The sequence below is a fragment of the Moorella naiadis (nom. illeg.) genome (genome assembly GCF_051020825.1).
GTDB lineage: Bacteria > Bacillota > DSM-521 > Neomoorellales > Neomoorellaceae > Neomoorella > Neomoorella naiadis.
Genome location: NZ_JAXGFQ010000014.1, coordinates 1 through 57,671, shown reverse-complemented (window position 1 = coordinate 57,671; position 57,671 = coordinate 1). Strand labels below are relative to the sequence as shown.

Sequence of the window (57,671 nt, the reverse complement as noted above, 5' to 3'; positions counted from 1 at the left end):
CTGGCGCTTCCGGTTTTAAAGCCTGTAAAGGATCAAATACTGCCGGTAAGATTTCGTACTCGACTTCAATGAGGTCCAGGGCTGCCCGGGCTATCTCTTCGTTTATAGCGGCCACCGCGGCTACTTCATCACCGGCATAACGGACGACAGCATCGAAAAGATATTGATCTTTAACTGCTTCCAAGGGAGGTATCGTATATGTTGAAGTAGCGGCAGCATTAAATTTAACCCGGGGTGTATTTTGGTAAGTTAAGACGGCCTTCACTCCTGGTAAAGCTTCGGCGCGAGCCGTATTAATATTTATGATGCGGGCATGGGGATGGGGGCTGCGCAGAATTTTGGCGAACAGCATCCCGGGTAAAGTTATATCCGTAGTATAAGTGGCTTTGCCGGTAACCTTTTCGTAAGCATCCAGGCGGGCAATCCCTTGACCAACAACCCGATACTGGTCGGTACCTGATATTGGCGGTATAATATTCGTCATTATTTTAAACACCCCCTATCCTGGCAGCAGCCAGGGCAACGGCTTCCTCAATTTTAACGTAACCGGTACAGCGACAAATATTACCGCTCAGGGCCTCCTTGATCTCCTCCCTGGTCGGTCTGGGGTTCCGATCCAGCAGGGCCTTGGCCGTCATGATCATGCCCGGCGTGCAAAAACCGCATTGTACGGCACCCGTCTCAATAAAAGCTTGCTGGAGGGGATGTAATCTATCTCCCTTGGCCAACCCTTCAATAGTTTCCACCCGCCGTCCCTGGACTTTTAAAACCGGTATTAAACAGGAGTTCACAGCCTTGCCCTCTAATATGACGGTGCAGGCACCACACTCACCCCGGCCGCAACCCTCCTTGGTTCCCATAAGGCCCAAGTGATCCCGCAATAAAGTCAACAAGGTTATGGCAGGGTTGACCCTGACTTTAAGCGGTTCCCCGTTAAGGATAAAATCCAGCTCAATGGCAGCCACTGGGTATACCCTCCTTCGCCCGCCGGACGGCTTGGGCCAGCGCTTCTTCGACCAGGACCTCAGCCAAAGAACGGCGATAGTCCCGCGAACCACGTAAGGGGCTATCGCGTAAGGGAGCTTCCGCGGCTGCAATCTTAGCCGCCTGACTCAGATTCTCACGGCTGGGGAGGCAGTTACGAAGTAGACTTTCAGCCTGCTTCGCCTGGAAAGGAGCAGGCCCGGCCGGGGCTAAAACTATGCGCGCCCAGCTAATCTTGGCTTCATTATCCAGGGTGACAATTACTGCGGTGTTGATTACCGGCAAAGCCAACGATTTTCTAAGGGCAAAACGGACAAAGGCCGAGCCCTGGCCTGTTTTTAAAGGAAGAAATCTAACCCCGGTTACAATTTGCCTGGTGCTATCAATCAGCGACAAGCCCCGGCCGGCATAACAATCAGCTACCCGCCGGTATTGGTTGCCATGGTTATCTCTTACTTCGATTTCCGCCTCCAGGGCTACCAGGGCTACCGCGGTGTCGGCCGCCGGTTGGGCATTAATGATATTACCAACTACCGTGGCGACATTTCTTATTTGGGGCGAGCCAACTGCTGCCGCTGCTTCGCCCAGGAGCGTCGCTTGTCGCCATAGTAATGGCGAGCTGGTAACCTCGCTGAGGGTAACACCGGCCCCAATTACAATATAACCCGCTTCATATTTACTACTTTTAAGGGAAGGAATATTATTGATATCAACTAAAATATCTACATCTTTTTTCCCTGCTTGCAAATCTAGCAGCAGATCTGTACCGCCGGCTATAATTCTGGCCTTGCCGTGATACTTTGCCAAAATAGCAAGGCTCTCAGCAATAGAGTCAGTAACTATATATTCCTGCTCCATCAGCCCTCCCCTTCCCCATTTCTATATTCCTGTTGTTTCAGTTGTCTTATATATTCGCCATTAATCGTGAAACTCCTTTTGCTAATAGTAAAATCGATAGATTTTTTTTGATGTAATTAAAAGAAAGGTGGCTATGGCTCGCCCGGGGAAAATAAAAAAGCCATTTAATAAAGAAAATGGCTTCAAGTATTTAATCTTTTATCTGCAATTCCAGCTTTTATCTTTACATCTGTCACGTCTGAATTTATTCGTAGAGTGCCAATGGCTAGTATGGTTTCTGATAAAACCCAATGGTACAGAATTACTTGCTTAATTTGCTCAGGTCGATTTTGCCGTCGCCCAGGTCTTTGGTTATCTGGTCCAGTTTAGCCTTGACCTCGGCCGGCACCTTGCTGTCAAAACCGTGCCAGGGCGAGAGGAAAACAGCCTTTTCCTTTACCCCCAGGTTAAAAAATTGGGGTTGGAAACTGCCGTCCTGGATCTTCTGGACCACAAAAGAGACCAGGACCGGCACGCTCTTGATACCGCTAACCAGGACTGTATCGGGGGCGACAGCATTCTGATCAGTGTTACTGCCGATGGCCAGGACCTTCTTCTGCTGGGCGGCCTGGATGGCCCCCAGGCCGGCCTGGTTGGCATTGGCCATGATAATATCGGCACCCTGGTTTTCAATGATGGCCAGGGCCGTCTCCTTCATCTTATTAACGTCGTCGAAGGAACCGGTATACGTGGTAACGACCTTTACTTGGGGGTTAACATACTTCGCCCCCTTGGCAAAGCCCTCCACCGAACCGATAATGGGCGGGATCTGCTGGCCGCCCAGGGCGGCTACGGTGCCACTTTTGGTCATCAAGCCGGCTACTGCGCCCATCAAAAAGCCCTGCATTTCGTTATCGATATTTACCGAAGCCAGGTTGGGGTCCTGGTGAATATTACTGCTGGTGACAACGAATTTTACCTTGGGGAACTGGGGTGCCACCTTTTTGGCGGCGTCGCCGAACTGGAAGCCGTGACCGATAACGACATTATAACCCTGCATGGCATAGGCCCGGAAGGCTTCTTCCATATCCGACTGGGCCACGTTCTCCCGGTAGGCCACCTGGGCGTTATAATCCTTCTCTACCTTTTTCAGGCCTTCATAGGCCGAGGCGTTCCAGCCCATGTCGTTTATGGGGCCTGGCAGCAACAGGGCTACCTTTAACTGCTGGCTATCAGCGGCCTGGTTGTTATTCGGGGCGGGGTTGTTCTGTTTGCCGCCGCCGCAACCGGCGATCAGGGCCAGGGTAAGGGTGCTGATGATTAGTAAAGTAATTAGCTTGAGCCGCATTAAAGTGCCTCCTTCTAAATGAGATGTGAGAAGTAAGAGGTGCTTAGCTCATTTCTCCCGTTCGCTGGCAGCTGCATGCCGCCATGAGGGGGCTCCGTATAATTTCTCTGGCCAGGGTCGTTTGTAAACGCCCCGGTCCGGTAGAACCCGCGGCCTATTAGACGCCCTTGCCTTCCAGGCCAGGTTATGACGCTTTCATGTTGCCCCAGGTCTTTATACACCGGATAGCGACTATAAAACTTCTTAAACCGGTAACAAATCCCCCTGCTACAATGTCAATTTATCTCCTGTAAGCCTACCGTTCTCTACCACCCCCCTAATTCTTCAAGTTCTACAGGCCTACTCTTCAAGCTTGACGGTAATCCAGACAGGCTGGACTTTTTTCATTCTTCCCGACCTCACAATCACCCCCTCACTTGCCCAATTCCCGCCGCAAGGCATCAACACGGGCCTGGGCGCGCGCCATAATCTCGTCTTCATCCACGAGAGTGGAGCGGTGGTCCCGGACCACCAGGCGGCCGTCCACCAGGACGTTGACGACGTCATTGCCGTTGGTGTTGTAGACCAGGGCCGAGTCGGCCCGGTGGACCGGCCCGACATGGGGAGCCCGCAGGTTAACGGTGATGATATCAGCCTTCATTCCCGGCGCCAGGATACCCAGATCGTCCCGGCCCGCAGCCCGGGCGCCGCCGCGGGCGGCCATAGTCAGGACATCCCGGGGATAGAGGACCATAGCCTCCAGGGTCGTCACCTTTTGCAGGCAGGCGGTAAACTTTAATACCTCCAGCATATCCTGGCTGTTATTGCTCCCCGGCCCGTCGGTGGCCAGGGCGACATTCAAGCCCCCGTCCAGCCAGCGGCGCACCGGCGCCGCCCCCGAAGCCAGGTACATGTTGGCCACCGGGCAATGGACCAGGGAAGCGCCGGCAGCCGCCGCCAGGTTAATTTCATTTTCGTCCAGCCAGACACCGTGGACCAGCTGGTTGTCAGGGCCCAGGAAGCCCAGGTCGGCCAGCCACTCGACGTTACGCCGGCCGTAGGTATCCAGGGTAGTTTGGGCTACGGCCCGGGTCTCGGCGACATGCATCTGGAGCTTCAGGCCCAGTTCCCGCGCCTGGGCCGCCGCGGCCTGCATCAGCTCCGGCGAGCACCCCCAGGGGTTCAAAGCGCCGAAGGAGAGGCTCAGGCGGCCGCCGGCGGCGCCGTGCCACCGCCGCGCCAGGCGTTCCATTTCCGCCAGGATGGTGGACCGGTCTTCCATAAGCTCAGGCTGGTAGTTCTGGTCGGCCGCGGCACGACAGAGGGTACCCCGGATGCCGCTGGCCTGCATGGCCTCAAAGACCAGATCGTCGTTGGCCTTGCTGGTGTGGATATAGTGCATGTCAACAACGCTGGTAGCGCCGTTCTTCAGGTTTTCCAGGCAGCCCACCATAGCCGCCAGGTAAAAATCCTCTTCCACCATAGCCAGGGAGAAGGGCCAGATCTCTTCCTTCAGCCAGTTCCACAGGGGTTTATCATCGGCCAGGCCGCGCATATAGGTCTGGAAGAGATGGGTATGGGCATTGACCAGGCCCGGCAGGACCGCCTGGCCCCGGGCGTCCAGGATTAGAGCGGCCGCCGCTTCCAGTTCCGGCGGGCAGTCCGTAAGGGACCCTACAGCCGTAATCCGGTCGTCTGCTACTAAAACATAGCCCGGGTTCCAATCCTGGTAGTCATCATCAAGGGTTAGAACCCACCCGCCTTTAATCAAGGTTTGCATCCGAGCCGTCTCCTTCCAGCCGCCGGGCGGCAAGCTCGATGGCGTCGATTATAGCTTCATAGCCGGTGCAACGGCAGAGGTTGCCAGCGATGGCCCGGCGGATGGCGTCCCGGGTAGGGTAGGGATTTTCCATGAGCAGGGCTTTGGCGCTCATGAGCATCCCCGGGGTACAGTAACCGCACTGGACGGCGTGGGCGTCGATAAAGGCCTGCTGCAGAACGTCCAGCTGCCCATCCCGGCTCAAGCCTTCCACCGTGAGGACCTCGGCGCCGTCGGCCTGGGGGGCCAGGACCAGGCAGGAGTTGACCGCTTTACCGTTAAGCAGGATTGTACACGCCCCGCACTCGCCGATACCACAACCGTGTTTGGTACCCATGAGACCCAGCTGGTCCCGCAGGACCTCCAGCAGGGTGGCCCCGGCCGGCACTTCCCCGGCCCAGGGCCGCCCGTTAAGAATCATTTTAATGGCTACCCGGTGCATCAGCCTCACCTCCCTCAATAGCCTGGGCTGCTTCCGCCAGGGCCCGGCGGACCAGAGCCTGGACGGCCGGTATTTTGTAGGCAAAGGAGGGTCGCCGGCCGGCTGCCCGAACCATCCCGGCGGCTACTTCCCGGGCGGCGGCTTTATAAACCTCTTCCCCGGGGCCGACTCCCGTCAGGACAGCCTCGGCCTCTGGGAAACGCCGGGGTACAGGGGTTACCGCCCCCACCGCCAGGCGGGCGAAGTTGATCCGCCCCGCCTCCACCTGGAGCACGGCAGCCACGTTGATGCGAGCAATGGCCAGGGCATTGCGGCGCCCCAGCTTTACAAAGCTGCTACCGCAACCGGCCGGTAGCCGGGGAAACCGGATTTCCTTCAGGACCTCACCCGGTAGGGCTCGGGTACGATAAGGACCGGCCAGCAGGACCGCTAGGGAGAGGCGGCGTTCCCCCGTCGGGCCGGCCAGAGTAACCTCGGCGTCCAATGCCAGGAGGACCGGCAGGCTATCCCCGGCCGGGCTGGCGTTCATGATATTGCCACCAATGGTGCCCCGGTTGCGAATCTGGGGTGAGCCGACGGTCGCCGCTGCCCGGGCCAAGAGGGGCGCCTCATACCGGATGAGGGCCGAATTCATCAACTGGCTGAAGGTTACCAGGGGACCAAGGAAAATCTCCTCCCCCTGGACGCCAATCTGTCCCAGGCCCGGAATGGCGTTTAGATCCACGGCCATGGTCACTCCTTGGCGGCCTTCCCGCAGGTGGACCACCAGGTCAGTGCCGCCGGCCAGGGCCCGGGCCCCTGGGGTTTGCAGGGCGGCCACGGCTTCAGCCACCGTTTGCGGGCGGCAGTAGGACAGTTCCTTAAACATCCTCCCGCTCTCCTTCCTGCTTCCTGACGGCTGCCAATACCTGTTCCAGGCCGGCCGGCAGGTTATATAGGCGCCGGCCAATGGCCTGGCAGATGGCATTAATGATGGCCGGCGCCACAATCTGGGTCGCCGGTTCGCCCAGGCCCCTGGCTCCCAAGGGGCCCAGGGGGTCCCGGTGCTCGATAATCAGGGGGGTAATAGTTCCTGTATCCAGGGCCGTAGGCAGCAGGTAGTTGTCAAAGTTAAGGTTGCTGAGTTCTCCCTGGTGGGGTTCAGCCGACTCCAGCAGGGCGTAGCCGATCCCCATGGCGCCGCCGCCGGCAATCTGCCCGGCTACAGCCGCCGGGTTCAAAGCGTTACCTACGTCATGGGCGGCCGTGTAATGCAGGACGTCTACTTTGCCGGTTTCTAAATCGACCTCTACCTCAGCGATGCTGGCGGCATAGACGTAGTTAAAATAGGCCTCCCCTTGGCCCCGCTCAAAGTCCCACGTCAGGTCCGGTATTTTATACCAACCGTAACCAAAGAGGGTCAGGCCCCGGGAAAGACAGGTGTTGGCCAGTTCCGGGAAGGCAAGCCTCCGGTCGGGCCGGCGGCGGCTGAAAACGTATCCTCCGCCAAAATCGATATCTTCTACCGGCACGGACAGGATTTCCGCCGCCACCCCCGCCATAGTCCGCCGTATCTCCTCCGCCGCCAGCCGTACGGCGTTGCCGCCGACAACAGTACCCCGGGAAGCGACGGTGGGCCCGCTGTCAACCACCCGCGCGCTGTCCACCGGGCTGAAGTGTATCCCGGCCGGATCAACCCCTAAGATCTCCCCGATAATCCGCGCAAAGGCGGTCCAAGAACCCTGACCGACTTCACAAATGCCGCTGGCAGCATTGATACTGCCGTCACGTTCAACATTGACCATGGCGCCGGCAGCGTCCAGACCCTCGCCGCCGGCGCCGAAGCAGGAACCGCGAAAGCTGCAGGCCAAACCGATACCCCGCCGCCGCGTGCCTTTCTGCCGGGCATAGAGCGCCCGTTTCTGCCGCCAGCCTGTGGCTGCCGCCACTTTATGCAGGCACTCCTCCAGGCTGACGTCCCGCAGCACTTGGCCAGTAACCGCTTCCGTGCCGTCGCGGTAGCCATTTTTCAATCGCAGCTCCAAGGGGTCCAGACCCAGCTCGCCGGCCAATTCGTCCATAAGCAGCTCAACAGCCAGGTTTACCTGGGGCGAGCCGAAGCCCCGCAAGGAGTCGGAGGGCATATTATTTGTAAAGGCGGCTATAATGTCGGTAGCCACATGAGGAATTACATAGGGCCCGGCAGCCTCTACTGTAGAGCGCCAGGCTACCAAGGGGGTCTTGGAGGCGTAGGCGCCGGCGTCGGTAATTCCTTTGATGGTCATAGCCACCAAGGTGCCGTCCCTTTTAGCGCCGACTTTATAATTTAAGATGTAGGGGTGGCGTTTAGTTGATTCCTTTAGAGACTCCTCCCTGGTAACAACCAGCCGGGCGGGGCGACCGGTTGCCAGGGCAGCCAAGGCTACCCTCCCGGCAATAACAGCCATATCGTAATCTTTGCCACCAAAGGAGCCGCCGATGGTCGACTCCACTATGCGTACTTTGTTAAGGGGCCAGGCGAGGGCTTCCGCTACAATTCGGCGCAGGTTAAAAAGATTTTTGGTAGGACAGTAAATAGACAAACTGCCGTCAGCTTCGGGTACGGCTACGGCGGCCTCCGGCTCCAGGGCGGCGTGGTACACCCGGTGGGTACGATAGGTCTGCTCTAAAATAACATCAGCGGCGGCAAACCCGGTTTCCGTATCGCCGTGGCGCACCCTAAAGTGACACACGTGGTTGCCGCCCGGATGCAGTTCGGGAGCTCCCGGCCGCAGGGCCTCCTCAGGGTCAAAAACAGCCGGCAAAACGTCGTATTCAACGATAATCCGTTCCAGGGCCTCCTTGGCGACCATTTCATCTTCGGCTACAGTGATGGCCACCCCGTCCCCCAGATAACGCACCCGATCCCGGGCCAGAATAGGCCGCTCCTTCTCCCGGCTGGGAATACCCGGCAAATCCGCGGCGGTGAGGACGGCCAGGACACCGGGGATCTCCTTCGCCTGGTCGGTATCAATGCGGCGAATCCGGGCGTGGGGATGGGGGCTATAAAGCACTTTGACGTGCACCATATTGGGGAATTGGAGATCGGCTGCGTAACGAGCCCGGCCGGTTACCTTAGCCAAGGCGTCCAGCCTCCTGGTCGATGTGGCTACCATTTACTCCTCTCCCTTCTCGAGACAGGTACTTCCTAAAATAGGGTGTAAACCGGCACTCCCTTATTAATTTTTCCCTTTTCGCTCTCATTATCGCTAAAGCAACCCCTCCGGCAACTATAAGGCCCGTGCAGTTGCAAGGGAAAACAGGGTGCCGCTACAGCCGTTTCTGTTTATAGCATAATTAAAGAGTTGCTGCCGGCCCTTAACGAAACAAAGCGGGGCGTGCCCCGCTTTGTTTTCTTTTTGTGGGTACCGCCGGGGCACAGCCGGCAGCAATAGCTGCCCAAATGTCCCTATACGGCTCCGACGCGGCAGCCGGATTTCTGCCGCCCCCGCCCACTTTGTTTACTCGCTATGGGTTTGTCTATTGCAATCTGTTTGGCCGGTAACTTCCCTCGGCCTAGTTTTTTTATCGCCCACGGCGGTGATGTTAGCCGGTAGATAGGATTCCCTTATAGTTCGACATAAATATTTAATATCCTCTTTTCCGAGAATGTTAACCAGTATAAGGGGCTCCCTTTGCCTACTCCTTCTCGTAGGGCTGACCGCTGGCTGCCGGGGCTACCGCCCGGCCGACAAAACCCGCTAGGGCGGCGATGGTCAGAATATAGGGGATCATCAGGAGCAACTGGTAGGGGACCCCCGAGTTGGCAGCCTGCAGGCGGTACTGGAGGGCATCGCCGGCGCCAAAGAGCAGGGCCGCCCCCAGGGTCCCAACCGGCGTCCATTTACCGAAGATGACCGCTGCCAGGGCGATAAAGCCGCGACCGGCAGTCATATTCTCGGTAAAGAAGTTCAGCAGGCTCAAGGAAAGGTAGGAACCAGCCATCCCGGCCAGGGCGCCACCGACGATGCAGGCGCCGTAGCGGATCTTAAAGACATTGATCCCTACCGTATCCGCGGCCCGGGGATTTTCGCCCACGGCCCGGATCTTCAGACCCGTCGTGGTCCGGAAGAGAAAGAAGTGCACCAGGGGAACCAGGATCAGGCCTAGGTAAACCAGCTCCGAGTGGTTAAAGAGAACCGGACCCAGGATGGGGATCTTGGCCAGCACCGGGATAGCCATCGGCTTGAAGGAATCGATTTGCGGCGGTGCCGTATTGACCCCGAAGATTACCCGGGCAAAGGAAGTTGTCAGGCCCAGCCCCAGGATATTGAAGGCTGTGCCGATGACCACCTGGTCGGCCCGGGCCGTGACTACCAGGTAGGCGAAGAAGAGGCCCAACAGGCCGCCGGCCGCCACAGCCACCAGCACCCCCAGCCAGGCATTACCCAGGAAAAAGGACCCTGCTACCCCGGCCAAGGAACCCACCAGCATCATGCCTTCCACACCGATGTTGACGATGCCGGCGCGCTCGGTAAAGATCAGACCCGTGGCCGCCAGCAATAAGGGCATGGCTGTTCGTAGATCCGCCGAAAGGAAATTGACAACTTCATTAACCCAGTGGATATCAGCCATTTTTGCCCACCTCCGCCACAGCCGGGGTTGCTTGGACCCGGGCTGCCTTCCTCTTGCTTCGCCGGCGCCGCAGCAGGGCCTCGGCGGCGACAAAGATAATCACAAAGGCCTGGATAATATAAACCACCGCAATGGGCACGTTGGCAATCATCTGCATCATGTTGCCCCCGGCCCGCAGAATGCCAAAGAGGATGGCCGCCAGGAAAATCCCGATGGGCGAGTTATAACCCAGCAGGGAGACGGCGATGCCGTCGAAGCCATAACCGGGGGAGAAGTTCTGGAAGAGGCGGTGCTGGATACCCAGGATCTCCCCAACGCCAGCTAGGCCGCCCATACCCCCGGCCAGAAACATAGATAGAAGTGTAGTCCGAGCGGCATTCATACCGGCGTAGGCCGCAGCCTGGGGGTTCTGGCCCACCACCCGCATCTCATAACCGGTATTGGTCCGCCACATGAAGATATAGTAGGCCAGGATGGCCAGGATGGCTATAATGAAGCCCAGGTGCAACCTGGTACCGGCCAGGATGATGGGTAACTGGGCTGAGGCCGCCACCGGCGGGCTCTGGGGGAAATTCCCCGGGGGTTCAATAAGGGGCCCGTTGACCATATAGCTAACAAAATACTGGGCCACGTAGTTCAACATTACCGTGGTGATAATCTCGCTGGCGCCAAAGCGCACCTTGAGCCAGCCGGAAAGGAGCCCCAACAGGCCACCGCCGATAAAGCCGGCCAGGATGGCCAGGGGCAGATGGATAAAGATGGGTAGCCCCTTCAGGGAAATACCAACTATCACGCTTAAGAGGCCGCCCATATAGAGCTGCCCTTCAGCACCGATATTAATGAGCCCGGCCTTTTTCGCCAAGCCAAAGCTCAAGCCGGTAAAGATCAGCGGTGTGGCTTTAACCATGGTCTCGCCGATGCCGTTGGTCGAGCCCAGGGCCCCCTGCAACATGCTCTGATAGGCATTCAAGGGGTCCAGACCCATGAGGGCAATGGCGGCAGCCCCCAGGATCAGGGCCAGAACTATAGCTGCAACAGGTGTAATTAAACTCTTTAAACCGCCGACTATTACCTGGCCGGCGTTACTACCTGCCCTGGTTGTCATATTTTCCCTCCTACCTGTTAATAAGCTACCGACCGCCAGGGGCGGGTGCTGGCCAGGCGGATGGTACCGGCCCGTTCAGCCAATCTTTGAGCCGCTGTAGCGGCAGCGGCCAGTTGTTCCCTTTCATTAACGGTTGTTACCCGCCCGTCCTCCATGACCACCCGGCCGTCAACCATGACCATCTCCACACAGCGACTGTCGGCCGAATAGACCAGGGTGGAGACGGGGTGGTGCATAGGTGTTGCCGTAGCGCTCCGCTGCGGGTCGAAGACAAAGAGGTCCGCTTTCTTGCCTGCCTCCAGGGAGCCGATCTCCTGTTCCAGGCCAAGGGCCCGCGCCCCGTCAATGGTGGCCATCTCCAGGATCTTTTCCGCTGTGATGACCGTAGGATCCAGGTCGTGGACCTTGTGCAGCAGGGCGGCAAACTTCAGGGTTTCCAGCATATTGTTGGCATTGTTGCTGGCGGCCCCGTCGGTGGCCAGCCCTACCTTCATACCGCTGGCCAGCATCAGGGGCACCGGAGCCACCCCGGAGGAAAGGTACATATTGCTCACCGGGTTATGGGAAACCCGGGCGTCGTAATCCCGGGCCAGGCGGATTTCCCGGGGGGTAAGATAGACGCAATGGACCATTAAAGTACGCGGCCCCAGGAGGCCCAGGTTGCGCAGGGTTTCAATATCATTGGCCCCGTGTTCGGTAACGGTCGCCTCCCGGTCGAAGGGCGTCTCCGAAACATGGACCATCAGGCCGGTATCATATTCTTGCAGCAGGCCTTTAATGGCCAGAAACATCTCCCGGTTGTTGGACCAGACGGCAGCCGGGGCCAGCCAGACCCGCAGCCGGCCGTTGTCCGCCCCGTGGTAGGCGGCGACCAGGCGCCGGAAGTCGGCGACAAAGGTAGCTACATCCTGCTGGATGCCTGCCGGCACGCCGTACCGGGCGGCGGTGTTCATGGTACCCCGGCCCAGGATGGCCCGGATACCCAGTTCCCGGAAAGCGGCGATAATCCCGTCGCTTAGCCCCGGACCGTTGTGGGCGTACATATAGTCCACCATGGTCGTGGTGCCGCTATGGAAGCCGTCCAGGCAGCCCAGCATAGCCGCGTTGTAAGTGTCGTCCGGTTTTAAATAAACGGCGCTGGGAAAGGTCATGCTGGCCAGCCAGTCGCGCAAGACCCGGTCGTCACCCAGGCCCTTTAACAGGGTCTGGAAGAGGTGGTTGTGGGTATTGATCAACCCCGGGAAGACGGCCTTACCCCGGGCATCAATGATCCGCCCGGCCCCGGCAAACCGGGCCGCCACCTCGTCCGCCGGGCCCACGGCCGCGATGCTGTCACCCTTGACAGCAACGGCACCGTCGTTGATGACCCGGCGCTTAGCATCCATGGTAACTACGGTAGCATGGGTGATGAGATAATCTGCCTGCATTGCCGGTCCCCCCTATGAAGCCTTGAGCCTTTTGGAGCCGGCCATCATCAGACCCAATTCTTCCACCTTGGCCTGGGGACCGGGAACAATACCCATAATTTCCCCTTCATAAATAACGGCGATGCGGTCACTTAGGGAAAGGATCTCGTCGAGTTCCGTCGACACCAGGAGAACGGCCGCCCCGCGGTCACGCTCGGCGATCAGGCGTTTATGAACGTACTCGGTGGCCCCGACATCCAGGCCGCGGGTGGGGTGCATGGCGATTAACAGTTCCGGCTGACGAAAAACCTCCCGCGCCAGGACCACCTTCTGCTGGTTACCGCCGGACAGGTTTTTCACCGGCAACTCCTCGGAGGTGGTACGGATATCAAACTCCCGCACCATCTTTACAGCGTGTTTAGTGATTACATCGCGGTTTAAAAACCACCCCCGGGAAAAGGGGGCCTTATAATACTCCTGTAAAATCAAGTTTTCTTTAATAGACATGGGGCCCACCAGGCCGCGGACGTTACGATCCTCCGGGATATGGGCCACACTGCGCTCCAGGATCCGCCGGGGTGGGAAGTTGGTAACGTCTTCTCCATTTAATAATACCTGCCCGGAGGTCACCCGCCGCAGGCCGGTGATGGCTTCCACCAGTTCGCTCTGGCCGTTGCCGTCAACCCCGGCGATGCCCAGGATTTCGCCCCGGCAGAGGCAGAAATTGATCCCCTTGAGGGCCTTCAGCCCCTTATTATTCAGGGCCTCCAAATCCTTGACCTCCAGGACCGGTTTGCCCGGGCAGCAGGTCTGCTTATCCACCTGGAAGAAGACCTCCCGGCCCACCATCATCCGCGCCAGCTGGTTCCGGTCGGTATCGCATGTAGCCACCGTGCCGATGACTTTACCGGCCCGCAGGACGGTGACCCGCCGGCAGATGGCCATAACTTCGTTCAACTTATGGGTAATGAAGATAACAGTGATCCCTTCCTCGGTCAACCGTTGCAAGACCCCGAAGAGGTCCTCCACTTCCTGGGGGGTCAGCACCGCCGTCGGTTCGTCCAGGATCAACAGGCGGGCGCCCCGGTAAAGGGCCTTGACAATCTCCACCCGCTGCTGCTGGCCGACGGAAAGCTGCCAGACCGGGGCTTCGGGATCGACATCCAGGCCGTACTGCCGGGATAGCTCTTTAATCTTCCGGCAGGCGTCCTTCAAATCCAGGATCCCGCGGGGCATGGGCATGCCCAGGATAATGTTTTCGGCCACCGTCAGGGCCGGGATGAGCATGAAGTGCTGGTGCACCATGCCGATCCCCAGGTCGATGGCGTCCTTGGGGGAAGTGATCTCTACCGGGTGACCCTCAAAATATATCTCTCCTGAGGTCGCCTGGTACAGGCCGTAGAGGATGTTCATCAAGGTACTCTTACCGGCCCCGTTTTCCCCCAGCAGGGCATGGACCTCCCCCGTCTCCACTTCCAGGTTAACGCCGTCGTTGGCCCGGAAGCTGCCGAACTCTTTAACAATGTCTTTCATTACTAAAACTGGTGCCAATTTGCAGATCCCCCTATCTGCTTGAAATCCCTCGCCTTTCGGCCGCACACCGCATGAAGTTAATCTATCCTTAATAGTTCGCCACCGGGCGACGATTACCTTCAAGGATGATTAAAAAAATAACGGTATATCCTGGCGTTTTTAAGCCGGGCCGGCCAGGCGATCGCTGGTCAAAGCCCCGTGACGGCAAAGAGAAACACAGTAACCACAGGAGCGGCATTTATCTTCGTCCAGGGTCATCACTTTAGTATCACTTAACTCGCCGGCGTCCCCTTCCCTTAGCCTGCTTTTTAATGGACCGTGACGGGGGCGAAGCCCCGTGATGGACCCATTTTCCGGTGCCGGCCGGATGCCCCAGCCAAAACCAGCCTATCTTTTTCCCGCCATCGTGGCCAGGGTGGCCGGTAACAGGGCGTAGACGGCCACCGCCTCCAGCATCTCGCTTACCGCCAGCTGGTCCTGCTCGGAATGGGGGTAACGCTCGTCGCCGGGGCCGAAACCAACGGTAGGGATACCCGCCTGGCCGGCAGTGTAGGTGCCGTCGGTGGAAAAGCCCCAGCGGCCGATAACGGGTTCCCGCTCCAGGGCCTCCCGGAAGGCCGCGGCACTGGCCTGAACCAGGGGATGCTCCTCCGGCAGGGACCAAGCTGGGAAGAACTCCTCGCCGCCAATGACTTTACCCTTATAGCCGGGCTCGGCGAACTCCATAATAGTCACCCGGCCGCCGTAGGGCGCCGCCACCTGGCGAGCCTGCTCCAGGGCCTCTTCTTTGCTTTCCCCTATTGTCAGACGCCTGTCCAGATAGACGACGCACTCACCGGGGATGGTGTTGACGGACGGGGTCTTGCAATCAACTTTAGTGGCGGCGATGGTGCCTTTGCCTAGGAAGGGGTGTTCCTTAAACCTGGCCCCCATTTTTTCTACATCTTTAATAAAGGCCGCGGCTTTATAAAGGGCATTGTCAGCCAGTTCCGGGGCGCTGGCATGGCCGCTCTTGCCGGGGAAGGTGACTTCCAACATGGCCCGGCCGCGATGGCCGCGGCACAGGCGCAGGCCGCTGGCCTCGGCAATGACTACATAATCAGGTTTAATGCCCGTTTCCTCGATGAAGCTCTTAATGCCGTTGCCCTCGCCGACTTCTTCACCCACAGCGCCGACAACATAAAGGGTAAAGTCGCCAGCCAGTCCCAGCTCTTTGATGGCCTTGCCGGCGTAAACCATGCAGGCCAGGCAGCCTTTGTCGTCACAGGCCCCCCGGCCGTAGACGATGCCGTTTTCATACTTACCCTGGATAGGGTCAAAGCCCCAGTCGGCCGGATCCCCGGCAGGGACGGTGTCCATATGGGCGTCCATAAGGATGACGGTCCGGCCGTTGCCAAGTCGCCCGGCCAGGTTACCGATGGCGTCGCTGAAGACCTCTTCAAAGCCTACCCGGCGCATTTCTGCCGCCAGGACAGCGGCCACCTCGCCCTCATGGCCGGATAGGCTGGGGGTGGCGATGAGTTTACGCAGGAAGGCCACTAGGTCTTCCTGGTTGCGTTCCACAAAGGCTTGTAAATCGCTGCGCATAATTAGCAATTACCTCCACGAATATTTTGTCCAGGATATCCGCGCCCGGTTTTTACCCCATGACGTACCGCCATGGTTAGATTACTGGAACTTCATGGTAAACCGCAGGACCTCTTTACCGGTTCCTGGCTGGCTTACTGGCCCGGGTCTGCCCCGGAAATATCATTATCGGAAATAGACCCCGGTTAGGAGTTGGATAACGCTTAAACATACTTATCTATATTCAATACAATTTAATAAAATCCTCTCTCCCTGTCGAAAAAAATTTTAAGAGGTCGAAACCTGCCCGGGAATAAACTTACCCTGGCCGGCCTGACCCAGGAATTGACCACGGTCATAAACCAACCGGCCGCGCAGGTAGGTGGCTTCCGGGTAACCCTGGAGGCTAAAGCCTGCAAAGATAGTATAACCGGCGGCCGAGTGTAGGCCGGCGGCCTGTAAGGTGACCTCCTGCCGGGGGTCGAAAACCACCAGGTCGGCGTCGCTGCCGGGGGCCAGGCGGCCCTTACGCGGGTACAGGCCGAAGAGGCGGGCCGGGTTGGTGGCCAGGACGCGGACCATTTGCGGCAGGGTCAGCCAGCCCCGGCTTACGCCGTAGGAATAAAGGAGGGGTAAAAGGGTTTCCGTCCCCGGCACCCCGGAAGGGGTGTTATAAAAAGCCGTTCCCGCCGCTTTTTGTTCCGGGCTGTAGCTGCAGTGGTCGGTGGCTACTACCTGCAGGTCGCCGCCAGCCAGATGCTGCCATAGATCACGGTTGTCCTTGGCTGTTCTAAGGGGCGGGCACATCAGGAAAAGGCGGCAGTCCGGGCTGGCATACCGCTCATCCGTAAGCAAGAGGTAGTGGGGGCAGGTCTCGCCAAAGACCTGCCGGCCCTGGGCCCGGGCGGCGGCAATGGCTGCCGCCCCGCCGCCGGTGGAGACATGGACGATATAGACTGGTGCCCCGGCTTCCCCGGCCTGCCGGATGACCTCCTGGATGGCCTGGATTTCAGCGTCCGCCGGCCGGCTGGTGGCGTGATAAGCCGGGGCGGTCCGACCGCCGGCCTCCAGCTCCTGGCGCTTAGCCGTTACTATTTCGTGATCCTCGCAGTGGACTGTTACCATGGCCCCCAACTGGCGGGCTTGCTGCAGCAGGCGGCCGATGGCTGCGTAACTCAGGCGCTGGTTATAGGTAGTAAAGACCTTGAAGCTGGTAACCCCTTTCTCTACCACCTTTTTGAGTTCCTGGCTGTCTTCTTCCTGGCCGGCCATAACTACCTGGTGCAGGCCGTAGTCCACGCAGGCCTGGTCCCGGGCTTCTGCCAGGCGTTGAGCCAGGGATTGGGTCAAGGGTTCTTCCGGCCCGGAGGGCTCGGCGTAGTCGATTACGGTCGTGACCCCGCCGCAGGCCGCCAGCCGGGTGCCGGTAAACCAGTCATCGGCAGTCAAGAGGTCGCCAATAGGCATCTGGTAGTGGACGTGGGCGTCGATGGCCCCGGGCAGGATGTATTTCCCGGTGACGTCCCTGACGGTAGCCCCGGGAGCCTCCAGGTCCGGCCCCAGGGCGGCGATTTTTTCTCCTTTGATGGCCACGTCAGCCTGTTCCACCCGCTCGTGGGTAACCACCCAACCGCCTTTAAGCAGGAGATCCATTTTTTACGCCACCTTCTCCACCGATAATGAGGTTCTGCCAAAGATCGTATCATCGGGTGGGAATATGTCCCCACCCATAACAGCCGCCTCGCCGCGGGGGCATCAGCCCCCATGGGGGCTCCCTTGGGGGAGAAATCTTATTTCCCAATCCCGGCCAGGGCTTCCTTCAAGGCCTCCAGGGACGGTTCCACGCGGATGGGTTCTCCGGCGGCCTTGATGGCGTTGGCCACATCTTTAAGGCCGTTGCCGGTTACCAGGGTGACTACCTTCTCCCCGGATTTAATTATCCCCTCGTGAACGGCTTTAATAAGGCCGGCCGTCCCGGCCACCCCGGCCGGTTCACCGAAGACGCCGCTGGTCCGGCCCAGGGTGCGCATGGCGGCCAGGATTTCCTCGTCGCTGACGTTGATCATGGTACCCCCGGAATCCCGGACTGCCCGCAGGGCCTTTTCTGGGTTGCGGGGTACGCCGACGGCAATACTGTCGGCCAGGGTGTTTTCCGGCATGGGCTGGACTTTAGTGCCCTCCCAGAAGGCCCGGGTAATCGGGCAGCATCCCTCGGCCTGGACCCCCAGCATCCGCGGCAGCTTGTCAATCCAGCCGGCCTTTTTCAGGTCCACCCAGGCCTTCCAGGCACCGGCCATGGTGCAACCATCGCCCACAGAAAGGACCACCCAGTCGGGAACCTCCCAGTCGAGCTGTTCCGCCACCTCCAGGCAGACGGTCTTTTTACCCTCCACCAGATAGGGGTTAATGGCAGCATTACGGTTGTACCAGCCGTGCTCGGCAATGGCCGCTGCCGACAGGCGGAAAGCGTCCTCGTAGGACCCCTGGACGCTAATCACCGTGGCCCCGAAGATTAACAGCTGGGCCACCTTGCCCTGGGGGGCCCGGCCCGGGACGAAGATAACCGCTTTGAGACCTACAGCAGCCGCCGCCCCGGCCAGGGAGGAAGCGGCGTTACCAGTGGAAGAGCAGGCGACTACCGGCGCTCCCTCGGCCAGGGCCCGGGCCGCCGCTACGGCCGAGGGCCGGTCTTTGAGGGAGCCGGTGGGGTTGATACCATCATCCTTGATATAGAGCTTCTTGAGTCCCAGTTCGTCCCCCAGGCGCCCGACCCGGTAGAGGGGAGTCCAGCCTACCCGCAGGGGGGGTAGGGGGCCTTCCTGGACCACCGGTAAAAAGGGCCGGTAGCGCCACAGGGAGTGTTCCCGGTTACCGGCCAGGCTCTCCCTGGAGGTGGCTTGATTGATATAATCATAATCGTATTCCACGTCCAGGATGCCGTCCGTGGAGCCGCAGGTGGGGCAGGTGTAAAAACCGGGCTCGGGCTGGTAGGTACGGCCACAGTTGATACAGCGCAGCTGGGTTAAATTGCTCACTTCAGGTCATCTCTCCCTCCGGAAAATAGGGTTCTGGCAGAAACGGCGATTACCGGTGCTGACGGGTACAGGCTGGAGGCTCCAGTGGTTTTCGGCTAGCAAACTTGGCGCTCAGCCTTCCGTGGCGGCGGGGGTGGCTTCGTTTTATCCCTTTGATCAACCATAACGGGCTGTGCTACTTTTCGCTTCTAAAGCTACGTTACGATCCCCATCCCGTTCACCGCCGCCACGGTGCGGCTTCGCTGAATTTGCTTACGCCTCAAACCAAAGTCGTCTTTCGCCTGTACCCGCCAGCCCCTGCATACTACTTCTCACTGCGCGCGTAGGGTGTACCTGCCAGGGGCAGGCTGAGGCGCAGCCGGCCGTCCCGGCGATAGTAGGCGCCGGCTACGGCTGCCGCCGTGGGGATGCTGGCTAGTTCACCGACACCCTTGGCCCCGTAGGCATAGGGGGTGCCGCCCTTTTCGATCAGGTGGACCTCCATGGCCGGCACCTGGTGGGCCCGCAGGAGGCCCAGGCGACCCAGGGTCTGGCGTTCAGGAATACCGTCCCGGAGGGGGAAATCCTCTGTCAGGGCGTAACCCAGGCCCATGACAATACCCCCCTCAATCTGGCCCTCCAGGTTCAAAGGGTTGATGGCCCGGCCGATGTCATAGGCGGCTACTACTTTACTCACCCGGCCGGCCTCGTCGAGCAAGGCCACCTGGGTGGCATAGCTGTAACCCACATGGGTCATGGGGTGCTCGCGGGTGGAGTTGATGGGGTCTGTGACGCCGTGAAACTCGCCCAGAAAGACCTGTCCTTCCAGTTCGGCCAGGGTATGGTCCTTCAAGGCGGCAACCAGGGCCACGGCCGCCCGGCGGGTGGCTTCGCCGGTAAAAAGGCTCTGACGGGAGGCAGTGGTGCAACCGGCATCGGGGGTGAGGGCTGTATCCGAAAGGACACAGTCGATCACCTCTGCCGGCAGGCCGGTAGTCTCGGCTACGATCTGCATAAGGACGGACTCCAGGCCCTGACCCATGCAGGCCGCGCCGGTATAGATCTTCACCCGGCCCCCGGTTACGGCCAGGTTGGCCCGGCCCGTATCCGGAGTACCGACTCCCAGGCCGACGTTCTTGAAGGCGCAGGCGATGCCGGCCTGGGGACTGCTGGCGAAGACTTCCTTCACAGCCAGCAGGGTTTCTTTAATGCCCACATCTTCACCGACCACCTGCCGGGTGGCCAGGGTATCCCCCGGTTCCAGGGCGTTCCGCCAGCGGATTTCCCAAGGGGAAAGGCCGGTGGCCGCAGCTAAAAGGTTCATCTGGCTTTCCATGGCGAAATTCGACTGGGGCACACCGAAACCCCGGAAGGCTCCCGCCGGCGGGTTGTTGGTGTAAACGGCCCGGCCGCGAATACTGACGTTGGGAATGCGGTAAGGACCGGTGGCGTGGGTGCAGGCCCGCTCCAGGACCTGGGCCCCCAGGGAGGCATAGGCGCCGGTGTCGGCTAGCAAATCGGCTACCAGGGCCACCAGGTTCCCGGCAGCATCACAACCCGTGGTCAGGGTAATGGTCATGGCGTGCCGTTTGGGATGGCAGAGGATGCTCTCCTGCCTGGTCCAGGTGAGTTTCACCGGTTTGCCCGTCGCCCAGGCCAGGAGGGCGGCGTGGTGCTGGACACTCAGGTCCTCCTTGCCGCCGAAGCCGCCGCCGACAAACTTGTTGATCACCCGCACCTTATCCGGCGGCAGGTTCAGGAGGGAAACCAGCTGGGTATGGATCTCATAGACACCCTGGGTACTGGTATAAACCGTCAGGCCGCCGTTTTCCGGTACAGCCAGGGCGCTTTCCGGTTCCAGGAAGGCGTGTTCCGTAAAGGGAGTGATATAGGTGTTGCTGATTACATGGGCACAGGACTGGAGGGCTGCCTCGGGATCGCCCTTCCGGACCCTGGTCTCGCTCAGCAGGTTACCTTTAGGATGCAGGGCCGGCGCCCCCGGAGCCAGGGACGCCTCCGGCGAGGTCAAGGGTGGCAGCTCCTCATAGTCTACTTTAATAAAGTCCAGGGCCGCCCGGGCTGCACGGTAAGAGGTAGCGGCTACCAGGGCCAGGGCATCACCGACGTAACGAGTTTCCTCACCCACGGCCACCAGGGCCGGCCAGTCTTTAAAGATGTGCCCCTGGTAACACTGGCCGGGGATATCGGCCGCCGTGAGGACGGCCACCACACCGGGCTGCTCCCTGGCAGCCGTGATGTCGATACTTTTAACCTTCGCCCGGGCTACCGGCAGGCGCCGGACGGCCCCATAGAGCATCCCCGGTACCTGCATGTCGTCTACAAAGACGGCTTCTCCCAGAACCTTGGGCGGGGCGTCGGGGCGCAAAAAGGCCTTGCCCATCCCCGCCGGCTCCCCCTGCCCGGGAGTTACCTCGCCCCGCAGGGCCTGACCGGCCAGGCGTACGGCGTCAATGATCTTCTGGTAACCGGTACACCGGCAGAGATGGGCTTTGAAGGCCTGCCGAATCTCCTCCTCCGCCGGGTCAGGTCGCCGGTCCAGGAGGGCTTTGGCCTCCATAACCATCCCCGGAGTACAGAAGCCGCACTGGACAGCCCCGGCAGCCGTGAAGGCCCAGGCGAAGACTTCTTTCTCCTGCGGCGTTAATCCTTCGATGGTGATAATCTCCTGGCCGGCGGCTTTAGTAACCGGGGTGCGACAGGCCCGCACCGTCTTGCCCCCCATGATTATTGTGCAAGCGCCGCAGGTACCTTCGCCGCAACCGTTCTTGGCCCCGGTCAGTCGCAAGTCCTCCCGCAATACCTCCAACAGGGTGGCGTCATCAGGGGTATCGACCCCTCGCCTCTGGCCGTTGACTAGCAATTCCAGGTGCATTTATTTCCCTCCCGTCTGGTTTATCTGGACCCGCCGGTTGCCGTGTCCCTGTTATACTAGGGCGCTCCGGTTATAGCCGTGGTAACCCATGCGACACTTAGGCCTTACCCCGGCGCGGGATGCCCTTAACTTGGGATTCCCGATTGCGGGGTATGCCAATTAACCGGCGCTACCGGCAGCCTCCAATTTTCCGCCAGACCTGATCCCCCTGAAAATACACGGATGGGATATGCCCCTGGTCACTAACGACCTGGCCCAGGCCGGGACATATCCCTTTTTTTAATTATATCTCTTAGCGCCGGTGGAAGCCATAAAAACAGCTCCCTTCCCTCTAATTTCCTTAGCGCATCTCTTTAATCTTAGCGTCGTAATATTCGATCTTGGCGTACTCGTCATCCCAGAAGGACGGGTTCTTCATGGAATCCAGGTATTCTTTAGTATAACCGAAGGGCAACCAGTCCTTCTCCTTCTGTTGGAAGAGGCGTTCCTTGGCCTCCGGCCGGCGGGTGTCAACAATGTGGTGGGTATGGGCCTTGAGGAAGACATCCTTGAACCAGCGGTCAAGAACGAAGTCTTCAATCTCCAGTGTCCGCTCAGCCAGGCTCTTCAGTACGGAGTGATAGCGGTCGAAACCGTCGGTGGCGATGGTGACCACGTTGTCGCCGGGGCCCAGGCGCAGGAACTTGGCTATCTTTATGGCGCCCTGGATATTGCAGATACCGGAGGGGCCGAAGTTGTCCCGCAGGGCCAGGGCGTCGGCCTCTTGCACCCCATTTTTGATCAGGACCTCGGTGCCGTCCTGGAGGACCTTCAGGCCGCGTATGGTATCCTCGTCATGGATAAGAACGAGAAAATCAGTGTTCAGGACGTTGTGAATCAGGGTACACATCTTGTCGCCGATGCCTTCGATGCGGTGCTGGCCGAGGCCGCCGTTAAAAAGGGTGGAGCATTCGTAGGGCTCCAGGGCCGCGATTTTACACTCGGGGAAGGCCTTCTTAATCTGGTCACCGGCGCCCAGGGTCCCCGCCGAACCAGGGGCCGAGGCGAACGCGGCAATGCGGCCGTTGCCAATACCCTGGACGGCCTCAATGGCGGCATGGCCGGTGACATGCCGGTGAAAACGGTAGTTGGGCAGGAGTTCGAACTGGGCCAGGGAGAAGTTTTTAGGGTCTTTCTTCAATTCATAGGTCCGCCGTAAGGTCAGGATGACGTCGGACTCGGTGCCCGGGGTCAGGTCCAGTTCGCCGCCGTATTTACGGATGCGCTCGTAACGCTCCTTGCTCATGTTGTCCGGCATAATGACGATGGACCGGAAACCTAGGAGTTTGGAGATATAGGCGACGCCGATGCCGAAGTTGCCCGTCGAGGGCCCTAGGATGGTATGCTCGCCGGGCTTGATGACGCCGTCGACGCAGCCCTCAATCAGGGTGGCGTAGGCCGGGCCCACCTTGTGGGAACCGGAAGGGAAGCCCCGGCCCAGGAGGACGACGATATTGGCATCAACGCCGGTCACCTCCGGGGGTAGGACCATTTTCCGTACCTGGTTGTTTTCATCCTTCCAGGTAATGTTAAAAAGATTGATAGGATCCAATTCATCTTCCTTGAGGGCCTTTAAAGCCCGTTGCCGCAGGGCTGGATCGAGCTGGGATGGATCCGCCATCTCAGCGAAGGTAGGGCCAAAGGGAATCTTGCCCGCCACTACAAATCCCTCCAGTTAAATGTAATGTTATTGAAGCCTAAAAACTTCATCCACACTTATTGTATAGTTCGACGCGAAAAAAATAAACCCTCCTTTTTCAGCTAAAATTTAGCTAAAAAAAGAGGGAGCATTTGCATCCGGTAACGCTTATTCGCCATTGCTGGCGACGAAGCTAGTAAATTCGCTACCTGTCACCGGCCAATTATCCTTTAAGCAAACCGTCCCGGTCGCGGTGGGCCAGGCGGGAGGAAGCGGCGGCGGCAATGGCGGCCACCAGGTCGTCGAGGAAGGTGTTGACCTTCTCATTCTTCTTATCGTTCACGACGCCGATGATGCCGGGTTTTACTTTGTCCAGGTAGCCGAAGTTGGTGAAGCCGATGGAACCATAGATATTAACGATACTCAGGGCCATGACTTCATCGATACCGTAGAGGCCGTCATCGGTCTTGAGCATAGAGGCCAGGGGCTCTGCCAGTTGCCCCTTTTCGGCTACCTCATCCAGGGATATGCCGGTGAAGATGGCGTTTTGGACCTCTCGTTTCTCCAGAACCCGTTCCACGCTTTCCCGGCAGGCCTCCATAGTTAAATTACGGATATAACTCTTCTGCACCTCGTATACCAAGCGGGCGATATCTTCCATGGTTACCCCCCGCCGCTCCAGCCAAGCGACAGCCAGCTGCTTGAGTAACAGGCAACTGGCATATTGATTCCCTTGGGGTTGTGCTACACTCACTTCTCCGGTCTCCTTTCTGTAAGAAGTAACCCTATTCTAACATAAGTTCGTTTTATGAGGCAACATTATTTAAAAAATACCGGTACTTGTATCGGGCCGCTATCATTTTGCACTATTTTAACCGTTCCAACAGGTACAGGATCGCTTCCAGCACGCCGCCGGCGATAGCCCGGGCCTTATCGGAAATGGTAAAGCAGTAGTCCCGCTCGCCCCGGGGATCGACGTCGCCGGCCTTCATCCCCGGGGTGACCTTCAGGCCGTCATGGAGTAAGCCCCGCAGAACACCGCTGATCCCGGCCTTCATGGGTACGCCGCTAATGGTGGCTACCGTCTCGCCGGCAGTTACCACATCACCTATGGCCCGGCAACCTTTGAAGATCCCCTCCGCCGGTGCCCGCAGGACCCTTTCGGCGGCATAGCCCATGACCTCACCGGGAATACCGGTATTGGCCGCAGCCTCCCCATCCCAGATGACCCGGCCCAGATAGTGACCGCGCTTGGTTTCAATAACCGCGTGGGCATCCCGGCCGGCCCGGAAGCCCGGTCCCAGGGCGATGACTATGGGAGCCTGGTCGATGTGCGTCCCCAGGTTGGTCTTGGCCAGAATGGCATCGACAACCACCTGGGGCTTCAAGGCGGAGATAACCTCCGCCCGGGGATCCACCAGGACGGCAATCTCCCCCTGCGCGATAGCCGCCAGGGCCGCAGCCGGGCTGGGGACCAGGCGGGCCGCAACTCCTTCTACAGTTACCGTATCGCTATAAACCGCTTCGGCGAAGGCCACGGCACGGCGGATTACCATCGGCCGGGGGATCTCCGTCATAATTACCGGAAAGCCGGCCCGGTGCAGGCGATGGGCCACCCCGCTGGCCAGGTCGCCGGCACCTTTGATAACTACCAGTTCCCGCGCCACTGCCATCCTCGCTCCTCCACCAATACCCGAATTAAATACTGTTTAACTATATTGTACACTCGTCCGCTATTTTAGCAAGGATTATTTTTCCGCTGCCAGGCCTGATAATCGGCCAAGGTATCGATATCTTGCAGGATGCCCGGGTCGGGGACGGCCACCGCCAGGACCTCCTCCGGGTGCGCCCGGATTATCTCCCTGGCGCCGACATCCCCCCGCAGGGCCAGAAGCTGGGGCCAGAGGCTGCGGTCGATTAAAACCGGGTTCCCTCGCCGGCCCTGGTAAACCGGAACGATAATCCTCTTGCCCCCCGGCCGGTAGGCGTCTAAAAGCTGCCGGATAACCCCCGGCGTTAACCCCGGTTGGTCTGCCAAGACGAAGAGGGCCGCTCGGGTCCCAGGCGGCAGGGCCGCCAGGCCGGTCCGCAGGGAAGTGCTGAGACCCTGGCGGTAGTCGGGGTTAAGGGCCCAATCTACGGCTAACCCCTCCAGGGCGGCGGCGACCCGGCCGGCCTCGTGGCCCAGGACGACGACGATTTTACTCCGGGCGGCGGTCAGGGCCATAGTAACGGCCCGGCGTATCAGGGGCTGTCCCTGTAACGGTAATAATAATTTGCCTCCCCCCAGCCGCTCTCCGGCCCCGGCCGCCAGGACGACGATTCCCACCCCACCGGGCGCGGGTTCCGGTGCGGAAAGGAGCTGGCGTACCGGGTAGGGGGTAGCCACTGCCCCCAGGATAACCCTTTCCCCGCCGGCGGCCAGGATAGCGGCGGCTACGACCCGGCCCCGCCGGAGGAGCTCATAATCCTCAGCCTGGTTCAACAGGACCCGCCAGCGGGCTCCTGCCGGGACACCCTTACGCCCACCCTGCGGGTGAACCAGGACCTGGGCCACGGCGTCCTCATCCAGGGCCTCCCCCTCCTGCCGGCCCAGCAACCCGGCCACCAGGTGGGGCCGGTGGACGAAGGGCGGGGCCAGGGGGCGACCCAGGACGGGCAGGCCGGCCACCGTCATGACCATGGTGGTAACCGGCGGGATGACCGGCTCGTAGGCGGCGGGGGCCTTAAAGAGGGCACCGGCCGCCCCGTCGCCCTCCAGGAGCAGGTAGTCAACGTCCAGCTCCTTTAAGGCGGCCACAGTCGCATTATCCAGGCCCACCATCTTGCCCCGGTCATCGATACCCGCACCGCAGGTAACCAGGTTGGCCACCTTTAACCGGGAGCTGACGGCGGTCACCAGCCGGCCGCTATCTAAGGTGAGGACCGGTTCCGCCAGCCGGCTTAGCTGCTCCGGCAGCATCCTGGCGGTAGGGGCGACAATCACCCGTTTCCCGGCCGTAGCCAGTTCCCGGGCCAAACAGGTAAGGGCCGAGGTCTTGCCCCCGGCCCCTACGATGGTAATAATTTCTTGTGGTTGGAGTTCCAACGCCTGGCTCAATTGCATAAATGTTGATCCTTCCCCGGGTTAAAATTGCGGTGGGGTAATGGCGGAAATAAAGATTAGGTCTTCATCCCCGGCGCTCCAGAGCTTGTGGGGGATGGAAGAGTAGTAGTAAATACTATCCCCGGTTTCCACCCGGTGGACCTCGCCGCCGATATCAATCTCCATAACCCCCTGGAGCACGATGATGCACTCCTCGCCGGGATGGGCCAGGGGCTCATCACAACTGGCAGCCCCGGGTTCCAGGCGGGCCATCATAACCTCCATGTTGCGGTTCAGATCCGGAGATAGCAGTTCATAGGTCAGGTGGGACTGGGGAAAGCGCAGGACTTTCCGCTGGTCTTTCTTGACCACCGGGCTGTGGTCTTCATGGTTCAACAGAAAATAAAAGATAGGGATATCCAGAGCCTCGGCAATCTTACGTAATGACGTGATGGAAGGATCGGCCAGGTCCCGTTCCACCTGGCTTAAAAAACTGGAAGTCAGGCCCGTCTTTTCGGCGACGTCCTTGAGGCTCATCCCCCGCTCCCGGCGTAACTGGCGTATCTTTTTCCCTAACACTGCATCTATACCTCCAGTGGTTCAATAAATACGTCCATGACACCGCCGCAAACCATACCCTCATCTTCGGCTGTGTCGGCCGTCAGGTCCAGGTGGTAAATCTCTGGGCGACCGCTCTCCAGGACCAGCAATGCCCGCTGGCGAATGGCCGCCTCCGCGCAGCCGCCGCCCACTGTGCCCTGGATCTGGCCATCGGCACCGATGAGCATCCTGGTGCCCGCCTCCCGGGGGGCCGAGCCCTTGACCTGGATTATCGTCGCCAGGGCGCAGCGCTCCCCCTCTTGCATCGATTTGATGGCCGCACTGATAAGTTCCCGGTCCATATCTTCGCCCCCTGCCTCAGGCTGCAAAAATCATTGCTAAGTAATTACAACATAGTTAACTCTTTTTCCTTCTTTTAAAGAGAGTTTTAATCTATTTTTATTGCCTTTTCGGGTATAAAATTTAGGAATAACCGGTGACATATGGCTTGATTACCGCTATTTACTTCGGGTAGCTGCTTCCTACCTTTCGTAACGAGGGCGTTAACCCCAAAGAAAGGCTTTTATAAAAAGCCGCCAGTTCCAGGGCTGGCGGCTATCTTTAATCTCCCCGACGATAAACCCGGATAATTTCAGCTAGAATACTAATAGCGATCTCTGCCGGGGTCTCGGCACCGATGTCCAGGCCGATGGGTGCATGGACCCGCGCCAGGGCCTCCTGGTTTACGCCCTCCGCCAGCAGGCGTTCCCGCACCCCCTGGATCCGCCGCCGGCTGCCGATCATGCCGATATAAGCCGCCGGGGCCTGGATTACCGCCCGCAGGCACTCATAATCATAGCGGTGGCCCCGGGTGACGATTACGATAAAGGTAGAGGGGTTAATCTTTAGTTCCTGCAAGGCAGCGGTAAAAGGGGCGCAGATAACCCGGCCGGCCGCCGGAAAGAGCTGCTCATTGGCAAAGTCCGGCCGGTCGTCCACCACGGTGACCCGGTAACCGGCCAGCCCGGCCAGGGCCGCTACTTGCTGGCCCACATGGCCGCCGCCCAGGATTAAGACCTCCGGTTCAGGGGCAACCGGTTCCAGGAAAAGGGTGACCCTGGCGCCACCAACCTCCAGGGCCGTCAACTGGGGCCGGCGCCCGGCCAGGACTGCCGGCGCGACTTCAGTCATGGCCCCAGCCAGGCCCTCCAGCCCCGGTTCGCTCCTCTCCCCGGCCAGTTCCCCGGTCTCGTAACCCCTGCCGCCCCGTACGTCCTGGACGGGCTCTCCACCTGAGGCCGCCGGCGCCGAGGCACCTGGGTATCCCTCCGGTGTGATCGCTACTGGTATCCCCGCGGGTATACCAGGGCGCCAAAGGAAGTGCTCCCCGGGGTTTATTCCCCGGGCATCTCCCTCGACCCTGACCACCGTTGCTGCTACTGCCGGTTGCTGTTCTTCCAGGGCCGTAAGTAGCTCCCGAAAAAAAGCCCATTTGTTCATTACGCTTGCCCCTTCCGTCCATTACCATCCAGACATAAATCGACAAACTCCGCCATAGTAGCCACTACAATCTCCGGGGCGGCAGCCAGGATTCTTTTGGGGGGGACTTTGCTCCATCCGGCGGCCACGCTGGTGACGCCGGCCGCTCGGGCCGCCAGGATGTCGTGGGGGCTGTCGCCAATCATGGCGGCTGCCTCCTCTGCCAACCCCAGGAGTTCGAGGCCGCGCCGGACCGGCTCCGGTTCCGGCTTATGGCTGGTAACATCTTCGGCGGTGACGATTACCGGAAAAAAGGAAGCCAGGCCACAGAGTTCCAGGCCATAGAGGGTAGTGTCCCGCACCCTGGAGGTGACTACCCCCAGCTTAATTCCGGCCTGCTGCAGCCGTTCTAACCCCTCACGGACCCCCGGGCAGGGCCGGACCAGGTCATCAAAATGCGCGGCGCTGAAACGGCGGTACTCGGGCAGCATCTCCTCCAGGTGGTCGGGTACGAAAGCCGCCAGGCCCTCCTTCAAGGTAATACCGAAGTATGGGTAAACCTCCTCCGGTGCCACTACCCGGCCCAGATAAGGCCCTAAGGTATGCTGGAATGATTTGACCACCAGTTCGGAGGTATCCACCAGGGTGCCGTCAAAATCAAAGAGTACTCCGGCGTACAAAACTCCACCCCTTCTCTATCCCGGCCTTTACCTGCTACCCGGCTATAACCCTTCCTTCAGCAGCTGGTTTACCAGGCCGGGGTTGGCTTTACCCCGGGTGGCCTTCATCACCTGGCCCACCAGGAAGCCCAGGGCCTTTTCTTTGCCGTTGCGGTAGTCCTCCGCCACACTGGGATTGGCCGCGATAACCTCAGCGACAATCTTTCCCAGGGCGGCAGCATCGCTGATCTGGACCAGGCCCTTTTCTTCTACCACCTGGCGGGCGCCTTTACCGCTGGCAAACATCTCTTCCAGGACCTGCTTGGCGATTTTACCGCTGATGGTGCCTTCCTTTTGCAACTGCAGCAGGCCGGCCAGTTCCTCCGGCGGCACCGGGGTCTGCCCTGGTTCCAGGTTACGGGCGTTCAGGAGCCGCAGGAAATCCCCCATGATCCAGTTGCTGGCGGCTTTAGCATCAGGGTAACGGGCTACCACTTGATCAAAGTATTCGGCCAGGTCCCGGGAACTGGTGATAACCCCGGCGTCATAGGCCGGCAGGCCGTAGGTCTCTATTAACCGCCGGCAGCGGGCATCAGGCAGCTCCGGTAGCTCCCGGCGCACGGCCTCCACCCAGGCGACGTCAATCTCCAGAGGCACCAGGTCCGGTTCCGGGAAGTAGCGGTAGTCGTGGGCCTGCTCCTTGGTCCGCATAACGGTGGTAATACCCCGGCTCTCATCCCAGGCCATGGTGGCCTGTTCCACCCGGCCGCCGCTCTCCAGGACGGCGATCTGGCGCTCCACCTCATACTCCAGGGCCCGCTGCAGGGCGCGGAAGGAATTCATATTCTTGACCTCCGTCTTGGTGCCGAAGGTCTGACTGCCCCGGGGCCGGACGGAGACATTGGCGTCGCAGCGTAAGGAACCCTCTTCCATTTTGCAGTCCGAGACGTCCAGGTACTGGAGGATGGATCGCAGCTTCTCCATATAGGCCCGGGCCTCCGCCGGGGAACGCAGGTCCGGTTCAGAGACGATCTCCAGCAGGGGGACACCGGTCCGGTTATAATCCACCAGGGAGTAACCGCCGCCGGGGCCGTCCACGTGGACCAGTTTGCCGGCGTCTTCTTCCATATGCACCCTGGTGATGCCGATGACTCGCTCCCGGCCGTCAACGTTGATAGTCAGGTGGCCGCCGGTGGCCAGGGGCAGGTCGTACTGGGATACTTGATAGTTCTTGGGGAGGTCGGGGTAATAGTAGTTCTTACGGTCAAATTTGCAAAAGGGCTCTACCCGGCAGTTCAGGGCCAGGGCGGTTTTTAAGCCGAATTCCACCACCTGGCGGTTGATAACCGGCAGCACCCCCGGTAATCCCAGGCAGACCGGGCAGACATGGGTATTGGGCTCGCCGCCGAAGGCCGTAGTGCAATTACAGAAGGCCTTGGAGGCCGTCTTCAGTTCTGTATGGACTTCCAGGCCGATGACTGTTTCGTAATCCATTACGCCACCCCCAGTTCCGGCCGCCGCCGGTGGTATTCCGTATTTTGTTCGAAGGCATAGGCCGCCTGCAACAGGGTCGCCTCGGCAAAGGGCTGGCCAATGAGCTGCAGGCCGACAGGCAATCCCTGGCTGAAACCGCAGGGCAAGGAGAGGGCCGGCAGCCCGGCCATGTTAATGGGGATGGTGCACAGGTCGGAGAGGTACATGGCCAAGGGATCCCCGGCCTTTTCGCCCAGGCGGAAGGCCACCGTCGGGGAAGTGGGCGTGGCCAGGAGATCATATTTCTTAAAGGCCGCTGCAAAATCCCGGCGGATGAGGGTCCGGACTTTGAGGGCCTTCAGGTAATAGGCATCGTAGTAGCCCGAGCTCAGGGCGTAGGTCCCCAGCATAATCCGCCGCTTGACCTCAGGGCCGAAACCCGCGCTGCGGGTGTTCATATACATCTCAATAATATCCTTGCCCGGCACCCGCAGGCCGTAGCTGACGCCGTCATAACGGGCCAGGTTGGATGAGGCCTCGGCCGGGGCCACTAGGTAGTAGGCTGGCAGGGCGTACTCCGTATGGGGCAGGGAGGTTTCTTCGCAGACAGCCCCCAGTTCTTCCAGTTTGGCAATGGCCCGGCGGACGATGGTCGCCACTTCCGGTTCCATACCGGCACCAAAGTACTCCCGGGGCACGCCTATTTTTAGCCCCTTGACCTCGGGTTTCAAGGCGGCCCGGTAATCAGGCACCGGTAGGTCGGCGGCAGTGGAATCCGCCGGGTCGTGGCCGGCAATGGTCCCCAGAACCAGGGCGCAGTCGGTGACGTCCCGGGTAATGGGGCCGATCTGGTCCAGGGAGGAGGCAAAGGCCACCAGGCCGTAACGGGAGACCCGGCCGTAGGTGGGCTTCATCCCCACGACGCCGCAGAAGGAAGCCGGCTGGCGGATGGAGCCGCCAGTATCCGATCCCAGGGAGTAGAAGGCCTCGCCGGCGGCCACCGCGGCCACGGCGCCGCCGCTGGAACCCCCCGGCACCCGCTCCAGGTCCCAGGGGTTACGGGTGGGAAAGAAATGGGAGTTCTCCGTGGAGGACCCCATGGCGAACTCGTCCATATTGAGCTTGCCCAGCATAATAGCCCCGGCCGCCTGCAGGCGCCGGACCACAGCGGCGTCGTAGGGGGGAACCCAGTCGGCCAGCATCCGGGACGAGCAGGTGGTCCGCACCCCGGCGGTGCAGAGGTTGTCCTTCATGGCCATGGGCACCCCGGCCAGGGGCCCCAATTCCTCGCCCCGGGCGCGGGCGGCATCGATGGACCGGGCCTGTTCCAGTGCCTGCTCCGCCGTCCGGGTGACAAAGGCCTGCACCCGTCCGTCCAGGGCTTCAATGCGATCGATCAGGGCCTCGGTAGCCTCCACTGCGCTGACCTCACGGCGCTGCAAAAGTTCACCCAGTTCATGGGCTGTTAAGTAATGTAACTCCATTATATTAACCTCCCGGCCTATACTACCCGCGGTACTTTAAACTGGCCTTCGCTAACCTCCGGTGCCCCCTGGAGGGCCTTTTCCCGAGGCAGGCCGGGCCGGGCGACGTCGTCGCGAAAGACATTGCGCAAGGGTAAGACGTGGGCGGTCGGCTCCACGTCCCTGGTGTCCAGGGCGTTTAGCTTATCCATATACTCCAAAATAGCATTGAGCTGTTCCGTATAGGCCGCCTTCTCCTCCGGGGAGAGTTTCAGGCGGGCCAGCAGGGCCACATGCTCAACTTCGTCAGTGCTGATGGGCATATCTTTAACCACCTTTTCTGGCATACTTTCTGCCTAATTATAGCAGAAGGGTTGGCTAACGGCAACGTGTACGGGTTAAACCCGGTCATATAGATCTTCTCGTCGCCAGCTCCGTTTTCCTTCCAGCAAACGTTTTAAACCCTCCAGATCAATCACGGGCACACCCAGTTCCCGGGCGCGATCGTACTTGGATCCGGGCTTGTCGCCGGCGACGACGTAGTCGGTCTTTTTACTGACACTGCTGCTCACCTTGCCCCCAGCACTGGTGATTAGCTTCTCTGCCTCCTGGCGGGTCATCCCCGGCAGGGTGCCGGTGAGGACAAAGGTCTTGCCCGTTAAAGGCCCGGCCGTGGTATCCGGGACTGCTGTGCCCGGTGCGGCCGTACCTGCTCCAGCAGCCGTCAGCCGTACCCCGGCCCTTTGCAATTTTTCCAGGACGGCCAGGTTGCGCGGCTCGGCGAAGAATTCCCGGATGCTCTCGGCAATGCGGGGGCCGATGTCCGGCAGGTCCGTTATCTCCTCAAGGGAGGCTCCGGCCAGGCGGTCCAGGGTGCGGAAGTGGCCGGCCAGAACCCGCGCCGCCCGCTGGCCGACATGGCGAATCCCCAGGGCGAAGAGGAGGCGCTCCAGGGGCTGCTCCTTGCTGGCGGCAATGGCCGCCACCAGGTTACCAGCCGACTGTTCGGCGAAACGCTCTAGCTTTACCAGGTCTTCTTTCTTTAAATAATAAAGGTCGGCGGCGTCGTGGAGGAGGCCGGCCTCCAGGAGCTGGGCGACGATGGCCGGCCCCAGGCCCTGGATATCCATGGCCCCCCGGGAGGCGAAGTGGATAATGCCTTCCAGCACCTGGGCCGGGCAGGCCAGGCCGCCGGTACAGCGGTGGGCCGCCTCTCCCGGCGGCCGGACTACCGCCGCCCCGCAGGCCGGGCAGCGCTCCGGCATGGTAAAGGCCTCTTCCACCCCGGTGCGCCGCTCGGGCAGCACCGCCACCACCTCCGGGATGATATCGCCGGCCTTCTGGACAATGACCGTATCGCCGATGCGAATATCCTTCTCGCGGATGTAGTCCTCGTTATGTAGAGTAGCCCGGCTGACGGTGGTCCCCGCCAGGCGGACGGGCGTCAGGACGGCCGTCGGTGTCAGCACCCCGGTACGGCCCACCCGCAGGATGATCCCCTCCACCCTGGCGGTAGCCTGCTCGGCTGGGAATTTGTAGGCCATAGCCCAGCGGGGCGCTTTGGCCGTCGCCCCCAGGACGGGATGGAGGGCCAGGTCGTTGACCTTGATAACCAGGCCGTCAATCTCATAAGGTAAGGCGGCACGCTTCTCCGGCGTCCAGGCCTTGACCTCCGCCAGGACGGCCTGGATATCTGGGGCCAGGACCCGGTAGGGGTTGACGGGCAGGCCTACTTCCGCCAGGAAATCCAGGGCCCCAGTCTGGGTGAATACTGTTGCGCCCCTGAGGCTGATTACCTGGTAGACGAAGAGGCTCAAGCTGCGGCTGGCCGTTATCTTCGGGTCCAACTGGCGCAATGAACCGGCGGCGGCATTACGGGGATTGGCAAAGAGGGGCTCCCCGGCTTCCTCCCGGGCGGCGTTCAGGGCGGTAAAGGCACCCTTGGGCATATAAACCTCCCCCCGGACTACGAGGAGGGGTAGGGAGCGGCGCAGGCGCAAGGGCAGGGCGGGGATAGTCTTGAGGTTGGCCGTGACCTCTTCCCCCACCTGACCGTCTCCCCGGGTGGCCCCCAGGGTAAAGAGACCGTCATTATAGGTCAGGGCCACGGCCAGACCGTCGATTTTGGCCTCGATGACATACTCCACCGGGCCGCCGGCCAGTTCCCGGACGCGCCGGTCAAAGTCCAGCAGTTCACCTTCGTTGAAGGCGTCGTTCAAGCTCAGCAGAGCCTGGGGATGGCGCACCTGGGCGAATTCCTCCCGGGGCGCTCCCCCTACCCGCTGGCTGGGGGAATCCGGCGTCCGCAGTTCCGGGTAGGCTTCCTCCAGGGCCAAAAGTTCGCGCATGAGGGCGTCGTATTCCTGGTCGCTAATGACCGGCTGGTCCAGGACGTAGTAGCGGTAGTTGTGCTCTTCAATCAGGCGCCGCAGTTCGGTTACCCGTTGCCGGGCGGCGGATAGATCCATAGAGCTATTCCTCCGAAAATAAACTTCTAAACCTTTCTCACCGGGGCGTAGGCGACTGCCAGTTGCTTGATGCCCCGCTCGGGGAAGGCGACGCTGATGATCGTATCGTCACCGGTGCCGCTAATCTTGACGACAACACCTACGCCCCAGGAGTTATGCTGGACCTTATCCCCCACCTGCCAGGCTCCACCGGTCTTCCGCGGCGGGGCGGTCCGGCTGCGGGCCGGTCCTCGCTGCCAGCCTGACCGTTCCTGCCGCTCCTCCCCTTTGCCGGGGAGGGCCGCGTACAGGGAGCCTGTCCCTGTGTCCTGGATTAAATCGGCCGGTACCTCATCTAGGAAGCGGGAAGGGGGATTGCTCATGGTACTGCCGTAGAGGTTACGGGTCCAGGCGTGGGTAAGGTAGAGTACCTCCCGGGCCCGGGTCATGCCTACATAGCAGAGGCGCCGCTCTTCCTCCATTTCCGCTGGATCGTCCAGGGAACGAAAATGAGGAAAAACCCCCTCCTCCAGGCCTGCCAGGAAAACCACCGGGAACTCCAGCCCTTTAGCCGTATGCATGGTCATCAGAGCCACCCCGCCGGTGCCGGTGTAGGTATCGCTCTCCGCCACCAGGGCCACCTGGGTAAGGAAATCCCCCAAGTTTGGTTCCGGGGTGCCCTGGTCGTAGCTCCGGGTCACCGTCTGGAACTCCTTCAGGTTTTCCAGCCGGGCCTGGGCCTCGGGGGTTTTCTCGGCCTCCAGTTCCGCCTGGTAGCCGGTTTCCTTCAAGATGGCCGTAACCAGGTCCGTCACTGTTAATTCTTCCTGTTGCCGGCGGAGGTTATCCAGGAGTTGCACCAATTCCTGCAACGCCTGCCGTCCCCGGGCGGGGAGGCCGGCAACAGTGTCCACCCGGGTCAGGATCCCATACAGGCTACTGCCCTCGACAGCCGCGGCAGTTTCCAGCCGGGACAGGGTGATATCACCGATCCCCCGCCGGGGGACGTTGATAATCCGCAGCAAGCTGATGCTGTCGTCCGGGTTGGCGATGACCCGTAGGTAAGCCAGGATATCCTTGATTTCTTTCCGCTGGTAGAATTTCAAACCCCCGATAATCTCGTAGGGAACGCCGGCCTGGAGGAATGCCTCCTCCAGGGCCCGGGACTGGGCGTGGGTACGGTAGAGAACGGCAAAGTCGTTAAAGGGCCGTCCCTCCTCCTGGTGGCGGCGGTAGACCTCGCCGGCGATGAAACTCCCCTCGTCCCGCTCGTCGGCGGCCCGGTAGATGTACAGCAGCTCCCCCTCCTGCCGCCGCGTCCAGAGGCGTTTTTCCCGGCGTCCTTCATTATGCTGGATGACGGTATTGGCGGCCTGGAGGATGGGCCGGGTGGAGCGGTAGTTTTCCTCCAGGAGAATTACCCGCGCCCGGGGGAAGTCCTCCTCAAAGGCCAGGATATTGCCGATATCAGCCCCCCGCCAGCCGTAAATACCCTGGTCCGGGTCGCCGACGACGCAGAGGTTGTCCCCCTTGCCGGCCAGGAGGCGCACCAGGAGGTACTGGGCATGGTTGGTATCCTGATACTCGTCCACCAGGATATGCTGCCAGCGCTGCTGGTAATAGCGCAAAACCAGGGGGTTCTGCTGCCAGAGAAAGACCGTCTGCATAATCAGATCGTCGAAATCCATGGCGTTCAAGTCCCGGAGCTGCTCCTGGTAACGGCGGTAGACCTGGCCCTGTTGTTGCTCCCGAAAGGTGGCCGCCCTGTCCAGGAAACGTTCCGGGGTCTGCAGATCGTTTTTGGCCGAGTTAATGACCGCTGCCAGGGAGCGGGGCGGGTATTTTTTCTCGTCCAGGTTGAGTTCCTTTAAGGCACCTTTAAGGACAGCCTGCTGATCGTCGGTATCATAAATGACGAAATTCGGCCGGTAGCCCAGGAGATGGGCTTCCCGCCTGAGAATGCGGACGCAGGCGGAATGAAAGGTGCTGACCTGGAGGCCCCGGACGGCCTCCCCTACCAGCCCGGCCAGGCGTTCCTTCATCTCCCCGGCCGCCTTATTGGTAAAGGTAACTGCCAGGATATTCTCCGGCCGCACCCCCTCCTGGATCAAGGAGGCTACCCGGTAGGTAAGAACCCGGGTTTTGCCGCTGCCGGCCCCGGCCAGGACCAGGAGGGGCGTGCCCCGGTGTTTGACGGCCTCCTGCTGGGGGTCGTTAAGTAGTGACATAAAATCTGCCAAGACCTTCACCCTCCTAAACCCTGGTTATATTCGCCCCGGCAGAGTAAAAAACCTGCAAGGTTCCAGCAAGAAACTCCTGCGAAAATGCTTTACTTTTCCCCATCCCCGGCGCTTTTGCATATAATGCAGCAGGTCTAAAAATGAGGGGTGACTATTTATTATGGAAGTTAGGGCAAAAAAATTAAGCTTCCCTGAAATGGGTATCCTGGGCGGCGATAAAGAAGCCCGCCAGGAAAAAGGGGATCCCGAACAGGAAAAAACCCCCGCCTTGCCGGCAGCCGGTGGTCTGGATAATACAAAGGAAGAGCCCCAGGACAGCCCGCCGCGCCAGGACGAACCCGTAACTTTGGCCGCTCGCAGCCAGGCCCTTTTTCAGGAAGCCTTACTGAACGGTAATATTGACCAGTTCCTGTCGCTGTTGCAATCCTGGATCGAAAAACTGCGCAATTTCCTCAACTACACCGAGGTCGGCGTTACCACCGCCAACAATATCCTCACCGTTACCAAAACCACCCTGCAGGCCGACCTGGGAGTTCAACCGGCCGCGGCTTCCGGTACACCCGCCGGTATGGCCCTGCCGGCTTCCTCTTTACAGCTTATGTGGAACTTGATCCGGACACCGGAGTTCCAAACCTTTGCCGGCCGCATGCTGGCCCAGGCTTTAAAAATGAACCTCAGCCCGCCCGTCCAACCCCTGCAAAAGGAAAGCTCCAGTTAGAACAGACTCCGCCTTTAGTTCCGGGCATCTGCGCCAACTATTTCCTGCCTGCGGAATCAGGCCATACGGCAAAAGGCTGCTGATTGTATCCGGTCAGCAGCCTTTTGCGCTTACACTTCAGCATCTGTTAGTAGCCACATCTATTTGGTCCGCCTGATGCCGTTTGCATCCACTACCGGTGCCTGGTAGCGGGGGTGTCCACCTTATGAATGGCCGCAGCGCCCCGCTGGTCCGGGCGCCCTATTGGTATTGATGCTGAGCCAGACCACTTGTATTGGCGGATGAGTAGGTGTTCATCATGGTGCTGGTCGTCATCTCTTTCATGGTCGGGACCTGGTAATAACCCTTCTGGTTCATATACTGCCAGACTTCGTAGGCCTGTTCGGAGCAATTGATGGCCCCCTGCTGGATTAACCGCCGCAATTCAGGGTCAGCGCACTCCAGGGAAGCAGTCATGCGCATAGTTGCCGAGGCTTTATGGCATCCCAACATCCCGCTGGCTACATCCCGGTCATCCATGTCGTCCAGGGAGGTATTGGGCGTCAGGGAGCTCGGGTTGTCCAGGCCGTACACAGGGTTGGCATTCCTTACGGTGCGGTAGGGTACCGCCTGGCTCATGCCCCGCTGGTTGATAGCCTGAACCATATTGTTGTATTCCTGGGTCATAAACCGGAGCTGCTTATCCAGGATACTGCGCAACTGCTGGTCCCTGGTGTGGGGACGGTAGAGCTGGAACTGGTTGATACCGTCGACGGTATCGGTTAATACCTCGTGAACCTCCATGACCTCATGGGCACCGTATTGAGCGGCCATTAAAAATCTCCTCCTTTAATCTACAAGTAATTTTCGAGGCGTCTTAATTATGGATCCCAATTACCCGTAAAGGATCATCTCCAAGAAAAGGGGGAATTATGTGGCCGCGAGGACAAAAATGCCGCAGAAATTCCTGCTGCTTCTATATTGACAGGATATCCTGAAGCTGTTAATGTAAGATTAGCCTCCGGGCTGGCGGTCGTAGTCACCCGCCTGAACAAAACAAGGAGTGATCCTCTTGCGTTACAAAATTTTTCCCTTCGTAATGGTTGCCTTCGTGGTGGTATTGCTCCTCTCCAACACGGTGGCCGTCAAAGTGGCGATCTTCGGGCCATTCTTTTTCGACGGCGCCGTTATTTTATTCCCCTTCTCCTATATCTTTGGCGATATTTTAACTGAAGTTTACGGCTACAGGCGTAGCCGGGTAGTAATCTGGACGGGATTTATAGCCTGTATCTTTATGTCCTTTATTTACTGGCTGGTCGGCATGCTGCCTGCTGCCCCTTCCTGGGGAGGCCAAGAAGCCTACCAGCGGATACTGGGGCAGATACCCAGGATAGTTACGGCCAGCCTGGTAGCCTTTTTCTGCGGTGAATTTACCAACTCCTATATCCTGGCCAAACTAAAAATTTTCACCAAAGGACGCTGGTTATGGACCAGGACCATTGGCTCGACCATAGCCGGCCAGCTGGTAGACACGGCCCTGTTTATCACCATCGCTTTTACCGGTATTGTACCGGAAACCGTCCTGATACGCATGATAATAACCAATTACCTCTTCAAGACCACCTATGAAGCCCTGGCCACACCCCTGACTTATGCTGTAACCGGCTGGCTGAAGAGGGTGGAAAACGAAGATTACTATGACTATAAAACTAACTTTAATCCTTTTATGGTAACCGGGGAGGACCTCAAGTGATGGAGTTTGAAGCCTTAGGAAAGGTCGTCCGTGAACCGCGCAAAAAATTGGAAGTATTTCCTAAACCCGACCATGTTACAACAGTCATCATGGAATCCGACGAAGTAACAAGCCTCTGCCCGATAACTGGGCAACCGGACTGGGAAACGGTAATAATTGAATACATGCCCGATAAGTTCTGCATTGAATCTAAAAGTCTCAAGCTATATCTATGGAGTTTCCGGGAAGAGGGTGCCTTTTGTGAAGCCCTGGCCGCTACCATTGCCGGTGATATTTACCAGGCTTGCTCGCCCCACTGGTGCAAAGTTACTATCATCCAGAAACCGCGCGGGGGAATAAAAATAACTGCTTCCGCCTTTTATGGGGAGCGTAGCAATGTGGTATAATAAACCAGGAAATATTAATATGCAAGTGGGGGATTAATATGATTAATATGGAGGATCAAAAGGAAAAGACCGGCGGTATCCTGATGGCCCGGGCGGCCAATTTAAGCGAGCTGGCTGGCTACCAGGAAGGTACCATCGTCAGCCGGACTATTATTGATCAAAAAACCGGCACAGTTACTTTATTCGCTTTCGCCTCCGGGCAGAGGTTGAGCGAGCACACAGCCCCTTACGACGCCCTGGTATACATCCTGGACGGGGAAGCTGAAGTTATTATCGATGGGCAATCCCTGCGCGTCCACCAGGGGGAAGCAGTAATCATGCCTGCTAACCACCCCCATGCCCTACGGGCCGTCAAGAATTTCAAGATGGTCCTGACCATGATCCGCTCTTAGGCCCTTACTTCCGAACATCTTCGCAAAGTGGAAAAAAGTAAGGCGGTAAGGTTTGGGTCCGGTTAGTCCGGGTTAGGAATAAATACACGGCTATCATTACCCAGGTCGCAGGGTTTACTCTGGCAGAGAAAAACGCTCTATGAAGACAACCGGAACAGTAAGGGAGCCGGGTTAAGAATATCACAAAAAGTAGGTGCCGGTATGCATGGGCCAAAAAACCTCCCCGCTCTAGGGAGGGTCTTTCAACAATACCCGGAGATAGTGGCTGTATACCTGTTCGGCTCTTATTTAAGCAGGTCAGATCAGGCGCGGGATGTAGACCTGGCAGTCCTTCTCCGAGAACCAGCAGGCAGTATCACCACTATTTATATGTCTCTCTACCCACAGCTGGGAGAGATTTTTTCTCCCCTGGAAGTAGACCTGCTTTTCTTAAACTCAGCAACCATATCCATGGCTTTTGAAGTGATCAGCACCGGCAGGGTGATTTATTGCCAGGATACAGAGCGCCGGACAGATTTTGAGTACGTTATTTCCGGTTTATATATGGATTATGATTACCATTTACAGCAAGGCCGGCGGGAATTATATGAGGCGATCAAGGAGGCTGCTGCGTTTGTTTAATGAAGAATTAATCGCCGAAAGGCTGGGGATCATCCAGCGGGCTATGCAAAGGTTACAACTTCTGGCAAGCCTCTCGCGGGAGCAATTCCTTCAGGATGAAGATACCGTGGACATCGCGGAAAATCGCCTGCGGCGGGCTCTGGAAGCCTTATTTGATCTGGGGCGCCATATTGTCGTGAAATCCGGCCTGGCTGTCCCCGCGGACTACCGGACGATAATCGAGAGGTTAAGGGACAATGATATCTTGCCATCAGATTTTGCTCCACAGATTTTAGGTATGGCTGGCTATCGTAACCGTTTAGTCCATGAGTATAACAAGGTTACACCGGCAGAATTATATGAAATCTTACAAAATCGGCTTGGAGATTTCACGGTGTTCTGTCAACATATTGTCAATTACCTGGAGAAGGTTTCCCGGGAGAATTCGCAAACCACCGATGGAAAATAACTACGCTTAAAAAGCAGATGGAGCAGTGACCCCTACTGCCGATAAAGGCCCTCCTTATCCCTTGGGTGGGCCTTATCCTTCCCGCATGCGTTCTGCAGCGTTTATCTTAGCCATACCATGACCCGGAATAAATACACGGCTATCATTACCAGGCCACGGGGTTTACTCTGGAAGTGATAAACGCCCTGCGAAGACAATTGGAACATTGAACTTGCCCTGGGTTTTGGCTATTTAAACCGCGCTTCTACCATCGTAGCTTTAAAAGGGGATAGGTCTTGGCCTATCCCCTTCCCTTCGCCCCCTTAATAATGGCCCGGGCGTTGGCCAGCCTATTATAACCAGCATTACCTATCCGGGCATAACCATGCCGGCTTGCTTTTTGTTCAGCTTCAACTTATAACCATCCTGCCGCCTGCAATACCCGTTTGAGCATGACCAATGCTTCAGCATAGGTGGTATTGGCAATCGTAGCTACCAGATCGATAACGCGGTTGGATATTACCCCTGTCATTATAGCGGTGGTTACAGCTTTGGTAGGTAAAAGGTTATCTCCTGCTGGTCGTTAAAGCGGCTGGGATTCCCCGACTTCCTAGTCATTTGCCTCTACGACATTAACCAATCCGGTCATGGCCTGGACCATCATGGTCGCCTACCTTCGCCATGGTAAAACTGAAGCTATAAAGCTCTACCATGGCATTACCCGCTGCCTTCTTCACCGCGCTGGCTGCTAGGTGGACAGCATAGGTAATGCTAGGTTCGGTTGACTTGTTCCTTAGATGTTCTCCGCTTCTTCCCTAGCAATCCGGCACCATTTGATGACATTTTCTGGATTGTGGCCGATGGTGTGATTATCCTTCATTATCACCTCCACCCGGCAGTTGCGCGTTATTTTAAAGGCCCCGCGCAAGCTGCTGCGAATAAAATCCACATCGATTTTTTCTACCGCCAGATAGGCAGGGTTGGGCTTCATGGAAAAGACATAATCACTCCCCAGTTTTTCAGCCATATCCTTAAGGTCCGCCCACGGGGAAACAGATACTCTCCTTAGCCGGGGGGCTTTTTTAACAACATCCCATCTCTTATTTAACGCTTCACAACAGCCGTAGCAATTTAAACCAAATCGCTCCAGGATGGGCAGTTGATAAGGAAAGATGAACTCGGCAAACATCTCCGGAGAAACCTGGCTTGTTTCCTGGCTTTCGGCAAAGCCCCACATGTCGCGGGTCCTTACTTGGCCACAAAAATCTTCCTGCGGTAGTTCCCGGGTCCAGCCAAAGCCACCCGAGCCCACATAGGTGCCGTCATTATTCAAGCTGAGGAGGCCATTTTCTTCCAGGAAGTCCAGCATGTGCAGGTGGCCGTCGCGCAGGAAGGCCATTAGTTGATGCAGCTCTCGGGGGTAATCATACATGTCCCACATAATCTGCTCCAGGCCGCGCAGGTTTACCAGGGTCCAGGTCATACCTAGGGTCCACCACCACACGCCTTTAAGGCGAACCATCAGGATATCCCCGAAAACCTCTTTGGCCAGGTCAAATAACTTTTGAGTCCGCTCGTAATCGACCGTTATCTCGGGAAAGTGGAGTTTATCCATATCCTTAAAGTCCTTCAGGGGGGCTTCCCAGCGATAGGAACCTTCTGCTTCAACTTTGATCTTTTTTTCTTCCATACCCCAGCCGCTGTTATGGGCAACATAGGCCACATTGAAATAAGGTTCGATGACCCTATCGTCGCCCATGGATGCGCCCCAGAATATCTCCTTTCGCAACGTCATTTCCCATTTCTGGGCCAGTTCTCCTTGGCATTGCATCTGGTCATCTGTGATAATCTCATTCCAACCATTTTCCGGGTCGCAGAATATCACCGGCCGGGTGGGTTCCAGGGCATTGAGCTTATACCAGAGTTTTTTCTTCTCTTCCTCAACCGGACGCGCGGCCAGTTCGGCAACCTTGACAGCCAGATTCCTCAATATTTCCCTATCTTTTTTACTGATATTGATATCGACCAGATTCCACATATCGGTACAGAGGGCAACCGCGGATTGGTCTTGCGGCATAACATATTACCTCCTGGAAGTTAAAGGGCCACTATCGGCCTTTTAGTAAAAATTTTAGCATGTAGCTACCTGAAAAAGGATTTTATTCCTATAAAAGTAGCCTGACAATCAATTCGGCCTTTACCTGCCTGCATACCGCGCGTAAACCTGGCGCTCGTAGACCGCATCCAGGCCCAGGGCCGTGTATACCGCCCGGTAGGCAGCCACGGCATCAGCCTTATTCTTGGCTTGCTGAAGTTCCTGATCGTCTATCCTGCCAGCCAGGTCATAGATGAATTCCCATTGCAGGATGCTGCGTTTAACGGCTTCGACGGGATCTTCGGTATAGGGGAAAAGATCAAAGCCGATGCGTTCGCCATTTTTACCGTAACCGGATCGTTGCAGCTCTTTGGCCAGATCAAGGGTCTCCATAAAAAAAGAGGCGCCGACCATATTATCATCGTCAAAACTGCCCCAGCCGGAATTGGCATGTTGGTGCCCCAGCAGCCCTTCCCCTGCCAGCAGGGCGGCATATTCACCCAGCGGCTCCCCGTTCATAATGAGATGCTGCCAGTCCATATTTATTTTGACATTATCGACATCGGTGCCCAGCTCTTTCAACTTTTTAATAACGAACATGGCTACGCCGATATCCCGCAGGAGGATACGCATGGCCGGCTCGCTGTTTTTGTGTTCTAGGATGAAGGTTACATTTAAAGTATTGGCGTACTCAACGCACTCCTGGATACCCTCAATAAACCATGCCCACATGCGGCTGTAATCGCGCTGGAAGGGATAGTTGTATCCTTCATTACCGGGCCAGTAGATATATTTAGCTCCCACCCGGGCGGCCAGTTCGATACCACGCTTCATGGAGGTCAAGGCTTCCCGGCGCCGTCCGGCGTCGGGGTTGATTAAAGCGCCCAATGCATAATGCGGGACCGGGACCAGCCCATAGCAGATGGTATATATATCGTGGTCCGGCCCCAGGATGTCCTGAATCCTGGTTACATTTTCTTCGTTGATTTCCCCGGGATAATGAAATTCATAGCCGTCGACCAGCGGACCCAGGCCCGCCAGGGCCTTTTGCACCCTTTCTTCCACAGGACAGCCACTAAGGTCCGGGTGGTAACCTCCGGGGACAAAACGCGTTATTGCCGGCCCAAAGGCCCAGATACCGACGCTTGTTTTAATTCTCTTATCAGGCACTTACAATTACCTCCATAAAAATCATCTATTTATACAATTGGCCAGGGATATCACCCTTTCCTGACAAAACTCCCCGCGCAGGATTTCTCCCTGGATTTTACCTTTGGCTATAACGATAATGCGATCACACATTCCAATTAGCTCCGGGAGTTCAGAAGATGCCATAACGACCGCTGTTCCCTGTTGGGCCAGGTCATTTATTATTTGGTAAACCTCTTGCTTAGATCCCACGTCAATACCGCGCGTTGGCTCATCCAGCAACAATATCCTGGGTGTAATAGCCAGCCATTTAGCCAGGACCACTTTTTGCTGATTACCTCCGCTTAAGGTTTGCACCTTGGTCCTATATGAGCTGGCCTTTATCCTTAACTTTTTTATAAAATCTGCGGCCATTTGCCTTTCATTGTTACCTTGAATTATGCCGCGCCTGCTTATCGTTTTTAAACTAGCCAGGCTGACGTTGGCTTTAATATCTAAGAGCCCGATAAAACCATCATAAAAGCGATCTTCGGTAACCAGGCCGATGCCGGCACTGATGGCATCACGGGGTTTATTAATCTCTACCTTTTCACCGCAAATCCATATTTCAGCCTGGTATCTCTGCTTACCAAAGATTGCGTTCACAATTTCGCTTTTTCCCGATCCTACCAGCCCGTAAATCCCTACTATTTCCCCTTCATTAACCGCAAATGATATACTCTCGATAATATTTTTGCCGGGTATATAGGGATGCCTGATAGTTAAATTATGCACCTGCAAAATTTCTTTTTTACCGCAAGATATCGATCGCAGAGGATATAATTCGCAAAGTTCCCTGCCTATCATTTCGTTAATAATCTTTTGCTGCTCTTTGATTTCTTTTACAACATGAGCGTTTATCAACTTCCCTTCCCGCAAAACACATATCCTGTCGGCATTAGCAAAGACTTCTTCCAGTTTGTGGGTTATCAAAATAACACTTATGCCCTTTTCTTTAAGCCCTTTGATGATTTCAAAAAGATTTTTAGACTCGTTTTCTGTAAGGGCTGAAGTGGGTTCATCTAAAACCAGTATGCGCGGGTCTTCACTTAAAGCCCGGGCTATAGCCACGATTTGCTGTTGACTGATATTCAGGTTGCGCAGAATCTCACCTGGGTTTAAATCAAAATCTAGTTTAGTTAATACCTCTCTGGCCCTTTTGTTTAAGTGTTGCCAGTTAATAATGCCCTTACCTGTTTCCCACTTTCCAAGGAAAATATTCTCTGCTACGGTAAGATCCAGGTGCATGCTAATCTCCTGGTAAATCATAGCGATACCGGCCTGTCTACTATCCCTGGGGCTGGCAAAATTGACCTTTTCATCATAGATATAAATATCACCTTTATACGTTCCCGAGGGATAAACGCCGCTTAAAATTTTCATTAAAGTCGATTTGCCGGCCCCATTCTCCCCTATAAGAGCTAGGATCTCGCCCTTATATAGGGTGATGTTAACATTATCTAAAGCCGTAACCCCGGGAAATGTTTTGCTAATATTTCTCATTTCAAGGGCGATATCAGGCATTGCAATCACTCCAATAGTTTTAAGCTGACAACTTCATTTTGCGGTATTGATCCAGGCCTACCGCCACCACAATTATTATGCCGACGACGATGTTTTGCCAGTACACGGAAACATTCATTAAGACCATACCATTGGTTATGACGGCCATTAAGGCGGCGCCTATCAAGGTCCCCAGGATAGACCCGGCACCACCGAACATACTTGTACCACCGATTATGACCGAAGCGATTACCGTCAATTCCCAACCGGTGCCGGCATTGGATTGCGCTGAACTTAACCTGGCAGCCATTAAAATACCAGTAATGCCACTCATTAAACCCGCGATGGAATAAGTTATCAACTTGATACGATCGACGTCTATACCGGAAGTCCTGGCTGTTTGCTCGTTTCCCCCTATAGCGTAAATGCTTCTTCCCAGGGTGGTGTAATTTAAAACCCAATGGGCAGCAATGGCAAATACTATCATGAAAAACACTACATAGGGTATACCCCCAAAAGAACCCTGACCCATCGCATTGAAAGCATCCGGAAAAGGATAAAGAGGCCGCCCTTTAGTTATTACCAGAACAATACCCCGGGCGACATAAAGCATGCCTAGAGTTGTAATAAGGGGGGGAATTTTAAATCTGGTAATAATAAAACCATTCAACCAACCCAGCAATAACCCTGACAGCATACCAAAGAAGAGAGCTAAGGTTATGGGCAGCTGATTTACTAACGCCAGTCCAGATATAACACCACCGACGGCTAAAATAGATCCTACCGATAAATCCAAACCGCCGCTGATAAGAACCAGGGTTTCGCCAACGCCGACAATCACCATAAAAGATATCGATCTTAAAATCTCAATCAAGTTACCGGCATTCCAAAAGGCAGAGTTGACAAAGCCTATAATCAGGCTTAAAAGAATCAAAGAGATAAAAATGCCGACTTCTTGAGCCTGGAAAAAAGAGCGGTTGAAAATTTTATTGGGCATATAATGACCTTCCTCTTTTAGCGTGCTAATTTATTATTTTGGGTAGGGGGCTTTTATTGGCAAAAGCCCCCCATTATTATCATCTAATTATTTGTTGTACGTATCGGCATTTTCCTTAGTGACAATGACAACGCCGGTATCGGTTATAGGTGGAACCTGCTTGCCTTCTTTGATATCCATTAAGAGTTTAACGCCCAAATAGCCCATTTGGTACGGTCTTTGTACCACCGTGGCATTGACGACGCCCTTTTTGATTAAATCAATGGTTTCCGGTAAATCGTCAAAACCAACCAGGGTAATTTTTCCCGTCTTGCCGCCTTCCTGTACCGCTTTGGCCGCGGCAACTACATCAGTAGCACTCACACCAAAGAAGGCGGTAATATCGGGATGGGCCTGGAGCATAGCCTTGGCTTTTTCAACGCCTTTCATTAAATCAGAATTAGACGGTTGAATATCGACTATCTGGATGTCTTGTCCACTAATAGCTTCTTTAAAGCCATCAATCCTTAAATTCAAATTGTCGGCATCTATCGCTCCCGTTATTATGCCGACCTTAGCCTTGCCATTGGTTAATTTCACCAGGGCTTTCCCTGCTTCCTTCCCGGCCGTTTTGTTGTCGGTACCGGCATAGGCTACTCGTTTGCTATTAGGGGCATCCGTATCGATTAATACTACCGGAATCCCGGCTTCTACTGCTTTATTAATCACCGGGGTAAAAGAAGTTGGATTGAGGGCCATGGTTATTATACCATCAGCCTTCTGAGCAATAGCCAGTTCAATTTGCCTGATTTGCTCATCGATATTGATTTCGTTCGGTCCAACATAACTGGTATTGACACCGAATTCTTTATTCGCCGCCTTCATACCATCCTCTACCATTTTCCAGTAAGGATGCCCGTAAAAAGGAGATACTAAGACAAATTTGTAAGTTTTCGCTGGGGGTTTTTGTTCTGCCGTTTGCGACTGATTTCCCTGTTGCTTTTGATCGGTTTGTCCTTTACCTGCACTGCAACCCGCTAGAAATACAAATAACAAAATTGATACTAGAAAAAGCAATAAACCCCTTTTTTTAATAGACATTTTTGTGTCCTCCTTTACAATTTCCTTTATTATTGTTGTAACTTCGAGTACATTGGCAACATTACCTGTAACGCTCAGCGAAAATTATTCCATTCCATACCACCTCCTGCGCTGGGGTTTATAGAGTATATATACCATTCTTTGATACACTCAAGAATCATATTAATGTTTATAACAGATAGTCGACATGGAATAATAAGAACCAAATATGTTATTCCTATGTCTTCTATACACACTTTATCCCGGTTAACTGATTTCAAAATGTACCTGGTTGCCACGCCTCAACGTCGCCCCGCATGATTCCCGGATCACCAGGCTGGTTTTAAACTCATTGACCGTCGGCTGCATCTCCTTATTCTCGATCTGCTGGATCAGAGTCCAGGCGGCCATAGAGCCGATTTCGTAACGGGGCTGGTGGATGGTGGTCAAAGGCGGCGTTACCAGGGCCGCCAGCTCGATGTCGTCGTAGCCTACCACCGCCAGGTCCCGGGGCACCTGCAGGCCCAGTTCCCGGGCGGCGTGGATGACGCCGTAGGCCATCAGGTCGTTGGCGGCAAAGACAGCCGTCGGCCGCTCCGGGACGGATAATATTTTTTTAGCCACCGGTATGGTCCCTTCAGTGGTAAAATTGCTGTAAACTACCATGTCTTCATTATAAGGTACCCCGGCTTCTTCCAGAGCCTGGCGGTAACCAGCCAGGCGTTCCTGGGACACTTGAGCGTTTTTATGTCCCGCTACATGGGCGACGCGACGATGACCCAGGCCCAGCAGGTGCCTGGTAGCCAGGTAACCCCCACCCTGGTTGTCGATGGAGAGCAGGTTGGTCTTCAAGTTGTCGATATGGTATTCTACCAGGACTAGGGGAAAGCCCTCTTCCACCATCTCCCGCAGGTAGTCTTCATTGCCGACGGTGTGGCCCATCATCAGCAGGCCGTCCACCCGGCCGCTGCGCAGGAAACTGACGTAGTTATGCTTGAGCTGCGGGTCCCAGCGCATACTGGCGTAGACGATGCCGTAGCCGAACTTGTGAGCGACATCCTCCACTCCCTGGATGATGCGGGAGAAGAAAGGGTCGGTGATATCGGATAGGATGACGCCGATGGTGTCGGTCTTCTGCTTGACCAGGCTGCGGGCCAGGGCGCTGGGCCGGTAGTTCAGGGTTTTAATGGCCTCCAGCACCCGCTGCCGGGTCTCTTCGTTGACGTCTTCTTTGCCGTTGAGAACCCTTGATACGGTGGTGCGTGATACCTTTGCTTTTCTGGCTACATCAGAGATATTGGGCAATTCCTGTTCACTCCGTTGTTCCGTTTAAATCATCACTGATATCCGGCCGGATGTCTATAAGGTTGGGGAATGCTTTAACAGTTATCAGGCTAAGCCGGTTAAATCGTGCATCGTTGTCCGCAAGAGGGGGTACAGGGATTTATAGACAGTGTAGAGACGTTCATAGGTTTTTGCCTCCGCCGCTACCGGTATGGCGCGGCTGGTCACCTTAATGGTAGCCCGGCAAGCTGCCTCCACCGAAGAATAGATCCCCGCCCCCACCCCGGCGAGAAGGGCGGCGCCGAAGGCCGGGCCGTCGGTGCTGTTCACTGTGGTCACCGGGTACTTGAAAACATTGGCCAGGATCTGCCGCCACAAGGGACTGCGGGCGCCGCCACCGGAAAGGCGAATTTCCGCTGTTTTTACCCCGGCCTGCTGGAGTAGCTCCAAGGAGTCCCGCAGGCCAAAGGCCACGCCTTCCAGGACGGCCCGCACCAGGTGCCCCTTATTGTGGCGCATGGTAAGGCCGATAAATCCGCCCCGTGCTGCCGGGTCGGGATAGGGCGTCCTTTCCCCCAAAAGATAAGGTAGGAACAGCAGCCCTTCCGCGCCCGGCCCCACGGCGGCCGCTCTGGCTGTGAGCAATTCATAGGGATCGGTGCCTGTGGCCGCAGCTTCCCTCATCTCCTCGTCCCCCAGCTGGTTGCGGAACCACTGTAGGGAGCCGCCGGCGGCCAGCATGACGCCCATCAGGTGCCACTTACCGGGGACGGCATGGCAGAAGGCGTGCAGGGTACTTCCCGGCTGGATAATTGGCCTGTTCGTCATAGCGAAGACGACGCCGGAGGTGCCCAGGGCGGCCGAGAGAATCCCTTCTTCTACAATCCCTGTACCGACAGCGCCGGCGGCCTGATCACCACCACCACCAACTACCGGCGTTCCCGCCATAAGGCCGGTGGCGGCCGCGGCTTCCGGATTTATGCACCCGGTTACCTCCGGGGACTCATATACGGGGGGCAACCATTCCCCGGAGATATCCAGGGCGGCCAGCATCTCCTCCGACCAGCGCCGGCGGGCCACATCCAGGAGCAGGGTGCCGGAGGCGTCAGAGACCTCGGTGGCCAGTACCTCTGTCAGGCGGAAACGAATGTAATCCTTGGGCAGCAGGATATGGCAGATCTGTTTATATACTTCCGCCTCGTGCTTCTTCAGCCAGACCAGCTTGGGTGCCGTAAAGCCGGGCAAGGCCGGGTTCCCCGTCCACTGGTAGAGCTTTTCTGCCCCTATTTTTTCATACATCCAGGTACACTCCGCCCCGGTGCGCTGGTCGCACCAGAGGATGGCCGGCCGTAAAACCCGGTAGCCGGCGTCCAGGACTACCGCCCCGTGCATCTGGCCCGACAGGCCTACCCCGGCGACCTCCCGGCCGTCCAGGCCGCTTTTGGCCCACAGGCCCTTTACCGCCGCTACCACGGCCTGCCACCACTGCTCCGGCTCCTGTTCGGCCCAGCCCGGCCGGGGCTGGCTCAAGGGGTATTCTACGTAGGAGGAAGCTACCACCCGGCCGCTTTCCTCCACTAGTACGGCCTTAGTGCCTGATGTCCCGATGTCGATCCCCAGTAAATACGGCATGATCTTTTTCCTTCCGTTAGGACTAATAGCAGGTTGCTCATCCAGGAATCCTTTTAGCTATTTGACGCCACGACGGTTACTGCGACCCTTACGGCCCCCGGCAAGCGACTGTTTAGTAATTAAAGAAGACGGTGTCTATAGGCTTTATCCCCGTAGACCCGACACCCCATTTTAGGGGCAACGTAGCGGGTCGGTCCGGGAGATCAAGTTATGCCCCGGGGAGGCTCAAAGGGCTTAAGATTTCTGTTTTCCTGGCCCGCGCCCGGATCAGAAGGGCCTCCAGGTAGCCGGCGTAATACTCGGGGTCCTGGCAGCAGGCGACAATCATTTCATGGTCCAGGTTGTTGATGCGGTCGTTCATAGCTCGGATGGCGTCCATACTATTGATTACCGCCCGTTCCACCGGCATCCGCTCGGGATTGATGTCCAGGCCGAACCACCCCTGATAGCCATGCATCTTCAGGACGTAAAGGGCGGCCTCGGCCTGTTCCGGGGCTATCACTCCCACATTCAGGTCCTGATCGTAATTGCCCAGGGGCTGGCTGTTCCAGTGGGTATGCACCAGGCGGCCGTACTCCAGGGGTAGGCTCAGGGCATAAGGCAGGTCCTCATAGCCCATGATGACGTGGCCGACTTCCGGGTTCAGGCCCATTAGGGTATAGCCTTGAGCCAAAAGCTCCCGGTTCTCCTTATGCTGCAGCAGGCCTTCCACCTTCTCCGCCAGCAGGATACCCTCGGCGGTAGTACCGTAGATTATCCTGCCCCGGGGTTCATAGGGCTTGGGCTCCATGGCCACCCGCACTCCCGGTACGGCGTCCATGGCTTCGGCCAGGCCGGCTGCAAAGCGACGGCGCATCTCGCCGAAATCGATACCGAAGGGATTCTCATAGCCGTCAATACCCGGCCAGATAACCATGAAGTCGGTGCCCAGTTCTTTATTAATCTGGAGGGTCTCTTTAACGCGCTGGATGGCCGACTGCCTGGCAGCCGCAAGGGGTGAAGATAAAGAACCATAGCAGTACTGCTCTTCATAGAAAAGATTGGGAACAACAGTGACTACCTTCATACCGGTATCCCGGCAGAAATCCTGATAAAGGGGCAGGTTATGTTCGTTGATCTCATTGGGGTAATGGGCTTCAATGCCTTCCAACCCGTATTTTTTTAGAGCGGCGTATTTCTCCAGGCGTTCCGCAATAGCCAATTCCCTGCCGTAGCGGGTATGAAAGCGGCTGCCGCTGCCGGAAAAAAACCAGATGCCCGCCGAGAAACGGAGGTTGAGTTCAAAGTTCTGCAGGTGGCGGACCAATTCTTCCGGCGAACGCTTGGCGGTCTGGCAACTTAAATCCTGCACAGTTTCTCCCTCTTTTCTATCTCGAAGGTCGCAATTTGTTGGAAACGGTTTTGGAAATGAAACCGTTTCATGGCCGGGACATTGTTGATTTGTAAGGACTTTATTTATCGAAATCGGTTCCAGCACGCTTATATATTTCGCCACCTTCAGTTAAAATCCTGCTGGCATCTTAATATTTTTTTTAAAAATTTTTTGCCACGGTCATAACCATAATAAACGGCCGCCCGCGGGCGGTCGTTATGCATCGCTCAAGCCTCTACCACTTTCTCCACCTCAGACGCCTCGATAAATCTGCCTACAGCCGCCAGGGCGGTGGCGTTGACCAGCCCGCCCCCCTGTTCTCCGGGGGAAAGATTAGGTAGCTTGGTGGCCGTCCGGTAAATAATGCGGCCGACCTGACGGCCGGAAAGGCGGCCGTCCTGGGCGAGAATTAAGGCCGCCACCCCGGTGGCGTGGGGACAGGCCATGGAGGTGCCGCTCATGGTCCGGTATTTACCCCCCGGGTAGGTAGAGAGGATATCTACCCCGGGAGCAGCTACCGTTACCTCCGGTCCCCGGCTGCTGAAGCTGGCCAGGTTATCCTGTTGATCAATGGCGGAAACAGCGATTACCCCAGGGTAGCGGGCCGGGTACATGACGCTGTTGTCTTGGCCCTCGTTACCGGCTGCCGCCACCAGGACCATTCCCGCCTGGACGCACTTGCCCACGGCCTCTTCCAGGGCCTTGCTGGGGCGGGTCGTGCCGAAACTCATGTTAACTACCTGCATCTTGTTCTGCAGTGCCCAGTCAAGGCCGGCGACGATATCGGAGATATAACCGTTACCCATGCGATTGAAGATCTTTACCCCGTAGATTTCGGCCTGGGGCGCAACCCCCACCACCCCGAAATCGTTATTTAAAGCGGCGATAGTCCCGGCTACGTGGGTGCCGTGACCGCTGCCGTCCCCCGCCGGCCAGCCAGGAAATTTAATGTTTTTTCTACCCCGGACGTTGGTCGCCAGATCAGGGTGGCCGGCATCGAGGCCGGTATCCAGGACCGCCACTTTTACCTTCTCCCCGGTGGCCGCCTGCCAAGCTTTAGGGGCGCCGATACGTTCAACACCCCAGGGAGTCGTCTGTTGACCTTGCTTGATCCTGGTAGCCGGTAAGGCCACCGTCCGGACCTGGAAATCATCCTCAATCAAGCGAATGCCTGGGTTTAAACTCAGCTCCTCCATTACCTTGCTTTCTTCTGGCAATCTGGCTACCAGGGCGTGTACGAGGGGCAATTCCCGCACTATCCTGCCGCCCTTTTTCTGCAGTACAGCATGGCAGTCAGACAGGGGGTTGCCCTGATGGAACATGACAATCTTCCGGACGTCTTTCCTTCCCGCGCCGGCTCGGGCTACAGTGACGCCGGCCGCCGTCATTACCCCGGCATAATACGCCAGTAAAACAGGCCACACAGGCAATCCCTCCATACATAAAATATCAGCCTGCGCCCTGGCTAAGCAGGTGTTACAGCGCCAAAGGGCCGATATTACTATGTTGCATCCTATGCCGGACTACTCCAGGGGGTACCCATCCTACTAACAAAAATTTTCCTTTACCTTTTTAACCACTCCTCTCCTGCCTGCATATGCTAAGTCTAGAAAGGGTTCCCCCCGGCAGAAAGGAGGAAATTTAAATGACGCAGGAGTTCTTCTGGTGGTTTATCATCATTCTCATCCCCCTTATTATCATCATCCCCTTCTTCTTCCTGTTCTTCCTGTTCCCGTTAAATTCTAAGTAGGAGGGATTCTTAGTGGGCAGCCAGGGATTCAGCTTTTGGTGGATATTCATTCTCCTTATCCCGATTATCATCATCCCCTTCTTCTTCCTGTTCTTCCTCTTCCCCCTCAATGCCGCCAACGCTTGAGCGGGAAAAACCCCGGCCCCGCCGGGGTTTTCATATAAAGGCCCCGGGTCCTTGGACCCGGGGCCAGGTTTATAAAATAATTTTTTAGAGCCGACAGGATTTTTTTAACGAACCGCGAATATCTATTTATAGACACATTTTAGTCATGTCTATAATAGGTGGTCTTACTATATGTCAGTTAACGAAAAAAAACACGAACGCATTTTTACCGTAGCCGTAGTAGGGCCGGAAGATTTAGTCGCCAAAACCTTGCGTTTAAATAACCGCTTTCCCGCTTTAAAGCTCCAGGGCTGCCCCTACGCCGAGGAAGCCGAAGTGGCCAACCTGGTACGTTCTCTCCACCACCAGGTAGATATCATTCTTTTTACGGGGCAGGTCGCCTACCAGCGGGCAGCTATGGAAATAACCTCCGATACCCCCATGTTATATGTTCCCTATACGATTTCCTGGCTCTACCCTTCCCTTTTCCGGCTAAAAGAAAGGGCCGATCTGACGACCCTGACCATTGATTCTTTTCCCAGAACGGTTATCGATGAAGCCTATACCGCCCTGGGACTAGATGCCGATAATATTTATGCTCAGGAAGAGCAAGCCCTGGGCGGCAAAAATATTATTCTTAATTTCCACCGTAATTACTATCTCAAAGGGCTATCTTCAGGGGCAATTACTTGCTGGCGTTCCATTTATAAAGAACTGGTAAACCTGGGCATTCCTTGTGACTTGAGCTTGCCAACTGAGGGTCCCATTATTGAAACCCTGGACAAAGCCTTTTTAATCGGTGAGAGCGTCCGCAACAAGGAAAGCCAGGTGGTGGTGGGGTTAATAGAGATAAATAACTCGGCATTAGTCACCAGTGAATATGACCTCCAGCGTCTGCAGGTGGAAATTTATGCCACCATTTTGGATTATGTTAAGGAAATCGATGGTTATCTTATTGCTACCGGTATCAACAGCTATTTGTTTTTTACTACCCGGGGACTCTTTGAGCGCTCTACTGACTGGGGTACCAGCATGCCCCTGCTGAATTTAGTTAAAGAGAGGTTTAAATTACCTATCCAGGTTGGCGTGGGTTTCGGCTTGACGGCTCAGCAGGCCGGGACCCATGCCCGCGTTGCCTTAAATAAAACCAAGGAAAACGGTGATAATTGCTGTTTTGTGCTCATGGAAGATAAACGCCTCCTGGGCCCCCTGGGCTGCGCCAGACCCATTCAATATGAACTGGCAACTACAGACCAGGAAGTCTTAGAACAGGCGGAAGCCGCTGGTATATCGTCGATCTCTTTAAAAAGGGTCGCCGCCTGTATGTCCTCCCTGGGCAAGGAAACCTTTTCCGCCAATGATCTCGCCCCGGTTCTCGGTGTCTCTTTACGTAGCACCCACCGTCTTTTAAACCAGCTTGCCGGGATAGGTTATGTCCAGGTGGTGGGCGAAGAGAAATTAGCCAGTAAAGGGCGGCCGCGCCAGCTCTACAAGCTGTCGCTTTAAAAAAGATCCCAGGGGAGAAGGTGGTTATTAGCGCGAGGAACTTCAATAATAGCTTTATTACCTTCAGTTTAAAAAACATGGCAAAGGAGGATTTTTCAATGACAACCGGTAAGGAAATCTGGGCCCTCGAAGAGGGAGAAAAACGGCGGAGCAGCATTACCCACATTGTTATTACTGCCTTACTCATTGGTATCGGTGCCGTTGTAGGTGCCTTTGGCAGCTTCAGTTTCCCCCTGGGTTTCGGGGTCAACTTCTTCTGGCCGGCCATAGCGGTGCAAAACGTCGGCGGTATATGGTTTGGTGGTTGGGGAGTTTTGGCTGGGGCTCTCTTTCCTTTGATCTCCAACGGCATTACTGGGACCCCGATCTATGTTTCTTTAGCTTATATCCCGGGTAATGCCTTTCAGGCCTTTATTCCCGCCCTGGCTTTCCGGTTTTTCAAGGCTGACCCCGCCCTCAAAAGTAGCCGGGATTATATTATCCTGATCCTATCGATAGCGATTGGGAGCGCCATCGGTGCCATTTGGGGACCCATGGTAGTCTTACGTTCCTTTGGTTTATTGACGGCTTCTTCGTTACCATTGTTCATCTTTGGCTGGTTTGCCGGTAATACTATTCCCGGTATTATCTTCGGTATCATTCTCCTAAAGGCCCTTTCGGCGGTAGTAGTCCGCAGCAGTTCCTTTGTTAAGGGTTGGTGGGCTTAAACTGGATTTGCTTTCCTGGGAGGAGGTCTTCTCCTCCCAGGCCCAATTTTCTACTAGGAGAATCTGGCTATGAAGAAAACATTATTGGGTTATATACCTGAAGAATCACCCGTGTATCAGCTTCACCCCTTAACCCGAGTCATGTTTCTATTGATTGTAAGTATCTACCCGATGCTGGTAGCTGCCCCGGAATGGAATCTGGCCTTGACTATTTTTATCCTGGGGTTGCTGGTATACGCCCGGGTACGCATGGACACCATCAAAAACTATATACCCATCATGGGTTCCATGGGATTTATCATCCTTATCTCCTATACGATCTTCGGCGGTTATGAGCCGTCCTATATCCCCATCGGCCATCTGGGTCGCCTGACCATCTACTTTCAGCCCATCCGCTGGGCCATCGTCACCTATATGCGCCTGATCCCCATGATCTTTGTCGTCATTTTTTTCTTTTCAACTTCGCGCGAGCGGGATCTCATCGTGGCTTTACGCACCCTGAGAGTCCCCTTCGCCATAACCTACCTGGTGGGCATGGGCTTACGGTCGGTCGGCATGGTTATGGAAGATTTTCAGATTGTCCGGGAAGCGGAAAAAGCCCGCGGCTTTGACACCAGGGGGAAGTCATTATTCTACAAACTGCGGCAGTTTATCATGTATATAGTACCCCTCTTCGGTCTGGCCTTGCGCCGGTCGGAAGAATTCAGTAATGCCCTGACCGCCAGGGCCTATACCTTCCGCGGCCTTTTTAACCGGCAAAAAAGAGCCGACTATGTTCTGTCCCACTATCACCTGGCTTTTATCGACTACCTGCTTAATATCGCTTTAATTATAGCCTTGATAGCCCTGGTAATTTTACGCTATCATTACGGTTTTATGGGCGTGGAAAGTACGGTTATCAACAAACTCGTTCTCCGATAGAAAGGTGGGAACATTAGAAGATTATGGAAGTTATCAAGATTGAGGATTTACGCTGGAAATACAGTGAAGCCAGGGATTATACCCTGAAGGGGGTTAACCTTTCCCTCGAGGAAGGCCGTTTCTTAGGTATCGTCGGCCCCAATGGGGCGGGAAAGACTACCCTGGTCTATACCCTCAATGGGTTAATTCCGTACCGCTATAATGGCATCAAAAAGGGCCGGGTATTTATCTATGGCCACGATACCGAGGCTACCCCGGTAGAGAAATTGACGCCCTGGGTGGGACTGGTTTTTTCCGATCCGGAAGCCCAATTTACCTCCATGACCGTTGAAGACGAGCTGGTTTTCGGTATGGAAAATATTGGCCTGGGCCGGCAAGAGATTGCCGCCCGCCTGGAGTGGGTTACCGAATTGACCAATACCGCCTCCTTGCTCGAGAAGCCTCCTTATGAATTATCCGGTGGCCAAAAACAACGGGTAGCCATAGCCTCGGTACTGGCAATGAAACCCAAGCTTTTAATCATGGATGAACCGACCTCGATGCTCGATCCCATCGGTCGCGAGACTATCTTTGAAGTAATCGCCCGTTTAAAACAGGAAGAAGGAATTTCTATTATTGATTCTGGTGCAAGAACCCCAAAATAACTAACTCATGCCAGGTACGCAATCGCTCTTTGACATCAAAAATGGCATT

Annotated in this window: 50 protein-coding genes (1 of these 50 running past the window's edge); 10 read left to right on the top strand and 40 right to left on the bottom strand. The window is 56.8% G+C overall.

Annotation, left to right across the window (positions count from 1 at the left end; all coding sequences use genetic code 11):
• The 30 genes from SDD30_RS10365 to pcrA all read right to left on the bottom strand — a co-directional run.
• Positions 1-484 carry the start of a xanthine dehydrogenase family protein molybdopterin-binding subunit gene (locus SDD30_RS10365; RefSeq protein ID WP_434074844.1) on the bottom strand. It extends 1,829 nt beyond the left edge of the window, so only the first 484 of its 2,313 coding nucleotides appear in the window; it begins with the start codon at positions 482-484; the stop codon falls past the left edge of the window.
• Between the two features lie 4 nt (positions 485-488).
• Positions 489-956: a (2Fe-2S)-binding protein gene (locus SDD30_RS10360; RefSeq protein WP_434074873.1), complete on the bottom strand. Its 468-nt coding sequence runs from the start codon at positions 954-956 to the stop codon at positions 489-491.
• A complete protein-coding gene (locus SDD30_RS10355) occupies positions 952-1,842 on the bottom strand; it encodes an FAD binding domain-containing protein (protein ID WP_434074843.1) in 891 nt (296 codons plus the stop codon). The genes SDD30_RS10360 and SDD30_RS10355 overlap by 5 nt, the downstream gene beginning before the upstream one ends.
• A 301-nt stretch (positions 1,843-2,143) precedes the next feature.
• Complete coding sequence (locus SDD30_RS10350) at positions 2,144-3,169, bottom strand: BMP family protein (RefSeq protein WP_434074842.1); 1,026 nt, start codon at positions 3,167-3,169, stop codon at positions 2,144-2,146.
• A 412-nt stretch (positions 3,170-3,581) separates the two neighbouring features.
• Positions 3,582-4,928, bottom strand: coding sequence for an amidohydrolase family protein (locus SDD30_RS10345; RefSeq protein ID WP_434074841.1), 1,347 nt, complete (start codon positions 4,926-4,928; stop codon positions 3,582-3,584).
• Complete coding sequence (locus SDD30_RS10340) at positions 4,912-5,409, bottom strand: (2Fe-2S)-binding protein (RefSeq protein WP_434074840.1); 498 nt, start codon at positions 5,407-5,409, stop codon at positions 4,912-4,914. The genes SDD30_RS10345 and SDD30_RS10340 overlap by 17 nt, the downstream gene beginning before the upstream one ends.
• On the bottom strand, positions 5,390-6,277 hold the full coding sequence (locus tag SDD30_RS10335; RefSeq protein WP_434074839.1) for an FAD binding domain-containing protein: 888 nt from the start codon (positions 6,275-6,277) through the stop codon (positions 5,390-5,392). Before SDD30_RS10335 ends, SDD30_RS10340 begins: the two co-directional genes overlap by 20 nt.
• Positions 6,270-8,543, bottom strand: a complete 2,274-nt coding sequence (locus SDD30_RS10330) for a xanthine dehydrogenase family protein molybdopterin-binding subunit (protein WP_434074838.1) — start codon at positions 8,541-8,543, stop codon at positions 6,270-6,272. The genes SDD30_RS10335 and SDD30_RS10330 overlap by 8 nt, the downstream gene beginning before the upstream one ends.
• 523 nt (positions 8,544-9,066) lie before the next feature.
• Positions 9,067-10,002 carry an ABC transporter permease gene (locus SDD30_RS10325; protein ID WP_434074837.1) on the bottom strand — a complete coding sequence of 312 codons (936 nt, stop codon included), beginning with the start codon at positions 10,000-10,002 and terminating at the stop codon, positions 9,067-9,069.
• Positions 9,995-11,107 carry an ABC transporter permease gene (locus SDD30_RS10320; protein ID WP_434074836.1) on the bottom strand — a complete coding sequence of 371 codons (1,113 nt, stop codon included), beginning with the start codon at positions 11,105-11,107 and terminating at the stop codon, positions 9,995-9,997. The genes SDD30_RS10325 and SDD30_RS10320 overlap by 8 nt, the downstream gene beginning before the upstream one ends.
• 17 nt (positions 11,108-11,124) lie before the next feature.
• On the bottom strand, positions 11,125-12,534 hold the full coding sequence (locus tag SDD30_RS10315; protein WP_434074835.1) for an amidohydrolase family protein: 1,410 nt from the start codon (positions 12,532-12,534) through the stop codon (positions 11,125-11,127).
• A 12-nt stretch (positions 12,535-12,546) separates the two neighbouring features.
• Entirely contained in the window at positions 12,547-14,064 is a 1,518-nt protein-coding gene (locus SDD30_RS10310) for an ABC transporter ATP-binding protein (RefSeq protein WP_434074834.1), read from the bottom strand.
• A 141-nt stretch (positions 14,065-14,205) separates the two neighbouring features.
• Positions 14,206-14,304: a 4Fe-4S binding protein gene (locus SDD30_RS10305; RefSeq protein WP_434074872.1), complete on the bottom strand. Its 99-nt coding sequence runs from the start codon at positions 14,302-14,304 to the stop codon at positions 14,206-14,208.
• A 129-nt stretch (positions 14,305-14,433) separates the two neighbouring features.
• Positions 14,434-15,633 carry a YgeY family selenium metabolism-linked hydrolase gene (locus SDD30_RS10300; protein ID WP_434074833.1) on the bottom strand — a complete coding sequence of 400 codons (1,200 nt, stop codon included), beginning with the start codon at positions 15,631-15,633 and terminating at the stop codon, positions 14,434-14,436.
• Positions 15,634-15,900: 267 nt separating this feature from the next.
• Positions 15,901-17,265, bottom strand: a complete 1,365-nt coding sequence (gene hydA / locus SDD30_RS10295) for a dihydropyrimidinase (protein ID WP_434074832.1) — start codon at positions 17,263-17,265, stop codon at positions 15,901-15,903.
• Between the two features lie 137 nt (positions 17,266-17,402).
• Positions 17,403-18,647, bottom strand: coding sequence for a threonine synthase (locus SDD30_RS10290; protein WP_434074831.1), 1,245 nt, complete (start codon positions 18,645-18,647; stop codon positions 17,403-17,405).
• Between the two features lie 304 nt (positions 18,648-18,951).
• Positions 18,952-21,519 carry a selenium-dependent xanthine dehydrogenase gene (gene xdh, locus SDD30_RS10285; RefSeq protein ID WP_434074830.1) on the bottom strand — a complete coding sequence of 856 codons (2,568 nt, stop codon included), beginning with the start codon at positions 21,517-21,519 and terminating at the stop codon, positions 18,952-18,954.
• A 340-nt stretch (positions 21,520-21,859) separates the two neighbouring features.
• Positions 21,860-23,218 (bottom strand): PLP-dependent cysteine synthase family protein, encoded by a 1,359-nt coding sequence (locus tag SDD30_RS10280; protein WP_434074829.1) that lies wholly within the window; start codon positions 23,216-23,218, stop codon positions 21,860-21,862.
• 202 nt (positions 23,219-23,420) lie between these two features.
• Complete coding sequence (locus tag SDD30_RS10275) at positions 23,421-23,858, bottom strand: phosphatidylglycerophosphatase A family protein (RefSeq protein ID WP_434074871.1); 438 nt, start codon at positions 23,856-23,858, stop codon at positions 23,421-23,423.
• 205 nt (positions 23,859-24,063) lie between these two features.
• The gene (gene yqeB / locus SDD30_RS10270; protein WP_434074828.1) at positions 24,064-24,870 is read right to left on the bottom strand and encodes a selenium-dependent molybdenum cofactor biosynthesis protein YqeB; all 807 of its coding nucleotides are present in this window, start codon (positions 24,868-24,870) and stop codon (positions 24,064-24,066) included.
• A 65-nt stretch (positions 24,871-24,935) separates the two neighbouring features.
• Complete coding sequence (gene mocA / locus SDD30_RS10265; protein ID WP_434074827.1) at positions 24,936-26,303, bottom strand: molybdenum cofactor cytidylyltransferase; 1,368 nt, start codon at positions 26,301-26,303, stop codon at positions 24,936-24,938.
• A gap of 21 nt (positions 26,304-26,324) precedes the next feature.
• Positions 26,325-26,861, bottom strand: a complete 537-nt coding sequence (locus tag SDD30_RS10260) for a helix-turn-helix domain-containing protein (RefSeq protein ID WP_434074826.1) — start codon at positions 26,859-26,861, stop codon at positions 26,325-26,327.
• Positions 26,862-26,866: 5 nt separating this feature from the next.
• A complete protein-coding gene (locus SDD30_RS10255) occupies positions 26,867-27,184 on the bottom strand; it encodes an XdhC family protein (RefSeq protein ID WP_434074825.1) in 318 nt (105 codons plus the stop codon).
• Positions 27,185-27,443: 259 nt separating this feature from the next.
• Positions 27,444-28,322 carry an XdhC family protein gene (locus SDD30_RS10250; RefSeq protein WP_434074824.1) on the bottom strand — a complete coding sequence of 293 codons (879 nt, stop codon included), beginning with the start codon at positions 28,320-28,322 and terminating at the stop codon, positions 27,444-27,446.
• Positions 28,322-28,981: an HAD family hydrolase gene (locus SDD30_RS10245; protein WP_434074823.1), complete on the bottom strand. Its 660-nt coding sequence runs from the start codon at positions 28,979-28,981 to the stop codon at positions 28,322-28,324. The genes SDD30_RS10250 and SDD30_RS10245 overlap by 1 nt, the downstream gene beginning before the upstream one ends.
• Before the next feature lie 42 nt (positions 28,982-29,023).
• The gene (gene gatB / locus SDD30_RS10240; RefSeq protein WP_434074822.1) at positions 29,024-30,454 is read right to left on the bottom strand and encodes an Asp-tRNA(Asn)/Glu-tRNA(Gln) amidotransferase subunit GatB; all 1,431 of its coding nucleotides are present in this window, start codon (positions 30,452-30,454) and stop codon (positions 29,024-29,026) included.
• A complete protein-coding gene (gatA, locus tag SDD30_RS10235) occupies positions 30,454-31,917 on the bottom strand; it encodes an Asp-tRNA(Asn)/Glu-tRNA(Gln) amidotransferase subunit GatA (protein ID WP_434074821.1) in 1,464 nt (487 codons plus the stop codon). The genes gatB and gatA overlap by 1 nt, the downstream gene beginning before the upstream one ends.
• A gap of 17 nt (positions 31,918-31,934) precedes the next feature.
• A complete protein-coding gene (gene gatC / locus SDD30_RS10230; protein WP_109206405.1) occupies positions 31,935-32,219 on the bottom strand; it encodes an Asp-tRNA(Asn)/Glu-tRNA(Gln) amidotransferase subunit GatC in 285 nt (94 codons plus the stop codon).
• Positions 32,220-32,294: 75 nt separating this feature from the next.
• Entirely contained in the window at positions 32,295-34,364 is a 2,070-nt protein-coding gene (ligA, locus tag SDD30_RS10225; protein WP_434074820.1) for an NAD-dependent DNA ligase LigA, read from the bottom strand.
• 26 nt (positions 34,365-34,390) lie between these two features.
• A complete protein-coding gene (gene pcrA, locus SDD30_RS10220) occupies positions 34,391-36,592 on the bottom strand; it encodes a DNA helicase PcrA (protein WP_434074819.1) in 2,202 nt (733 codons plus the stop codon).
• Positions 36,593-36,743: 151 nt separating this feature from the next.
• On the opposite strand from pcrA, the gene SDD30_RS10215 reads away from it, so the two are divergent.
• Positions 36,744-37,301, top strand: a complete 558-nt coding sequence (locus SDD30_RS10215) for a hypothetical protein (RefSeq protein WP_434074818.1) — start codon at positions 36,744-36,746, stop codon at positions 37,299-37,301.
• A gap of 240 nt (positions 37,302-37,541) precedes the next feature.
• Here the strand turns inward: SDD30_RS10215 and SDD30_RS10210 are convergent, their stop codons facing one another.
• Positions 37,542-38,114 carry a spore coat protein gene (locus tag SDD30_RS10210; protein WP_434074817.1) on the bottom strand — a complete coding sequence of 191 codons (573 nt, stop codon included), beginning with the start codon at positions 38,112-38,114 and terminating at the stop codon, positions 37,542-37,544.
• A 238-nt stretch (positions 38,115-38,352) separates the two neighbouring features.
• Between SDD30_RS10210 and SDD30_RS10205 the strand changes: the two genes are divergently transcribed.
• The 5 genes from SDD30_RS10205 (at position 38,353) to hepT (ending at position 40,880) form a co-directional block, all read left to right on the top strand.
• Entirely contained in the window at positions 38,353-39,033 is a 681-nt protein-coding gene (locus tag SDD30_RS10205) for a queuosine precursor transporter (protein WP_434074816.1), read from the top strand.
• Entirely contained in the window at positions 39,033-39,419 is a 387-nt protein-coding gene (gene queF, locus SDD30_RS10200) for a preQ(1) synthase (protein WP_434074870.1), read from the top strand. Before SDD30_RS10205 ends, queF begins: the two co-directional genes overlap by 1 nt.
• A 47-nt stretch (positions 39,420-39,466) precedes the next feature.
• Positions 39,467-39,811 (top strand): cupin domain-containing protein, encoded by a 345-nt coding sequence (locus SDD30_RS10195; protein WP_434074869.1) that lies wholly within the window; start codon positions 39,467-39,469, stop codon positions 39,809-39,811.
• 201 nt (positions 39,812-40,012) lie between these two features.
• Positions 40,013-40,432, top strand: coding sequence for a type VII toxin-antitoxin system MntA family adenylyltransferase antitoxin (gene mntA / locus SDD30_RS10190; protein WP_434074815.1), 420 nt, complete (start codon positions 40,013-40,015; stop codon positions 40,430-40,432).
• Positions 40,425-40,880 (top strand): type VII toxin-antitoxin system HepT family RNase toxin, encoded by a 456-nt coding sequence (hepT, locus tag SDD30_RS10185; RefSeq protein WP_434074814.1) that lies wholly within the window; start codon positions 40,425-40,427, stop codon positions 40,878-40,880. The genes mntA and hepT overlap by 8 nt, the downstream gene beginning before the upstream one ends.
• Positions 40,881-41,652: 772 nt before the next feature.
• Here the strand turns inward: hepT and SDD30_RS10180 are convergent.
• The 9 genes from SDD30_RS10180 to SDD30_RS10140 all read right to left on the bottom strand — a co-directional run bounded on the left by SDD30_RS10180 (position 41,653) and on the right by SDD30_RS10140 (position 53,413).
• Positions 41,653-42,936, bottom strand: coding sequence for a hypothetical protein (locus tag SDD30_RS10180; protein ID WP_434074813.1), 1,284 nt, complete (start codon positions 42,934-42,936; stop codon positions 41,653-41,655).
• A gap of 120 nt (positions 42,937-43,056) precedes the next feature.
• Positions 43,057-44,124, bottom strand: coding sequence for a sugar phosphate isomerase/epimerase family protein (locus SDD30_RS10175; RefSeq protein WP_434074812.1), 1,068 nt, complete (start codon positions 44,122-44,124; stop codon positions 43,057-43,059).
• A 21-nt stretch (positions 44,125-44,145) separates the two neighbouring features.
• Complete coding sequence (locus tag SDD30_RS10170; RefSeq protein ID WP_434074811.1) at positions 44,146-45,666, bottom strand: sugar ABC transporter ATP-binding protein; 1,521 nt, start codon at positions 45,664-45,666, stop codon at positions 44,146-44,148.
• A gap of 19 nt (positions 45,667-45,685) precedes the next feature.
• Complete coding sequence (locus tag SDD30_RS10165; RefSeq protein ID WP_434074810.1) at positions 45,686-46,642, bottom strand: ABC transporter permease; 957 nt, start codon at positions 46,640-46,642, stop codon at positions 45,686-45,688.
• 87 nt (positions 46,643-46,729) lie between these two features.
• Positions 46,730-47,722, bottom strand: a complete 993-nt coding sequence (locus SDD30_RS10160; RefSeq protein ID WP_434074809.1) for a sugar-binding protein — start codon at positions 47,720-47,722, stop codon at positions 46,730-46,732.
• Positions 47,723-47,968: 246 nt separating this feature from the next.
• Entirely contained in the window at positions 47,969-49,006 is a 1,038-nt protein-coding gene (locus tag SDD30_RS10155) for a LacI family DNA-binding transcriptional regulator (RefSeq protein ID WP_434074808.1), read from the bottom strand.
• A gap of 84 nt (positions 49,007-49,090) precedes the next feature.
• Positions 49,091-50,617 carry a xylulokinase gene (gene xylB / locus SDD30_RS10150; RefSeq protein ID WP_434074807.1) on the bottom strand — a complete coding sequence of 509 codons (1,527 nt, stop codon included), beginning with the start codon at positions 50,615-50,617 and terminating at the stop codon, positions 49,091-49,093.
• 208 nt (positions 50,618-50,825) lie between these two features.
• Entirely contained in the window at positions 50,826-51,968 is a 1,143-nt protein-coding gene (locus SDD30_RS10145) for a TIM barrel protein (RefSeq protein ID WP_434074806.1), read from the bottom strand.
• 248 nt (positions 51,969-52,216) lie between these two features.
• A complete protein-coding gene (locus SDD30_RS10140) occupies positions 52,217-53,413 on the bottom strand; it encodes a S8 family peptidase (protein ID WP_434074805.1) in 1,197 nt (398 codons plus the stop codon).
• Between the two features lie 623 nt (positions 53,414-54,036).
• Here SDD30_RS10140 and SDD30_RS10135 point away from each other — a divergent pair.
• The 4 genes from SDD30_RS10135 (at position 54,037) to SDD30_RS10120 (ending at position 57,622) form a co-directional block, all read left to right on the top strand.
• Positions 54,037-55,350, top strand: a complete 1,314-nt coding sequence (locus tag SDD30_RS10135) for a hypothetical protein (RefSeq protein ID WP_434074804.1) — start codon at positions 54,037-54,039, stop codon at positions 55,348-55,350.
• 98 nt (positions 55,351-55,448) lie between these two features.
• Entirely contained in the window at positions 55,449-56,057 is a 609-nt protein-coding gene (locus SDD30_RS10130; protein ID WP_109205775.1) for a hypothetical protein, read from the top strand.
• Positions 56,058-56,126: 69 nt separating this feature from the next.
• Complete coding sequence (locus tag SDD30_RS10125) at positions 56,127-56,978, top strand: energy-coupling factor transporter transmembrane component T family protein (RefSeq protein ID WP_434074803.1); 852 nt, start codon at positions 56,127-56,129, stop codon at positions 56,976-56,978.
• Positions 56,979-57,001: 23 nt separating this feature from the next.
• Positions 57,002-57,622 carry an energy-coupling factor ABC transporter ATP-binding protein gene (locus SDD30_RS10120; protein WP_434074802.1) on the top strand — a complete coding sequence of 207 codons (621 nt, stop codon included), beginning with the start codon at positions 57,002-57,004 and terminating at the stop codon, positions 57,620-57,622.
• Positions 57,623-57,671: the final 49 nt, after the last annotated feature.

Coding starts and splice junctions, on each gene's coding strand:
- gatC (WP_109206405.1), bottom strand. CDS start 32,219: ATGCCCATCAGCACTGACGAAGTTGAGCATGTGGCCCTGCTGGCCCGC.
- xdh (WP_434074830.1), bottom strand. CDS start 21,519: ATGCACCTGGAATTGCTAGTCAACGGCCAGAGGCGAGGGGTCGATACC.
- SDD30_RS10210 (WP_434074817.1), bottom strand. CDS start 38,114: ATGGCCGCTCAATACGGTGCCCATGAGGTCATGGAGGTTCACGAGGTA.
- hydA (WP_434074832.1), bottom strand. CDS start 17,265: ATGGATCTCCTGCTTAAAGGCGGTTGGGTGGTTACCCACGAGCGGGTG.
- ligA (WP_434074820.1), bottom strand. CDS start 34,364: ATGGATCTATCCGCCGCCCGGCAACGGGTAACCGAACTGCGGCGCCTG.
- SDD30_RS10130 (WP_109205775.1), top strand. CDS start 55,449: ATGACAACCGGTAAGGAAATCTGGGCCCTCGAAGAGGGAGAAAAACGG.
- SDD30_RS10300 (WP_434074833.1), bottom strand. CDS start 15,633: ATGCGCAGCGATTTACAAGCCTTTGTGGAACGCAACCAGGAAGACCTA.
- SDD30_RS10275 (WP_434074871.1), bottom strand. CDS start 23,858: ATGGAAGATATCGCCCGCTTGGTATACGAGGTGCAGAAGAGTTATATC.
- queF (WP_434074870.1), top strand. CDS start 39,033: ATGGAGTTTGAAGCCTTAGGAAAGGTCGTCCGTGAACCGCGCAAAAAA.
- SDD30_RS10120 (WP_434074802.1), top strand. CDS start 57,002: ATGGAAGTTATCAAGATTGAGGATTTACGCTGGAAATACAGTGAAGCC.
- SDD30_RS10340 (WP_434074840.1), bottom strand. CDS start 5,409: ATGCACCGGGTAGCCATTAAAATGATTCTTAACGGGCGGCCCTGGGCC.
- gatB (WP_434074822.1), bottom strand. CDS start 30,454: ATGGATTACGAAACAGTCATCGGCCTGGAAGTCCATACAGAACTGAAG.
- SDD30_RS10215 (WP_434074818.1), top strand. CDS start 36,744: ATGGAAGTTAGGGCAAAAAAATTAAGCTTCCCTGAAATGGGTATCCTG.
- mocA (WP_434074827.1), bottom strand. CDS start 26,303: ATGCAATTGAGCCAGGCGTTGGAACTCCAACCACAAGAAATTATTACC.
- SDD30_RS10170 (WP_434074811.1), bottom strand. CDS start 45,666: ATGCCTGATATCGCCCTTGAAATGAGAAATATTAGCAAAACATTTCCC.
- SDD30_RS10255 (WP_434074825.1), bottom strand. CDS start 27,184: ATGGACCGGGAACTTATCAGTGCGGCCATCAAATCGATGCAAGAGGGG.
- yqeB (WP_434074828.1), bottom strand. CDS start 24,870: ATGGCAGTGGCGCGGGAACTGGTAGTTATCAAAGGTGCCGGCGACCTG.
- SDD30_RS10135 (WP_434074804.1), top strand. CDS start 54,037: ATGTCAGTTAACGAAAAAAAACACGAACGCATTTTTACCGTAGCCGTA.
- gatA (WP_434074821.1), bottom strand. CDS start 31,917: ATGGAGTTACATTACTTAACAGCCCATGAACTGGGTGAACTTTTGCAG.
- SDD30_RS10345 (WP_434074841.1), bottom strand. CDS start 4,928: ATGCAAACCTTGATTAAAGGCGGGTGGGTTCTAACCCTTGATGATGAC.
- SDD30_RS10160 (WP_434074809.1), bottom strand. CDS start 47,722: ATGTCTATTAAAAAAAGGGGTTTATTGCTTTTTCTAGTATCAATTTTG.
- SDD30_RS10195 (WP_434074869.1), top strand. CDS start 39,467: ATGGAGGATCAAAAGGAAAAGACCGGCGGTATCCTGATGGCCCGGGCG.
- SDD30_RS10320 (WP_434074836.1), bottom strand. CDS start 11,107: ATGACAACCAGGGCAGGTAGTAACGCCGGCCAGGTAATAGTCGGCGGT.
- SDD30_RS10325 (WP_434074837.1), bottom strand. CDS start 10,002: ATGGCTGATATCCACTGGGTTAATGAAGTTGTCAATTTCCTTTCGGCG.
- SDD30_RS10305 (WP_434074872.1), bottom strand. CDS start 14,304: ATGACCCTGGACGAAGATAAATGCCGCTCCTGTGGTTACTGTGTTTCT.
- SDD30_RS10335 (WP_434074839.1), bottom strand. CDS start 6,277: ATGTTTAAGGAACTGTCCTACTGCCGCCCGCAAACGGTGGCTGAAGCC.
- SDD30_RS10165 (WP_434074810.1), bottom strand. CDS start 46,642: ATGCCCAATAAAATTTTCAACCGCTCTTTTTTCCAGGCTCAAGAAGTC.
- SDD30_RS10350 (WP_434074842.1), bottom strand. CDS start 3,169: ATGCGGCTCAAGCTAATTACTTTACTAATCATCAGCACCCTTACCCTG.
- SDD30_RS10355 (WP_434074843.1), bottom strand. CDS start 1,842: ATGGAGCAGGAATATATAGTTACTGACTCTATTGCTGAGAGCCTTGCT.
- SDD30_RS10330 (WP_434074838.1), bottom strand. CDS start 8,543: ATGGTAGCCACATCGACCAGGAGGCTGGACGCCTTGGCTAAGGTAACC.
- xylB (WP_434074807.1), bottom strand. CDS start 50,617: ATGCCGTATTTACTGGGGATCGACATCGGGACATCAGGCACTAAGGCC.
- mntA (WP_434074815.1), top strand. CDS start 40,013: ATGCATGGGCCAAAAAACCTCCCCGCTCTAGGGAGGGTCTTTCAACAA.
- SDD30_RS10250 (WP_434074824.1), bottom strand. CDS start 28,322: ATGAACAAATGGGCTTTTTTTCGGGAGCTACTTACGGCCCTGGAAGAA.
- SDD30_RS10315 (WP_434074835.1), bottom strand. CDS start 12,534: ATGCAGGCAGATTATCTCATCACCCATGCTACCGTAGTTACCATGGAT.
- SDD30_RS10125 (WP_434074803.1), top strand. CDS start 56,127: ATGAAGAAAACATTATTGGGTTATATACCTGAAGAATCACCCGTGTAT.
- SDD30_RS10180 (WP_434074813.1), bottom strand. CDS start 42,936: ATGCCGCAAGACCAATCCGCGGTTGCCCTCTGTACCGATATGTGGAAT.